This window comes from Aeromonas sobria (assembly GCF_000820145.1).
GTDB lineage: Bacteria > Pseudomonadota > Gammaproteobacteria > Enterobacterales > Aeromonadaceae > Aeromonas > Aeromonas sobria.
The window spans coordinates 57,672-108,730 of record NZ_CDBW01000005.1 but is presented as its reverse complement, the minus strand read 5'-3'; the positions used below and the strand labels follow the sequence as shown (position 1 = coordinate 108,730).

Here is a 51,059-nt window from a genome sequence, read left to right as displayed (position 1 = left end):
GTAGGACACTGCCAGGCACCAAATACAAGAAACCCCGCTCAATGAGCGGGGTTTTTTATTGCCTGACATTCAGTTGTCTGGCTAATTATCAATCGTTTCCCTTCTGTTTTGTATAGACACTCTTCCCTGTCGCCTAAATTTCATTCATTTTTCGTTCGGTTTTCATTCAATCATTTAATTGATTGCACATAAAAAGCACAGAGTGTGATGCCTCTACCTTTCTTGTGATGCCTGCTCTGGTTTAATTCTTCAGTCCACATTGATGGACCAAGGAATCACAATAATTTAAGGAATAGACCCATGTTCAAAAGAACAGTAACGATGATGCTGGCGGCGGGAACCCTGGTATTAGGCGGTTGTGCATCCAATGGTGGTGCTGAGCAGTCTGGGGCAGACAACAGTGACTTCGGTAGCAAGTCCATCTACCTGCGTGGGGAGATGAACGACTGGATGGCGACTGATGCGAGCAAGGTCGTCAAGGTCGCTGACAAGCTTTACATGGCCAAAGGGACGCTCAAGAAAGAGTGGGCTCCCTACAAGTTCAAGTTTGCTGACTCTGGCTGGAGCTGCGGTAGTAACTTTGGCTACAAGAGCCCGAGTGATGGTGTCGCCGTATTGGGTGGTGAGGCGGTGCCGGTCAATCCCTGCTCCAAGTATGAGGATATGAAGTTCTCGCCGGATAGCGATGGTGTCTACGAGTTCTATCTGAATATGGCGGGTGAAACACCGACCGTCTACGTTAAGAAGCCCTAATCTATCTCTGAGTATTCATTCGTTCAGTTACTTAATCAGTTGAGTGCCCTGGTTCGGAGATCTGCTGATCGTGGCTTTGCGACCAATGCTGGGCTCTGCTATCAGTGCTAAAGCAAGGGGGCCGGTGCTCAAGGATGGTTACTTAACAGCCTCAGCAGCGCCTCCCAGCGTGGCTGACCGATGTGTTTAAATCATTGAGCGAAAGCAAAAAGACCGGTCTGTGTACCGGTCTTTTTATTGCTGTTTTTATGGGCAATCAAAACGCTCGGCCAAGTGATTTGTTGCGTGATAGTAAAATCGGGCGTAGCGTTGAGGGTAATAAAACTGTCACGGCCGTGTGGTTTCAATGACATCTGAGATGCACACACGTGGCCCTTCAGTGCCAAGGAGAATGCTTATGGACAATACGGACCGAAAGCTGTTTATCCTGGATACCAACGTTCTGCTTCACGAACCCCTCGCGATCTACTCCTTCAAAGAGCACGACGTGCTCATCCCCATGACGGTGCTGGAAGAGCTCGATAACATCAAGGATCGCAACAAGGATGTCAGCCGCGACGCGCGGGTGGCCATTCGTGCGCTGGAAGATGTGTTCCGTGACGCAACGCCGGAGCAGATCACCCAGGGCGTTCCGCTGGCTGGCGAAGCGAGCGGCAATATTTGCATCTTCAGCGATCACCACCTGCCGCAGGATGCCGAAGTCTTTACCGACAAGGAAGCCGACAATCGCATCATCAACGCGGCCCTCTATCTGCAAAAGCATGAGTTGAAGCGTCAGGTGGTGCTGGTCACCAAAGACATCAACATGCGTCTCAAAGCAAAAGGTGCAGGGCTCGCCCGTGTTGAAGATTATCGCAGTGACCAACTGATCGACGATATCCGCCTGCTGGCCAAAGGCTTTCAGGTGGTGCCCGGCAGCTTCTGGGAGCGGGTCGGCGAGTGCGAGAGCGAGACCCATGGCCGCGATACCATTCATGTGATCGACGACAACCTGCTCGAAGGAATTCACGTCAACCAGTACCTGATCGATGAGGAGAACTTCTTCGCCGCCCGTGTGCTCAGCCACGATGGCAGCAAGATCCGCATCAAGGATCTGGGGCGCGAGCGGCTGATGTCCCGCAAGGCGTGGGGCGTACATCCCAAGAACGTCTATCAGGGGATGGCGCTGGATGCCCTGCTCGATCCGCACATCGATCTGGTGATCCTGACCGGCCCAGCTGGTTGCGGCAAGACCCTGCTGGCGATGGCGGCGGCGCTGGAGCTGGTGATTGAGAAGGGCATTTACGAGAAAGTGATCGTCACCCGGAATACCCCGGAAATTGCCGAAAGCATCGGCTTCCTGCCCGGCACCGAAGAAGAGAAGATGATGCCCTGGCTGGCGGCGGTGACCGATACGCTGGAGGTGCTGCACAAGCAGGACGAGAACATGAGCGGCTCGCTTAGCTACATCATGGAGAAGGCCAACATCCAGTTCAAATCGGTCAACTTCATGCGCGGGCGCAGCATCCAGAACACCTTTGTGCTGCTGGATGAGTGCCAGAACCTGACCGCGTCCCAGATCAAGACCATCATCACCCGCTGTGGCGAGGGAACCAAGATCGTCTGCTCCGGTAACCTGGCCCAGATCGATTCCAACTACCTGAGCCCGGTGACCTCGGGTCTCACCTACATCGTCGAGCGTTTCAAGGATTTCGACGGCAGTGCCAACATCTTCCTCAACGGCGTGGTGCGCAGCAGACTGGCTTCGTTTGCCGAGGAAAATCTCTGATTTAACTGAATATTTCCAGATACAAAGGGAGGCCAATCGGCCTCCCTTTTTTGATGCGTGTGTCCCGTTATGAGATATGCGTACGACCAAGGTAGCGCAACAACCCGGGATGATCACTGCCTAAGGCGATGCGCCCCTCGTCGACGAACAGCACCTGATCAGCGATGAGCTGGGCATCTTCCGGCATGATAGGGGGAGACCATCAGCTTGTTGGCCATCCACTATGGCGCGAGAGCGCGACCAAGGTAGCGCAGCAGCCCGGGATGATCGCTGGTTTGCAGGATGTCGGGTTTGCCTTGCAGGGCTATGCGCCCCTCGTCAACGAACAGCACTTGATCGGCGATAAGCTGGGCATCTTCCGGATTGTGGGAAACCATCAATACTGTGATGCCCTGTTCGCTGGCGAGGCGTGCCACTTCCGCCAGCATCTCCCGGCGCAGGGCCGGATCGAGGGCCGAGAAGGGCTCATCCAGCAGCAGCAATGGTTTGCCCCGCACCAGGGCTCGGGCCAGCCCGACTCGCTGTTGCTGGCCGCCGGAGAGCTGCTCAGGCTGGCGGCTTAGCATATCGCCAAGCCCGACCCGCCCGGCCGCATCGATCACCTGTGCCCGCTGGGCGTCACTCAGGCGCAGACCCGGATGCAGGCCGATGGCGATATTGTCGAACACCGACAGGTGGAGGAACAGGTTGTGATCCTGAAACAGGGTAGTGACCGGTCGCTCGGCGGGGCCCAGCGGCAGCAGATCTTCACCATCGAAACTGAGGCGGCCTGATTCCACCGGCACGAAGCCGGCGATCATCCCGAGCAGGGTAGATTTGCCCGCGCCGCTTGGGCCGATCAGCGCGGTGATCTCTCCCTTGGGCAGGGTCGCGCTGAAGCTGACGCGCCAGTCGGGGTAGCTGGTCGCAAGCATATCAATGTTCAGCATTTTTCCTCCCAAAAGGATCCGTTTGACTAGCGAGAACTGCCGCAGAAACGCTAGCGCAGGGCCGCAAGGCGTTTTGTATCTCAATGATGCTCGCCATTTTTTCCTCCAAGACCCCGTTCAACCAGCCAGAACAGGGAGAAACAGAGTGTGAGCAGCAGCAGGGCGGTGGCGGCCGCGTCGGTCAGCCGATAGCTGCCGAGCTGTTGATAGAGCAGCCAGGGCAGGGTGGTGAGCTCCTGACTGCCAAACATGGCGATGGCTCCGAGATCCCCCAGCGAGAGGATCATCGACAGCGCCATCGCCAGTGCCAGCGGGCGGCGCAGCAGTGGCCACTCCACCAGTCGCAGGCGATGCAGGCCGCGTACCCCCAGACTGTCGGCCAGCCGGTCGTACTGGCGTACCACCAGCTGCATGGGGGCTGAGAGGGTGCGCAGTACATAGGGCAGCGCCATCAGAGCGTTTACCAGCACCACCAGCCAGGGGCCGAGGGCGAAGACATCGGTGAACGGCATAAACAGGATGAAGAGACCGGTGGAGAGCACCACCGCCGGGATCATCAGGATCATCGAGCCGCTGGCCTCCCACAGGGCGGCGGCGCGCCGCTGGCGGGTGCGCACCTTGAGGTGACGGCTGGTGAGCAGCAGGCCGCTGCCGAGCAGGGTCGCCAGGGTGCCCGACGCCAGCGCAATCAGCAGCGACTGGCCGCTCGCCTGCCACAGCTTGCTTGAGGTGAGCGCCGTCAGCAGGCCGGGGTGGAGGCCGGCCACCACAATCGCCAGCAGCGGTGGCAGAAAGATGGCGAGCCCGATACAGAGCGAGAGTGCATCCACCACGGCCGTGCCCGGCTGATGGCGATCCGGTCGCAAGCAGGGGCGGCGCGGTGTTACCCGACTGGCTGGGGTGCTCTGCAGCTTGTGTTGCAGGGCGAGCAGGGCGGCGGTCAGGAGCAGCTGTACCAGTGCCAGTCCGCCCGCGGTGGCGAGATCGAAGTCAAAGCGCAGCGCCTGATAGACGGCCACCTCCAGCGTGGTGGATTTCGGCCCGCCCCCCAGCGCCAGCACGGTAGTGAAGCTGGTGAAGCAGAGCATAAAGATAAGGCTGGCCAGTCCCGGCAATATGCCGCGAATAAGCGGCCACTCCAGCAGCCGGAAGATGTGGGACGAGCGCATGCCGAGCTGGCTGGCAAGGCGCCAGCTCGATTCGGGGATGCTCTCTATGCTCTGCAGCATCAGGCGGGCCGCCAGCGGCATGTTGAAGAAGACGTGGGCCAGCAGGATGCCGAACAGGCCGTAGAGGTAGTTGCCGGGATCGAGCCCCAGTGAGCGTAGCAGTTGTGGCAGCCACCCCTGTTTGCCGTGTACCGCCACGATACCGAAGATGGCGATGATGACTGGCAGCACCAGCGAGAGGCCAAACAGCTTGATCAGCAGGGTACGGCCAATGAAGCGGCGCCGCGCCAGCGCGCGGGCCACCGGAATGGCCAGCCCGAGACTGAGCAGAGTGGAGAGCAGTGCCTGCCCCAGACTGAAGCCCAGCACATGGCGCAGATAAGGATCTGCGAGCAGGGTGCGGGGGGCCAGCGAACCGGCCTGCCACAACAGGGCCACGAGCGGCCCGAGAGATAACAGCAGGATCAACAGGGTGGCTGCACTGCCCGGCAACCACCAGAGGGGACGAGCCTGTGGTTTCAGATAACGGCTCACTGGGTGACGGCTTGCAGCCACTCGCGGATCCACCCTTTGCGATTGGCGGCCACCTCATCGGCGCTAAAGGACAGTGGCTTACTGACGGTGATCATCTGCTCGAAGCCCTTGGGCAGTGGGGTGTCGATCACCGGATACATCCAGTTGCCGGTAGGGATCTCGTTCTGGAAGGCGGGGCTCACCATAAATTGCAGGAACTGATCGGCCAGCTTGCCCTGAGTGGCGCTGTTCAGTTTGGCGGCCACTTCCACCTGACGGTAGTGACCCTCCTCGAAGGCGGCGGCCTGATATTGGGGCTTGTTCTCGCCAATCAGGTGGTAAGCGGGGGAGGTGGTGTAGGAGAGCACCATGTCCGCTTCGCCATCGAGGAACATGCCATAGGCCTCTGACCACCCCTTGGTGACGGTGACCGTCTTCTTGGCCAGTTTGGCCCAGGCGGCGGGCGCCTTGTCGCCATAAACGGACTTCATCCACAGCATCAGCCCCTGTCCCGGGGTGGAGGTGCGGGGATCCTGATAGATCACCTTGAGGTCAGGTCGCTCCACCAGCTCTTTCAGGCTCTTGGGCGGCCGCTTGAGCTTCTCCTTGTCATAAACAAAGGCGAAGTAGCCGTAGTCGTAGGGGACGAAGGTCTTATCCTGCCAGCCACCCGGCACCTTGATGCCGTCGAGGTTAGTGGGATGGGGTGCGAACAGGCCGCTCTGCTTGGCTTCGCTGATGAGGGCATCATCGAGCCCCAGCACCAGATCGGCCTTGCTGTGGTTGCCCTCCAGCCGCAACCGGTTGAGGATGGCAACGCCATCTTCAAGGGGAACCAGATTGAGGACGCAGCCGCACTCTTTCTCGAAGGCTTGCTTGATCTTGGGGCCCGGGCCCCACTCGGCAGTGAAGGAGCTGTAGGTGTAGACGGTGAGGGTGTCGGCGGCGAACGCATTGGCCGACAGCAGGCCGGTGGTGACCAGCAGCAGGGTTTTCATTGATGGCACTCCCTATTACTTGTTAATAATGAGGTGCCAGCGGGTGAGAGCGCAAAAAATGAGCGCCATGCCTCAAATTCCTCCGCCAGCATTATCTGGATCAGGTATACGGGTATAATCTCAGCGGTAAACCGCACCCCGTTTGAGAAACGAACCGCATTGTATTAACGTTCTTTTGGGGAGACCAGCACAATTGTGCAATACCCCTGAGATGACGCCCACCCAACAGAGGATGTTCGCGTGCTTACCAATACCAAGGAAAGGCGTGCCTTTGCGCGCATGGTTATCAATGCTCCGGTCACTGTCTATCAGCAACAGCAGGTGCTGGAGGGGGTCTGCCGGGATCTCAGTGCCAACGGCATGGGGATTGCGGTATCTGAACACCAGCTCGACATCAATTTGCCGATCCGGGTTAGCCTGGCCACGCACAACAACTTGCTGCCCCCTTTCGAAGCGCAGGCCCGCATCATTCGGGTACTGGACGAGGATGATGGCTTGCTGTTGGCGATAGAGTTTTTACCCGTGGCTTGAGTCAGCGCGCTAATCAATCGGTCGTCATTGGTCACAGTGTGAGCCTGAGATAGACAGGCTCACTTGTTGGCCTGAACCGGTTGAACACTGATTTGTTTACTATCGACCAGCGTTTTGCTGGTCGATGCTATTTGGCCGGCTGGCAAGGTGGCGGGGCCTGTGGGCTCGAGCAGCAGATAGGATTGCCCTTGCCAGCTGATGGTGGCATCCCCCGGTTTGGCGGGCAGATCAACGGCCAGCAAGGCGTGGCCGGGGACGAACACCATGGCCTGTTTCAGCTCGGGAAAGAGTTGGGCCAGCATAGCAGCCATCAGGGCCACCTTGCTGTCGCAATCGCCCCGATTCTGTTCCAGCACCTGGCGAGGCGCGAGAAACCCCTTGCCTTGCCGTCCATTGAGATTATCCAACTGCTGGTAGGGGATGCTCTGGATAAAGGTCAGCATATGAGCCACGGTTTTCTGGCGCGCTTCCGTTTCGGTGCTCCCCTGCTGCTTGAGTTGACCCGCCAGCGGAGCCAAGGTGCTGCGACTCTCTAGCGCAATGCGCGGATGATCTTGCTTGACCGCCAGTTGTCCGTCAGGGGTTGTGAAGTACTGGAAGTAGTGCTCGGTCAGCCACGCCAGTTCCTCTTTGCTGCGCTGTGATTCCAGCCAGGCCATCGCTTCACGCGCTTTATCCTGATTGCGACTTTTCAGATGCAGCTCCAGCGTGGGGCGGGTGAGAGTGAACTGTACCTCGGGGTAATTCTGGCGCACCTCCCGCAGCAATACCTGCAGAACCTCCTCCTGCATTCTGGCCGGGCGATAGGCGATAAGGGGCGGCAGCTTGCCCTGTTCCAGCCGGTAGGTGAGCTGCTGGGGCTTGCCTTCGCTATCCAGCCAGCCGACGTTGATCTGGCCGAGGCTGTTGTTGAAGCTGGTTTGGCTGGCGCCCACAGGCAGGGTTAGCAGCAGGGCACAGAGCAGAGGGATTGCCGTCGGTCTCTTCATCATCCTTTCCTGTGGCACGGGCCAGTTCCGGTGGCCCAAAGTGGGAAGCGTAGCGGACAGTAAAACAGGGAGCCAAAGCTCCCTGTTGATTCTACTCGTTTTTTTGCAACTGGCGCGTTAAATCCAGCTCGGTTGCTTCGCCTCAAAAGCGCTGATGGCGGCTTCGTGTTGCAAGGTCAGGCCGATGGCATCCAGCCCGTTGAGCAGGCAGTAGCGGCGGAACTCGTCGATCTCGAAACTGAAGTTGAGCTCACCGGCGCGCACCTGATTGGCTTCCAAATCCACTTCGATCTCGATGCCCTGCTTGGTGGCCACTAGCTGGAACAGGGCGTTGATCTCCTCTTCTTTCAGGCGTACCGGCACCATGCCGTTGTTGATGGCGTTGCCGTAGAAGATGTCGGCAAAGCTCGGGGCAATGATGGTCTTGAAGCCGTAGTCGGCCAGCGCCCAAGGGGCGTGCTCGCGACTCGAGCCGCAGCCGAAGTTCTCACGGGCCAGCAGGATGCTGGCACCGGCGAATTGTGGCTGGTTGAGCACAAACTCGGGGTTGGGCTGCTGACCTGCATCGTCCAGAAAGCGCCAGTCGTGGAACAGGTGCTTGCCAAAACCGATGCGGTTTACCTTCTGCAAAAACTGCTTGGGAATGATGGCGTCGGTGTCGACGTTGGCGCTGTCGAGGGGGGCGACGATCCCTTTGTGTTGCTTGAAGCCTGTCATCTTGTTCTCCTCGTAATTACAGCGCGCGAATGTCGGCGAAGCGGCCGGTGACGGCGGCGGCGGCGGCCATGGCCGGGCTCACCAGATGGGTGCGGCCGGCGCGGCCCTGACGCCCTTCAAAGTTGCGGTTGCTGGTGGAGGCGCAGCGCTCCCCCGGTTGCAGCCGGTCGTTGTTCATCGCCAGACACATGGAGCAGCCAGGCAGGCGCCACTCAAAACCGGCCTCGATGAAGATCTTGTCGAGACCCTCGGCTTCGGCCTGTGCCTTCACCTGTTCGGAGCCCGGCACCACCAGCGCCTGCACGCCTGCGGCCACCTTGCGACCGCGGGCGATGGCGGCGGCAGCGCGCAGATCCTCGATGCGGCTGTTGGTGCACGACCCGATGAACACCTTGTCGATGGCGACGTCGGAGAGCTTCTGGCCCGGTTGCAGATCCATGTAGGCGAGTGCCTTGCGGGCTGACTGCTGCTCCATCAGATCGCTGAAGGATTCCGGCGCCGGAATCGGCTCATTGACGGCAATCACCTGACCCGGGTTGGTGCCCCAGGTGACCTGCGGGGCGATATCGGCAGCGTCCAGCACTACCTCGGCATCAAAGCGGGCTCCTTCGTCGCTCTTGAGGCTCTGCCAGTAGGCGATGGCTTGCTCCAGCGCTTCGCCCTTGGGGGAAAACTCCTTGCCACGGATGTAGTCGATGGTGGTCTGGTCGGGGGCAATCATCCCCGCCTTGGCGCCGAGCTCGATGGCCATGTTGCACACCGTCATCCGCCCTTCCATGGAGAGGCCTGCAATGGCCTCGCCAGCGAACTCCACCACGTAGCCGGTACCACCGGCATGGCCGACCCGGCCGATGATGGCCAGCACCACGTCCTTGGCGCTGATGCCTTCGGCCAGCTTGCCGTTGACCGAAATGCGCATGGTCTTGGCACGGCCCTGTTTCAGGGTCTGGGTCGCCATCACATGCTCCACTTCCGAGGTGCCGATACCGAACGCCAGCGAACCGAAGGCGCCGTGGGTGGCGGTGTGGGAGTCGCCGCAGACGATGGTGGTGCCGGGCAGGGTGATGCCGAGCTCGGGGCCCATCACATGGACGATCCCCTGATATTTGTGGTTGAGATCGTAGAGGCGAACCCCGAACTCTTTGCAGTTGTCGGCCAGCGTCTCCATCTGGATGCGGGCCATCTCGCCGGAGGCGGCTATGTCCTTGCTGGTGGTGGAGACGTTGTGATCCATGGTGGCCCAGGTCAGATCCGGGCGGCGCAGTTGGCGGTTCATGGCCCGCAGGCCGTCGAATGCCTGCGGGCTGGTCACTTCATGCACCAGATGGCGGTCGATGTAGATGAGGGGCGTTTCCCCTTCCACTTCCCGTACCACGTGGGCGTCGAATACTTTCTGATAGAGGGTCTTGGCCATTGCTTCGCTCTTCCTTGTTATGTGGCTCAGAGTTATCTGTTATGCGGCTCAGATCCGGGCGGCGATCTGGCTGCCCATCTCGGACGTGCTCTGCACCGGATTGCGGGCACTGGCCTGATGCAGGTCGGCGGTGAAGTAACCCTCGGCCAGGGTCTGGGCCACGGCTTGCTCGATGGCTTGGGCGGCGGCTTCCTGGCCCAGGCTGTAACGCAGCATCAGGGCGGCGGAGAGGATCTGGGCGATAGGGTTGGCGATCCCTTTGCCGGCGATATCGGGAGCCGAGCCACCGGCCGGTTCGAACAGGCCGAAACCCGATTCGTTGAGGCTGGCGGAGGGGAGCAGCCCCATGGAACCGGTGATCATGGCGCATTCGTCGGAGAGGATGTCACCGAACAGGTTGGAGCAGAGCAGCACGTCAAACAGGGAGGGATCCTTGATGAGCTGCATGGTGGCGTTGTCGATGTACATATGGTTCAGTTCGACATCGGGATAATCCTTGGCGACTTGTGTCACCACCTCACGCCACAGGATGGAGGAGGCGAGCACGTTGGCCTTGTCGATGGACGTGACTTTGCTGCGGCGCACCCGCGCCGACTCAAAGGCAATCTTGGCGATGCGCTCAATCTCGAAGCGATGGTACACCTCGGTGTCGAACGCCTTTTCGTTCGCCCCTTCACCCTCGCGCCCCTTGGGCTGGCCGAAGTAGATACCGCCGGTCAGCTCGCGCACGCAGGCGATGTCAAAACCGCGATCGGAGATGTCGGCGCGCAGCGGGGAGAACTGCTCCAGACCGGTGTAGATGCGGGCCGGACGCAGGTTGCAGAACAGCTTGAAGTGGGCGCGCAGGGGCAGCAGAGCGCCGCGCTCCGGCTGATCGTTCGGTGGCAGATGCTCCCATTTCGGGCCACCCACCGAGCCAAACAGCACTGCGTCGGCCGCTTCGCAGCCTTTGATGGTGCTTTGCGGCAGCGGGGTGCCATGGTTGTCGATGGCGATGCCGCCCACGTCATGGCGATCATACTCGAAGGCGAGGCCGAATTTGGCCTGCACCTTCTCCAGCACCTTGACGGCCTCGGCCATCACTTCCGGGCCAATGCCGTCACCCGGCAATACTGCGATCCGATAACTGCTCATACACTCTCCATCCTGATATTGTCTTTGAGATCCCTCTGCCCAGTTTCCCCGACGCTGCGCGCGGATGCCGGTTCAGACGTTCCCCGTCCTGATGTTGTCATTCCATGCCGTCTGTGTGGCGCCGAGTCCTGCTCAGACGGTTTCTGATTTGATGCTGTTATTGCGTTCCATCTGCTCGGCCACCTGATCGGCGCGCCAGATGCTGTTGATCACATGGAGCAGGGCGTGGGCCGAGGATTCGATGATGTCGGTGGCCAACCCCATGCCGTGGAATTTGCGCCCTTTGTATTCGGCGACAATATCCACCTGACCGAGGGCATCTTCCCCCTCACCTTTGGCTTTGAGGGCATATTTGTCGATGCGGATGTCATAGCCGGTGATGCGGTTGATGCACTGGTAGACCGCATCCACCGGGCCGTTGCCGGTGGCCGCTTCGCACACCAGATCCTGCCCCACCTTCAATTTGACCGAGGCGGTGGCCAGTACCGAACTGCCGCTCTGCACCCCGAGGTACTCCAGCTTGAAGTGCTCCGGCTCTTCGTGGATCTGGCTGAAGAAGGCCAGCGCTTCGAGGTCGTAGTCGAATACCTGCCCCTTCTTGTCGGCCAGAGTCAGGAACTTGCCGTAGAGGTGGTCGAGGTCGTAGCTGCTCTCGGCATAACCCATGGACTCCATCCGGTGCTTGATGACGTGACGGCCGGATCGGGAGGTCATGTTGAGGTTGTTCTGGGTCAGGCCAATGCTTTCGGGGGTGATGATTTCGTAGGTATTTTTTGCCTTAAGCACCCCATCCTGATGGATGCCGGAGCTGTGGGAGAAGGCGTTGGCCCCGACGATCGCCTTGTTCGGTTGCACCGGCATGTTGCACAACTGGCTGACCAGGGTGCTGGTACGATGAATTTCGTTGTGGCGGATGTTGGTATGCAGCCCGAGCAGGTCGGCGCGGGTCTTCAGGATCATCGCCACTTCTTCCAGCGAGCAGTTGCCTGCCCGTTCGCCGATGCCGTTGATGGTGCACTCGATCTGGCGGGCCCCCATCTGCACAGCGCCGATGGAGTTGGCGACCGAGAGCCCCAGATCGTCGTGGCAGTGCACCGAGATGATGGCCTTGTCGATGTTGGGTACCCGGTTGAACAGGGTGTGAATGATACCGGAGAACTCGGTCGGCACCGTGTAGCCCACGGTATCGGGGATATTGATGGTGCGGGCGCCCGCCTTGATGGCGGCCTCCACCATGCGGCAGAGATTATCAATCGGCGTGCGGCCCGCATCTTCGCAGGAGAACTCCACATCGTCGGTGTAGCGCAGGGCGTGCTTGATGGCGCTGGTGCCCATCTCCAGCACATCCTCGAAGCTCTTTTTCAGCTTGCTCTCCACATGGATGGAGGAGGTGGAGATAAAGGTGTGGATACGAAAGGCTTCGGCGACCCGCAAGGCTTCGCCAGCGGCATCGATATCCTTGGGCAGGGCGCGGGCGAGGGCGCAGACCCGGCTGTGCTTGATGTGGCGGGCGATGGTCTGCACCGATTGAAAATCGCCGGGAGAGGAGACCGGGAAGCCCACTTCCATGACATCGACACCGAGCCGCTCCAGTGCCAGTGCGATCTGCAGCTTCTCCTTGACTGTCAAACTGGCCGCCAGGGCCTGCTCACCATCGCGCAAGGTGGTGTCGAATATGATGACCCTATCTGACATGTGACTTCCCTCTTCCTAAGTTCGGTAACGTGCATCCTGCTGCGGCATAAAAAAACCCGTGCAGGGTGCACGGGTTTTTGTAAATTCCGGCTATGCCTTAGCCCGGCTACAAGGATCCCGCGCGAGTTAACGCGATTAGGGAAAGTAGTAGTAGCGGGGTGGCGATATGCATGACGTTGTTATTCCTTCCAGTCGATAACGCTTTTACCAATATCGAGATTTTTATGCTGTGTCAACCTGGATTGTCAGGAGCAATCTGCTGAGATATTTAATCGGATTGTAAAGGACTGCAAATTTCCTTGTCCCATATTCGGCCTATGACCGATTATCTGGTCATTCCTGCTGTGCTCGATTATTTGCACAACCAGATCGACTTATCAGCATTGACTGCATTATCTGAGGTGTTTCATGGAAAAACGTAGACCTGGTCGTCCGGTCGGACGTTCTGACATTCGTGACAAGTTGCTTGCTGCTGCCCGTGAGCGTTTTCTCAATACTCCCTATAGCAAGGTGACTACCCGCGAAATCGCGGAGCTGGCTGGCTCGAATCTGGCCATGATCCACTACTACTTCGGCAGTAAAGAGGGTCTTTACAAGGCTGTGCTGGGCGATGTGGCCGAGCCGCTTGATCACGCCTGGCAAGATGAGCAGAGCAATCACAGCATCAATGAGATGCTCAATACCTACTATCAGGTGATGGCGCCCAACAGCGAGCTGACTTCAGCTATCTCCAGCGCATTGTCTAGTGAGAAGAGTCCAGGTCGGGATTTTGTGCTGAATCGCCTGCTGGAACGCCAGCTGCCGCAGTTCGACGCCCTGCTGGAAACCATGAAGTCCAACGGCGAGCTGGGTGATAACCTGGATCCAGAGATGCTGAAGATCTCCTTCCTCAGCATGATGTGGCAGCCGTTCGTGATGAAAGATCTCTACGAGCAGGTGTTCGGCCTCAAGGTTGATGAGAATTTCATGACCCGTCTGGCGGATCACAACTGCCGTATGATGGAAACCGGTCTGCGCGGCAGCCACTGATTTTGCCGCAACATCGAGATTAAAAAGGGCCATTCGGCCCTTTTTTCATAAATCTGTTATCCCTTGTTCAACGTAACGTCATCCCGCTTTCTTACTCTGCAAGCAGAATTCAGGGAAGGAGGGGATATGAACAAGATCCAGCAATGGGACCTGCAGGTGTGTCGGGTCTGCCTGCTTCACGGCTACAACCGGCAGCAGGCGAGGGTGAGTCGCCTCATTTCCCGCACCGGTGATGGTCCGCTTTACGCCGTGCTTGCCGCCCTGTTCTGGTGGCAAGGCGAAGCGGAGCAGGAACTGGTGAGACTGGCACTGCTTGCCTTCGCCATCGAGCTGCCCCTCTATCTGCTGCTGAAAAACAGCCTGAAACGGCAACGGCCGGTCGGCTTGCCGGTCTTTATCACCCCCTCCGATCGTTACAGTCTCCCCTCCGGCCACACCGCCGCCGCCTTTCTGATGGCCACCATACTGGCCAGCGGCTTTCCGTTTTGGGCGCCCCTGCTGTTTGGTTGGGCGGCGCTGGTGGGGGCATCCCGGTTGCTGCTCGGGGTTCACTACCTGAGCGATCTGGTGGCCGGTGCTTTGCTGGGTGGCGGTTGCGCCGTGCTGGCGCTCGGCTGGAGCCATTCATGAGGATACTGTTTGGTGTGCAAGGTACCGGCAACGGCCATATCAGCCGCAGTCGCACCTTGGCACGGGCGTTACGCACGGCCGGAGTTGAGGTGGACTATCTCTTCAGCGGCCGCCCTGCCGACCGCTATTTCGACATGGAGGAGTTTGGCGCCTACCGCACGTTTGCCGGGCTCACCTTTATCAGTCACGAGGGGCGGGTCTCGCCGTGGCGTACCCTGCAGGCCGCCTCGCCGCTCACCTTCTGGCGGGATCTGCGGGCCCTCGATTGCAGCGAATACGATCTGGTGGTGAGCGATTTTGAGCCGTTGACCGCCCACGCCGCCCGCCGTTATGGCAAGCCGAGCCTTACCATCAGCCATCAGGCCAGTTTCAACTGGCCGATCCCGCGCTGGGGGGAGGATGGGGTCAGCCGTCAGCTGATGCGCCACTTTGCCCCGGTGGATCAACCGCTCGGGCTGCACTGGTTTCACTTCGGCCACCCCTTGTTGCCGCCGGTGATCGACCCCATTTCCGTTGCACCGGATAACGGCGAGATCCTGGTCTATCTGCCGTTCGAGCAGACCGAGGCGATCGCCGCCCTGCTGTCGCGCTTTGGTCAGCAGCGCTTCGTCTGCTTTCACCCCGCCATCCGCACCCCCAGCCAGTGGCGCAACCTGCGCTTCGAGCCGCCGTCGCGGCAGGGGTTTATCGCCGTGCTGGCCGGTTGTCGCGGCGTCATCTCCAACGCGGGCTTCGAGCTGGCCTCCGAGGCACTCACCCTCGGCAAGAAGATGCTGGTCAAACCCCTTGGCGGCCAGTTCGAGCAGCTGACCAACGGCAAGACCCTCGAGATGATGGGGCTGGCGACCCTGATGGACTGCCTCGATGCCAATCTGGTGCGCAGCTGGCTCGACAGCCCTTCGCCGGGGGCAGTCTGTTACCCCGATGTGGCGGGGGAACTGGCCCGCTGGCTGGCGGCGGGAGCCGATGAGAGCGTGGCGTCGCTGTCACGTCGGCTCTGGGCTCGCACCCTGTTTCCGGAGGAGGTGAGTGATCGTTTGAGCGAGCTGGATGGCGGGGACTGTTTATCCAGTTGCTGGTTATCGCAAGTGAGCGTTGTTGACTAGACTGAAAGGCGAGCCCACCAAGGAGAGGACGGAGCAAATGCGCTTTACCAATGAGAATGGCGAAACTATGACGCTGGCAGATAATCTGACCCTGCACGAACTGCTGGATATGGGTGTCAGCATCTCGGTCAGTGAAGAGACCGATCCGGATCAGCAGATCTGGCTGGCTGAGCCGGATCAGGACAACTGAGTCGATCATCCGGCATCAAGCCCACCGCTGACTGGTGGGCTTTTTTGTGGCCGCTGTTCCCCTCGGCGGGATGATTTGCTGGCCATTACCCGAGTTGCTTCCCTTTTATCTCATGGCTGCGATGCCAACTCCTTGAATGTTAATAGTGGGTTGAAATGTATGACTGTTCTGGTCAGGAAAAGCCGTGGACAAGCGTTATGAAGCGGGTTAAGTTGGTTTTTCACCCGATTTTCGGGTGAATGATTGAAAAATCCTTTTTTTCACCGGTCAACGGGGCGGAATTAGCCCGATCTGCATTCAGATAACAACAAGAAACGGGTCGGGTTGTGCCGGGAAGCACTGCGCCGTTGACGGGATTCGCAAAACGGAGCAAAGCCTGGAGGGCTTTATCATGGAGATGTTATCAGGCGCCCAGATGGTGGTTAGAGCGCTGGAAGATCAGGGGGTGGAGCACGTCTTTGGCTACCCTGGTGGCTCGGTGCTCGACATTTATGACGCACTCTTCGAAAACGGCAAGATGGAGCATGTGCTGGTGCGCCACGAGCAAGCCGCGGTTCACATGGCTGACGGCTACGCCCGCTCCACCGGCAAGGTGGGGACTGTGCTGGTGACCTCAGGCCCCGGGGCGACTAACTGCATTACCGGTATTGCCACCGCCTATATGGATTCCATTCCGCTGGTGATCCTCTCCGGCCAGGTGCCGACCACCATGATCGGTGAGGATGCATTCCAGGAAACCGACATGATCGGTATCTCCCGCCCGGTGGTGAAGCACAGCTTCCTGTGCAAGAAGGCGAGCGATATTCCCGAGGCCATCAAGAAGGCCTATTACATTGCCGCCAGCGGCCGCCCGGGGCCTGTGGTGGTGGATTTGCCCAAAGATGTGCAGAACCCGAAAGAGAAATTCCCTTACCAGTATCCCGAGTCGGTGAGCATGCGCTCCTACAACCCGACCAAGTCCGGCCACAAGGGCCAGATCAAGCGGGCTGCCAAGCTGCTGGTGGATGCCCAGCGCCCGGTGATGTACGTGGGCGGCGGTGCCATCAATGCCAATGCGGATCATCTGGTGACCAAGCTGGCGGAGCTGCTGAACCTGCCAGTGACCACCACTCTGATGGGGTTGGGTGCTTTCTCCGGTATACATCCGCAATTTATTGGCATGCTGGGGATGCACGGCACCTTCGAAGCCAACAAGACCATGCACAATGCGGATCTGATTTTTGCCGTGGGTGCCCGCTTCGATGACCGCGTCACCAACAACGTGGCCAAGTTCTGCCCCAATGCCACCATAGTGCATATCGATATCGATCCGACATCCATCTCCAAGACGGTGCAGGCTCATGTGCCCATCGTTGGCTCGGTAGAAACCGTGCTGGAACAGATGCTGGAGGTGATCCGCGAGTGTGGCTTTGCTAACGATCATCAGGCGATGACGGATTGGTGGAGCCAGATCAACCAGTGGCGTTCCCGTCACTGCCTCGCCTACGAAAAGTCGGCTACCCAGATCAAGCCGCAGCAGGTGATCGAGACCCTCTACAAGGTGACTCAGGGTCAAGCGTTCGTTGCCTCCGACGTGGGCCAGCACCAGATGTTTGCTGCGCTCTACTACCCCTTTGCCAAACCGCGTCAGTGGATCAACTCAGGGGGCCTCGGCACCATGGGCTTCGGCATTCCGGCCGCCATGGGGGCCCAGTTTGCCAACCCGGATGCGGTGGTCTGCTGCGTCACCGGTGATGGCTCGGTGCAGATGAACATTCAGGAGCTCTCTACCTGCTTGCAGTATGGGGTACCCATCAAGATCATCTCCATCAACAACCGTGCGCTGGGCATGGTCAAGCAGTGGCAGAAGATGTTTTACGGCGGCCGTCACAGCCACTCCTACATGGAGTCCCTGCCGGACTTCGTCAAACTGGCGGAAGCCTACGGTCACGTCGGCATCGCGGTGAGCGATCCCGCCGAGCTGGAGAGCGCCATGGAGAAGGCCTTCGCCATGAAGGATCGGCTGGTGTTCATGGATATCTCGGTCGACCCGGATGAGCATGTCTATCCGATGCAGATCAAGTTTGGTGCCATGGACGAGATGTGGCTGAGCAAGACGGAGAGGACCTGACGATGGAACATATTATTTCGGTCGTACTGGTGGAATCCGCCGTTGAAGAGATGTCGCTGAACAAGGCGGGGGAAATATCATGAGACATATTATTTCCGTTCTGCTGGAGAACGAATCCGGCGCCCTGAGCCGCGTGGTGGGTCTCTTCTCCCAGCGCGGCTACAACATCGAGACCCTGACGGTGGCGCCCACCGAGGATCCCACCCTGTCGCGCATGACCATAGTCACCATGGGTGACGAGCGGGTGCTGGAGCAGATCCAGAAGCAACTTCACAAGCTGGTGGATGTACTCAAGGTGTGTGACTTGAGCGAAGGGGAGCATATCGAGCGGGAGATCGCGCTGGTCAAGGCGCGTGCCGCCGGTGGTGCCCGTGACGAGCTGAAACGGCTGGCGGATATCTTCCGCGGCCAGATCGTCGACGTCACCCCCGAGCAGTACACGGTGCAGCTGGTAGGCACCAGCGAGAAGCTGGATGCCTTTATCAAGACCGCCGCCCAGACCAACGAGATCATCGAAGTGGTGCGCTCCGGGGTCTGCGGCATCTCCCGTGCTGACAAGGCGCTGCGCCCTTAAGGCAGAGTTGTCACTGCGGCTCGGTCAGACGGGTTGAAAATACGATGGAAGGGGGCTCTGCGGAGCCCTCTTTATTTGGTTTGTCTATACGAGGATGGAGTCTATGTTCGGTATTCATGATCTGGCGCTGTTTGTGGTCTCGGGCCTGCTGCTCAATATCATGCCGGGGCCGGACACCCTGCTCATCATGCTGCGCAGCGGGTCGCAGGGATGGCGTGCCGGTTCGGCGGCCGCGCTGGGGATAGGAACCGGCACCATGATCCATGTGTTGGCTGCTGCTCTCGGTCTGTCGGCCCTGCTCAGTGCCTCGGCCGAGCTGTTTACGGTTATCAAGCTGGCTGGCGCCCTCTACCTTATCTATCTTGGCGTCTCGCTGTTTCGCCAGTCGGCGGCGAACAGCACTGCAGGTGCAGCGGTTACGCTACCCGCGCTCTCCTATGGCCGGATCTACCGGCAAGGGGTGCTGACCAATGTGCTCAACCCCAAGGTGGCGCTCTTTTTCCTCGCCTTCGTGCCCCAGTTCATTGCGCCGGATGCTCCCGACAAGGCGATCGCCTTTATCCTGCTCGGCTGCATCTTCAACCTGAACGGGATGATCTGGTGCCACTTGCTGGTCTTCAGCACAGCATACGCTCGCAACAAGGTGAAGCTGCCAGCCCCGATTGGCCGCAGGCTCAACCGGGGCATTGGCACCCTGTTTGTCGGGCTCGGGATCAAGCTCGCCAGTGACTAGCTCGCGGCTTTCTGACCTGAGGCAGATTATCGTGCGCCGCGCTGTGGTATGGTCGGCAGTCAGGTGCGGGGCCAGCCCCGCTCTCTCTTTTTCAGGCCAGCCCCACTGGCCGCAGCAGCGAGATCCCTTGCCCAGATGAACATCGCCCGGCTCAAGAACTTTACCGAGATCGTGAAGAACAACTTCAACATCTCGGCGACGGCGGAGAAGCTCTATACCTCCCAGCCAACCCTCAGCAAGCAGATGAAGATGCTGGAAGATGAGCTGGGGCTCGCCCTCTTTACCCGCAAGGGGAAGAATCTGGTCGGCTTGACCAGCGCAGGCGAGCAGGTGATGGAGCTGGCCAAGGGGGTAGTGGCGCAGGTGGAGCAGATCAACCAGCTGTCGCTCGGGGAGCAACTGGCTACCAGCGGGGTGCTGCGTATCGCCACCACCCATACCCAGGCGCGCTACAAGCTGCCTGCGGTGATTACCGAGTTCAGCCGTCGTTATCCCGATGTGGCGATCCAGCTCCATCAGGGGGCGCCTGCCCAACTGGCCCAGATGGTGCAAAGCGGCGATGTAGATATGGCGATCGCCACCGAGTCCATGTATCTGTTCGACGAGCTGGCCGCCGTCCCCTGTTATCGCTGGGGGCGCAGCGTGGTGGTGCCCCACGGTCATCTGCTGATCGACTGCCAGCCGCTCTCGATGGCCGATCTGGCCCGCTATCCCCTCATCACCTATGTGTTCGGTTTTACCGGCCGATCCAAGATGGACAAGGCCTTCAGCCGCCACGGCCTCTCGCCGAAAACCGTGCTGACTGCCACCGATACCGATGTGATCAAGCACTACGTCCGGCTCGGGATGGGGGTCGGGGTGATCGCCAGCGTGGCCTTCGACGAGGGGGACAGGGAGGATCTGGTGAGCCTCAATATCGACCACCTGATCGCCTCGAGCGCCACCCACATCTGCCTGCGCAAGCATGCCCATCTGCGTGACTACATGTACGACTTCATCCACCTCTACGCCCCCCATATCAGCCGGGAGACGGTGCAGCTGCACCTTATCAACCAGCCGCCGGCCGCCAATATGGCGGAGCTGCCGTGGCTCTAACCGCAAGTTGTTTGCCGCGCACAGAGCAAAAATGCAGATATAAAAAAAGAGAGGCCTTGGCCTCTCTTCTGGTTTTATCGGTATGCGGGATTAAGCGCTGCGGGTCGCCAGATTGATAAAGATCTGGGCTCCCACTAACAGGCAGTCGTCATCCGGGTAGTAGGGGACTTTACCTGATGCAGGTAGTTGCAAATCCCTTGGCCTGTCAGGCGCTTTTAGTCGTTGCCAGATTGATAAAAATCTGGGCTCCGACCAGCAGGCAGTCGTCGTCCAGATAGTAGGGATTTGCGTGCAGGTAGTTGCAGATCCCCTTGGCCTGACAGCCGCTGCCGAGGAAGAACATGGCGCCCTTGCGGCCACGGCAGGCGTTGACCATGTAGCTGAAATCCTCGCTGCCGGTCATCGGCTGACCCTGGGCGTTGATCCCCTCGCCGGGCAATACGTCGGCGGCTGCTTGCAGCAGGCGGCCGCAGGCATCGGCGTGGTTCTCTACCGCCGGATAACCGGCATAGACCATCTTGGTCTTGAAGCCGCGCAGTTCGCTCTGGGCCACGATCTCCTTGAAGCTGTTCTTCAGGATCTGGTCGGTCTCGGCATCCATGGCACGGATGGTGCCGCGCGCCTGCACATGGTCGGCGATGGCGTTGGGGATGGTGCCGCCGTTGATCATGCCGCAGCCGAACACCGCCGGGCTGAACGGACTAGTGCGTTTGGCGACGATGTAGTCCATATCTTCGATGATCCGCACCGCTTCGCGGATGGCATCCAGCCCCTTGTGGGGGGTCGAGCCGTGGGCGGAGATGCCGTGCACATCCAGCGTCCAGGCGGAGCCCCAGGAGGACATGACACCGTTGTTGAACTTGATGGTGCCGGTCTCCATGGCGCCGTCGTTATGCAGGGCATAGACCTCGTCCACCCCTTTCATGCAACCCAGTTCGACCATTTTCTCGGCGCCCGGCACCCGCATATCCTCTTCCGCCATCTGGAAGATAAAGCGGACGTTGTACTGCAGGCGCGCTTTGTTGGCGGCCAGAAACTTGGCGGCAGTCAGGGCGATCGCCATATGGGAGTCGTGACCGCAGTTGTGGGCCATCCCCTCGTGGCTCGACTTGAACGCAACTTCGCTCATGTCGTGCATCTCGAGGCCATCCATATCGGCACGGAAGGCGATGGTCGGCAGTACTGGGTCAACCACCAGATCCCCGTGAAAACCGGTAAAACCCGGGTAGTCGGTGAGGCGGTAGCCGAAGCCCTTCATCAGCTCGCGGCAGTAGGCCGAGGTCTTGAACTCGATGCCGGAGGCCTCCGGAATTGTGTGCAGGTGGTGGCGCACTTCGTGGCTGAAGTCGCGCAGGGCCAGCAGGGCCGGTTCAATGTGGATGTTGCTCATCAGATGATCCCTTGCATGGTGAAGCCGATCTGGGCAACCAGCGAGGCGCCGAAGAAGCAGCAGGTGGAGACGATCATGAAGATCAGGATCACTTTCCAGGACATCTTCTTCAGCTCTTCCAGCTGGCCGCCCACCGAGAGACCGGCAAAGGCCAGCAGCGGTACGCAGCAGGAGAGGAAGGAGATCTTGGCAACGGCATCGATAAAGAGGCCGCGCACCGGAGTCTCCGGCAGACAGATGAGAATGCCGATGATGGTGGCATAGGCAAACGCTGGCAGGGAGGAGGGCAGATAGCGCTTGGCAATCAACGAGGCGAACACCACCAGTGACATGGCGATGAAGCTGTCACCCATCAGCCAGAGCGGGGTGCCGGTGGTCAGGGTCTGGGTAAACATGGCCAGCAGGATCGCCAGAAAGACGAACCGCATATCCATTACGATGCTTTTCATGCTTTCTCTCCTTTGGAAGTCAGGGCATAGATTTTTTCAGCGAGCGGCAGACCCAGATAGGTGAGGGAGAGGGCGCCGAGGGCAGACGAGAGCAGGTTCGAGGCAGCCGCGATACTCAGCACCTGCTGGGCCAGCGCTTCATCGAGACCGTTGATCAGGGCACCGGAGGCGGCACTTAGCATGGAGCCTGAGCCCACGCCGGAACCGGCGGCCAGCGCCAGCGGATGCAGGCCGGTGAGCGGGGCGATACTGCCCAGCACGCTGAACCAGAGGGTGCCGATGACGGAACCGCACAGGTAGATGGCCAGCACGCCGATGTACTCCTGGGAGCCGGTGCCGAACTTGCCCTGAATGACCGCGACCGACGGCTCACGACTGATAGAGGAGCAGGCCCCGATGGCGCGACGGCCAAAGCCGAACTTCACCGCCAGCGGAATGGCGATCAGGATCGGTAGCAGGTTGCCAATCTCCTGCAGGAACAGCGGCACGCCGACGCTCAGGATCATCTTCAGGTTGGGGATGATCATCCCCGCGTACTGGGTGCCCAGGATCAGCAGGCTGAAGCCCACCATCTTGCCGCAGAAGCCCTCCTCTTTTTCGGTGAAGAGGCTCTTCCAGCCGGGGATGCGATCCTTGACCGGCTTGGCGGAGACAATCATGCCGATGATGACGGCAAAGAGCATCGGCAGGATCGGAATGATGGCGATGCCTATCTTGATCTCCTGCTTGCCGATCAGGTACTGGGCCACAAAGATCAGCATGGCGGTTGCCAATATGCTGACCATGACCGTCTTGAGGGTGCTGGTTTGCTGCATGGTGTGTTCTCTTGTTATTCGTGAGTGTTCCACTTAAGTGCCATCGCCAACTTGACGGGCTGGCGGATGATGGGGGAATCATAGGGAGGGTTGCGGGGGAGGAATGTGACCTCCATCAAGCTGGCCATATGGCATTTTTTCATGGGGTATGCCCTTTAACCCTGTGGATACCAAGGGTTAAATGCCGTTAACAGAACGTCAGCATTTGCAGCCGTTGAGGCGCAAGGAAGGCAGAAAAGAGGAATGGGGGGAGATGGATGGCACCGCCCCTCGGGGCGGAACTTCTCATCAGAGCGGAGCTTTTAGCCTGGCACTGCGCAGCAGCAGGGGGAGCTGGTAGAGCACCAGGGCGCCGAGTACCAGTCCGGCTCCGGCCAGTTTGGCGCCGCCGAGGGGTTCGTTATATACAAGGGTGCTCAGCATCAGGGTCCAGACCGGTTCCAGCAGCATCATCAGGGCGGCGTGGGCGGTCGTCATTTTGCTCAATGCGTGGGTAAGCAGCCAGTAGCGCAATGTGGTGGCAATGAGCACGCTCGCTGCAAACCAGCCCCAGATGCCGTGGCTGACCCCGCCCTCGGGCCACTGTTCGGTCAGCAGGGAGAGCAGGGTGCCGAGCAGGCCGGTCATCGCCAGCTGGATGCAGGTAAGCCAGGTGGGGGGAATGGATTGGGCAAAGTGGCGGTGGACGGCGAGCTGGATACCCAACGACGTCGCGGCCGCCAGAAACCAGAACAGCGATAGCGAGACTCCCCAATGGGTGCTGCTGGAGAGTAACAGCAGACCCGCGATGGCGATGGGCAGGGTGAGCCAGTAGTGGCGACCGGGTTTGCTCTTGAAAGCGGCCCAGGCGGCCAGCGGCGCCATCAGGGTGGCGACACTCATGATAAAGGCGCCGCTGCCGAGCGCATCGCTCTGGCTGATGGCGGTGACCCACAGCAACAAGCTGGTGCCAAGCAGAGTGCCGCAACCAGCGGCACGCAGCAGCTGGGCGCGTGTTGGCGGCGGTTCGCGCAGCCAGGCTAGCGGCAGCAGCAATAATGCAGCCAGCAGGAAGCGGCTGCCGATAAAGGCGGCGGGGGGCAGTTCGTGGATCGCCTCTTTGGAGAATATCCAGCCAGCGGCGGCCAGCAGGGTGACCAGTACCATCAGCAGCAGGGGTGTGCGGTTCATTGGGGGCATAGTAGTGAAATGGAGGGAAGAGCATAAAGGAAAGGCGCCAGGTATTGCTACCGGGCGCCTTTCATATCAATGGCTGACAGCCAACAATCAGTTCATGCCGTAACGCTTGAGCTTCTTGCGCAGAGTGCCACGGTTGATACCCATCATCACGGCAGCGCGAGTCTGGTTACCACGGGTGTACTGCATGATCACGTCCAGCATCGGCGCTTCAACTTCGGAGAGAACCATATCGTACAGTTCAATCACTTCCTGACCGTTCAACTGGGCCAGGTAGTTACGCAGGGCCTGTTGCACAGAGTCACGCAGGGGGCGCTGGGTTGGCTCGGCAGCGTGATTGTGAGTAGTTGTTACCAATGCATCAGAAGTCAGGGTTTGTTCGAACATATTCGGTCGGCTCTTTAGTTATCTTGTTAACCTAATCCATCGAAATACGCTTCGAGTGCCTCGAGTTGTGCGTCTGCACAATCCAGGGCATTGAAGTGCTTGCGGAATTCTCGGCCCGTCTCTTCTTCATCCAGATACCAGCCCACGTGTTTACGGGCAATGCGCGCTCCCAGATATGCACCATAAAACTGGTGCAGGTTGGTTACATGCTCGTTCATCAGGGTGCGAACCTCTTCCCTTTCGGGAGGCGGCAGCTTGGTGCCCGTCTCAAGAAAATGACGGATTTCCCGGAAAATCCAGGGTCGTCCTTGCGCTGCGCGGCCGATCATCACGGCGTCGACACCGGTATAGTCGAGGACATACCGGGCTTTCTCCGGGCTGTCTATGTCGCCATTGGCGACAACAGGAATCGATACGGCCTGCTTAATCGCCCTGATTGTGTCGTACTCCGCTTCGCCCCGATAAAGGCAGGCACGGGTACGACCATGCACGGCGAGGGCCGCGATACCACAATCTTCGGCGATTCGGGCGATCTCCACGCCATTGCGGTTATCCGGATCCCATCCTGTGCGGATCTTCAAGGTGACAGGGACCTCTACTGCATCCACCACGGCCCGGCAAATTGCTTTGACCTGATCGGGTACACGCAGCAGGGCTGAGCCTGCCAGCTTCTTATTCACTTTTTTTGCCGGACACCCCATGTTGATGTCGACGATCTGTGCGCCCTGCTCCACGTTGTAGCGGGCAGCAAACGCCATCATCTCGGGGTCGGCCCCGGCAATCTGGACCGATCGCAAACCGCCTTCTGCAGAGTGATCCATCCTCATCCTGGTTTTCTGGGTATCCCAGACATCCGGGTTGGCCAGCAGCATCTCGGAAACGGCCATGCCAGCCCCCAATCGCAAACAAAGTTCACGAAACGGTCGGTCTGTTACACCGGCCATGGGAGCCACAATCAAGGGTGTTTCAAGCGTGTGGGGACCTATCTGCATTCCACGGTTACCATCGGCTTAGGGCGGCGTATATTACGCATTTTTTAGGCAGGAGAAAAGGTTAGTATTTGAGCGTCAGCCATTTTTTTCTGAAAAAAACGTCGCGCCAAGGCTTGCAAATTCTGGAGTTATTGAAAAACGGCCAGATTGCACATGTGGGATGGCTGTACTAGCTATGTCGGTTGTCTGCATAATTGACAGTCCACTTGTGGGCCTGCTTTGCGTTATGATAGCCGGCTAAAGTCGAGCAAATGCTCCAAACATTTATGTAACATGTGCGCGTATGCAACAAAAGCGGATTGGGGAACTATGACGTCAAGGTTCATTAAATCACTCTGGCCGTGTCTGATGGGGGCCGTGCTGGGATCGGTGCAGGCACAGACCGTCAGCTTCGGCGAAGCCTGGACCCGGGTCATCCAGCAGGATGAAGGGTTGGCCGCCGAGCAGGCAGGGGTGGACCGGGCCAAGCAACTGCGCGAGGCCGCCAAGGATATGTATCTGCCCAAGGTGGATCTGGGGGCCAGCTATACCCACCTCGATCAGCCGGTGGAACTGGACATGATGGACCTCAACCCCATTGCCAGCCATCCGGAGTTGGGTCAGGTGCTGGCGCCACTCATGCAGAAGTTCCACCTCAGTCCGGATGATTTCGTCACCCCGCTGACCAAGCAGAATGTGGTGACCAGCTCGGTCAAGATGCTCTGGCCGCTCTTTACCGGTGGTCGTATCGATGCGGCGCAGGATATCCGCCAGGCGCAGGTGAGCGAGGCGCAGCAGTTGCTGGTGCTCAAGCAGCAAGCCACCTTTGAAAGCCTATCCCAGACCTATTTCGGGGTGGTGCTGGCCGCCCAAGTGGTGATGACCAAGCAGGAGATCGAGGACGGGTTGGCCCACCATCTGGATCATGCCAAGAAGCTCGAGGCTCAGGGCCAGATCGCCAAGGTGGAGCGGCTCTCTGCCCAATCGGCTTATGACCGGGCCCGTATTGATACCCAGAAGTCCCGCCGTGGTCTCGAGATTGCCGAGCTGTCCCTCGGCCATATGCTCAAATTGCCGAGCGCAGAGCCGGGCAGTGGCCTGTTCGTCAATAAAGAGTTGCCCGGACTCGATGGGCTGGTAAGTCAGACGTTGGAGGTGCACCCCGGTCTCAAGCTGCTCAGCGCCAAGCAAGAGCAAGCCAAGGGGATGATCCGGATGGAGAAGGGCAAATATGCCCCCGAAGTGTTTATGTTCGGCAACTACAACCTCTATGAAGATGATTCGCTGGCTTCCAAAACTGCCCCGGACTGGCTGGTGGGGGTGGGCGTCAGCATGCCGTTGATCAGCCGCGATGGCCGCTCCGAGACGGTACAGGCGGCCAAGAGCGCCGAATTGCAGGTCAATCTGCTGCAAGCCAAGACTCGCCAGGATCTGGAGCTGCTGGTAGAGAAGACATGGCGCGAAGCGGCGCAGGGGCTGGAGGAGTATCAGTCACTCTCGTCTACCCAGGCGCTGGCAGAGGAGAACGTGCTGCTGCGGGATAAAGCCTTCGGGCAGGGGCTCTCTACCTCCCTTGATGTGGTGGATGCCCGTAACCAGCTGGCGGGGGTCAAGACCCAGCGCGCGGCGGCGGCTTATCAATATGTGGTGTCGCTGGCCCGTCTGTTGGCCCTCTCCGGCCAGATGAACAGTTTCAATCAATATCAGCATGGTCAGGTGATCGAGGTGAACTCGTGATCGCCGCCCTGTCTGTTTCTTTTTTCATGTCTGTTTCGACCGTCAAGGGTCGCCAGTTTGTCGAGGTGAAGTGATGAGCCATCCCCCCATCAAAAAGAAGATGAGCCAGGGTAAACCGCTGTTGTTGCCATTGGCGCTGGTGATCCTGGTGGTGTGGCTGGGCTGGCGTTTCTGGCTGGCCTATCAGCCAGAGCCGGTGCATTTGCAAGGGCAGATCGAAGCGCAGCAATATTCGGTCTCCTCCAAGGTGCCGGGGCGTATTGACGAGGTGCTGGTGAAAAAGGGCGATCAGCTGGCCAAGGATCAGCTGGTCTTTACTCTGGCCAGTCCGGAAATCGAGGCCAAGCTGAGCCAGGCCAAAGCCGGTGAAGCGGCCGCTGGCGCCATGGCACAAGAGGCTGAAAAAGGGGCCCGTTCTCAGCAGATTGCGGCTGCCAAGGATCAGTGGCAGAAGGCCAAGGCCGCCGCCCAGCTGCGTGGCAAGACCTACGAACGGATCGCCAGCCTGCATCGCGATGGCGTGATGCCGCTGCAAAAGCGTGATGAGGCCTGGACTGCGTGGCAAGCCGCCAAGTACAGCGAAGGGATGGCGTGGCAGCAATATCAGATGGCGCTGGAAGGGGCGCGGGAAGAGACCAAGGTCGCCGCCCGTGAGAAAGCCAATATGGCGGCAGGCTCGGTGGCGGAGGTGGAGGCTTATCTGGCCGATACCCGCATCAATAGTCCCCATGGCGGCGAAGTGAGCCAGGTGCTGCTGCGCAGCGGTGAGTTGGCGCCACAAGGTTTTCCGGTGGTGACCCTGCTTGACATGAACGATGCCTGGGCTCAGTTCCATATTCGTGAAGATCTGTTGCCGCGTTTCACCGTGGATACCGAGTTTGATGCCCGCCTCCCGGGCCTTGGCGACCAGATGGTGCGCTTCAAGGTGACCCATGTGGCCGTGATGGGGGATTTCGCCACCTGGCGTGCCACTGATACCCGTCAGGGCTTTGACATGAAGAGCTTTCAGGTGGAGGCCCGCCCGCTGCAACCGGTTGACGGGTTGCGGGTTGGCATGAGTGTGCTGGTCGAACTCTGATGGGACGTGAATTTCGGCTGCTGTGGCAGGATCCGTTCAGCCGCGCCCTGATGAGCTGGGTGCCGCTGCTGCTGATGGGGATCCTCTGCTGGATCTTCTCGGCAGGGCTGGCCCGCGACCTCAAGGTGGGACTGGTGGATCTGGACCGAAGCGTGCTGTCGCGCCAGCTCGCCTTCTCGCTGGATGGCTCGGCCGGGCTTAAGGTAGCACGGCAGTTTGACTCCATCGATGCAGGGGCACATGCCCTGCGAGGCGGCGACATCTATGCGCTGGTGGTGATCCCCAGCCATCTGGAGCGGGATGCCCGTCAGGGTACCCAACCGCAGGTGACGGTATTCAACAACGGCCAGTTTATCCTGATCGCCAAGCTGGTCAGCTCGGCGCTGGCACAGGTGGTGGGAACCCTCAACGGTCAGGTGGGGGTGCTGGAGGCGATGGCCGATGGCAAAGCATTGCCCGGTGCGCTCGGGCAGTCGGTGCCCATCAGCAGTCAGATAACGGCGCTTTACAACCTCAACTCCAGCTATGCCCAGTTTCTGCTGAGTGCCATTCTGCCCGCGGTGTGGCAGATCCTGGTGGTGCTGTTTGGCCTCAATGCGCTGGCCCGCACCGACCGGCTGGGACTGGACTGGACCACTCGCGGTGTCTGGTTTGGCCTGTGGCGCACCCTGTTGCCCCATGTGTTGATTGGTTGGGGCTGGGGGTTGGCCTGGACGCTGCTGCTGTTCAAGGGGTTCGCTTATCCTATGCACGGCAGCTGGCTGGTACTGACGGTAGGGTTGGGGCTGGCCTCGGCAGCCTGCGTCACCATGGGGGCCTTTTTCTACGGCATCATTCGGGATCCGGCGCGCGCCCTGTCGTTAGCGGGGGCTTACACTGCGCCCGGTTTCGCTTTCATGGGGGTCACCTTTCCGGTGAGCGCCATGGGGGATTTTGCCCAGTTCTGGCGCAGCCTGTTGCCGGTCTCCCATTATGTTGAATTGCAGATTGGCCAGAGCAACTACGGCTTGCCCCTCGCATCCGCCTTGCCGCAACTGGGGGCGTTATTGCTGTTCCTGCTCCCCCTGCTGCTGGTGGTGCGCCGTTATAAACAGCAGGCAGAACTGGCCCGTCAATCAGCCGTAGTTCCAGTGGCAGAGAAGGAGCCGCAGTGATGCTTGGATTTGTTGATCTGTTGCGTTTAGAGCTGCGCACCCTGCTGGCGGATCGCGCCATCATGCTCACCCTGTTTGGCGGGGTGATCTTCTACTCGTTTCTCTATCCCCAGCCCTATCTGCATCAGTTGCCGCGGGAAGAGGCGGTGGTGGTGGTCAACGAGGATGGCAGCCAGCTGTCCCGTCAGCTGGAGTTTATGGCCGATGCCACGCCACAGGTGAAGCTGGTGGCGCGAGCCCATTCGCTGGCCGAAGCGCGCCAGCTGATGATGGCCGGGGAGGCGAGCGGGATCCTGCACATTCCTAACCACTTCTATCGGGATCTGATGCAGGGCAAGAGCGTCACCCTGAGCTATGCCGGCGATGCCTCCTACTTTCTGGTCTACGGCACCATTGCCGAAGGGCTGGCGCAGGCCGGTGGCACCTTGGCGGCACAGGTGAAGGTGGCGCGCTTGCTGAGTCATGGCGAGGCACTGCCGCAAGCAACCATGGGGTGGAATGCGGTGGCCCTCAATGTGGTGCCGGTGTTCAACCCCACTATGGGCTACGTGAACTACGTGGTACCTGCGGTATTCGTGCTGATCCTCCATCAGGTGTTACTGATGGGAGCGGGAATCCTCGGAGCGACCCAGAACCAGCGCAGTGGCCGTGGCGAGCAGGGTTACTGGCAAAGCGCGCCGGTATTGCCGCTGCTGCTGGCCAGAACCCTGGTGCTGGCGGGGTTGTTCCTGCTGCCGGTGAGCTACTTCCTCGGTTTCTGCTTCGATCACTACAACATCGCCCGCCATGCCGATCCGCTGGAGCTGTGGCTATTCGCCCTGCCGTTCCTGCTTGCGACCTGCTGGCTCGGGGTGGTGCTGGGTGCCCTGTTTACCCGCAGGGATCTGCCGACCCAGGTGGTGCTGCTCTCCTCCCTGCCGCTAGTCTTTCTGGCGGGCTTTATCTGGCCGCTGGAGCTGATCCCGGCGCCCCTCAACTGGTTGGCTCAGTGGGTGCCCACTATCCCGGCCATCGAGGGTTTTCTGCGCCTCAACCAGATGGGCGCGGGCTTTGAACAGGTAGCCCACTACTGGTGGCAGCTGTGGGGACTGGCGCTGCTCTACGGCGTGCTTGCCTGCCTGCTGTTGCGCTGGCGGCAGCAGTCGCTGCCGGTGGAGCGCCCGTCAGTCACTCAGAGTGAAACGACCGCTGGTTAAGCGGGAGGGGGCAAGCGCACGTGAGATGGCGTGTGCGGTAAAGCGAAAAACGGTCAGCCCTTGGGCTGACCGTTTTGTTATGTGCAGGATCTGTGAGAATGAACGAGATGGTGCAGCCTTAGCCGCGCTGGAGCGCGGGATCGCCGATGGCGTAGATTTGCCCCACAGCAGTGTCATCCACCAGCAGGCGCAGCCCTTTGACGGCCACATCGGCGCGGCGCACCAGTCCGTGTACCTCCTTGCCCTGACTCAGCTCGGCGCGACCGGTGGCTTCGCCATCTTGCAGGCCTGCCGGGCGCAGAATGGTCCACGCGAGGGGGCTGGTCTGCAGCCAGCTCTCCGCCAGGCTCTTGAGGCGCACCTCGTGACCGAAGGCGGCGCGGGCTCGCTCCGGCAGATATTGCCAGCTGTCGCCGCAGCCGAGGGAAGTGACCAGCAGCAGTCGCTTGAGGCCAGCCTGCTCCATGGCATCGATCACATGTCGGTTGCCCTGATAGTCCACTGGCGCTGCCTGACGGAAGCTGCCGAGGGTGGAGACAACGCAGGCATCTTGCCCTGCCGCAATGCAGGCCTGCTGCACCGCAGCCGGATCCAGCGCCTCCCCTTTGATCACCTCGACTCCCAGCGTACCCAGTTCCGTGGCCATCTCGGGGCTGCGCACCAGCGCGACTACCCGGTGCCCCTCATTCAGGGCGTGGTGGGTAAAAGCGCGGCCCAGCCCGCGGCTGGCTCCGAAAATCAGTGTGGTTGGCATAGATGGGCTCCCTTGGCAAAAGGGACTAGCCTAGTGGCTTGTTCGTCTGCTGTAAATGAGAGTTGTTTCTATCTGTGAGCTGACAGGGAGGAGAGAGTGCGAGCCGCCAGCGACTCGCACCCACTGAGAGGTGATCAGCCGTTGTAGTTGCCGATGCTGGGGCGACGGCTGGGGCCGCTCAGGTGGATATCCACCGGATTGAACGCCTTGATTGCCTCATAGCTGAAATCACCGATCGCCTGATGCAGGCTTTGGGGTGTGTGGTTGGTGATGATGATGACGCTCTTTGACAGGTTGCGACGGCGGCGCAGCAGGTGGCCGAGGAAGCTGGACTGGCTCTCCGCCATCTTGGCGCGGTTGGCCGATACCTCGTCGATGATCAGCAGATCCACCTCTTCCAGCGCACGGCGATACTGGTTGCGCTCATCCTGATCGGGGATCACGTTGAAGAACAGCCGATCGACGATGGAGGCCCACTGCTGGAAGATCACCGATTTCTGGTGAAGAGCGATCAGCTCGTGCGCCACGGCACCCGCCAGGGTAGATTTGCCGGTGCCATAGTCGCCGTAGATCAGCATGCAGCCGCCGCCGCTCTTCTCCCAGTGCTCGAAACCGCTGATAAAGTAACGGGCGGTTTCGACGGGGTATTGCAGCGCGGGATCAGTGGCATCCATCTTTTCGAACACCCAGTCCGGGTTAAGGTCAGCCTGGGCAATCAGCTTCTGGATCCGCTCCTGACGGGCTGCCTTCTGCAGCTCGCGCACCTCGGCGTTGGCCTTGGCGTCGTACTCCTTGCGCAGGGTCTCGTAATCATACTGGCCGCCGCCGGTCTCGGCCTGCAGGCGACGAATGCGCTCCAGCAGGCCGCCAACGTGCTGGCTCAGCTCGGGATCGTGAATGCGATGATCCTGTTTGGCCTTGGCGATTCTCTTGCGCTTGGCTTCGATCTCTTCCAGCTCCTGGCGCAGGGGATCTTGCGGGTCAGTCATGGAATGCTCCTTCTGCTCGGTCAGGGATGGGTAGACAGGGGGTTGATTTTGCCTGCAGGCAGGGGCCGCTATCAATCATTATCCGGCTCCTGTTGCGGCGCTTGTTCCTGCGTTTGCTGTTGGGCCAGCCGCTTGGCCTCTTCGATCATCTGCTGGGCCCGTTTGCTCGGGCCAGCCTCGGCAGGGGCCGGCGTCACCTGCTGGTAACCCTGCTCCTCCATCGGCTTGCGGCGGGTATAGCGGCGGGTCTTGAGGGCGCGAATGAATTTGAGCATCCATTGATGCTGGGAGTCGAACACCTCGGGACGCCCCAGCCAGTAGGCGATAAACTCCCCCAAATCCTCTTCGTTGTAGCTGGCATCGATCACCCCGCACAGGCGGGCGAGGGCGGGCAGCTCCTCATCTGGTCGCCACTGCAGGTGCATCTGGAAGGGGCGCTCCGGCAGCGGACTGCGCTGTTTCTGGACTAGTAGTGGCAGCAGAAACGGGCACTGATGGTAGTGCTCACTCTCTGCCTGTGCTTCGACCTGCAACAGCCCGGCCTCCATCAGTTCGTCGAATAGCTCGGTCAGCTGGCGGGCATTGACCTGAAACGAGAAACCGCTGGGATCGCCCGGGTCGACCACTGCCAATGCGCGGCCAAGCTCGGGGTAGTTGAGCCGGGCCAGCTGATTTTCCAGCACCAGTCTGCGCAGTTGCATGGTATAGAGACTGCGCGCCGGATGGGACAATCTGGGGTGGGCAAGGGCGCTGTATTCGGCTGGGGTCATGGTGTTCTTTGTGATCCTACGTGGGGGCATTATCCCTTAAGGCGCCCACTTGCACAATTCAGATGGCGGTCGCAGCCGACGACTCCCCGAGCGAAGATATTGGCACGGTTGGATGGGGTTCTCTTGAATCCACCTCGCGATCGAGGTCTATTTTTGACGCAGGGTTTCCGCGCTGAGCGCACTTTTGAGCTAGTCTTTATACCTGAATAACCAATTGACTAATAAGGTTTTTATCAAGATGCCAAAAGCCGGGCTACGGATCCTGGTGGTGGAGGACGAGGCCGTTTTTCGCCACTCGTTAGTGAGTTACCTCGCACGGGACGGGGCCACAGTGTTTCAGGCCGAAGATGGCATTGAAGGGCTATCGGCGGCGGCGCTCTACCATCCCGACGTGGTGCTGTGCGATCTCAATATGCCCAATATGGATGGCCATGAGGTGATCGCCTGTCTCGCTGCTCGCTATCCCCATATTCCGGTCATTGTCATTTCTGCCCAGAGCACCATGGAGGCGGTCGCCAGCGCCCTGCGCGCCGGTGCGCGGGATTATCTACTCAAGCCCCTCGAAAATTTCGCGCTGGTCGAGCGCAGTATCGAGCAATCCCTTAACGGCAGCGCCAACCGGGCGCAGCAATTGGAGCTGATGGATCACATCGACTACTTCAGTGCCCATGACAAGGCGGCCAGCCGCTTGCTGGCGGGGTTGAAACCGCCAGGTTTGCAGGAGTGGGGCCCCTGGCAGGTCACTTTCAAGGGGCTGGGGCAGCTGTTTATTCCCGATACTTTCAAGGTGGAAGACAAGCTGTTGGTGCTGGTGATGGAGCTGCCCATCATGGGAACGGATGCCGCATTTTGCGGGGCGCTGGTGCGATCCCTGATGAACGTGCCCTACCGCCAGTTTCAGCAACACGAGAGTCGTCTGCTAAGCCAGCCACACCGGTTACTCGACTACCTCAACCATCAGCTGATGGAGTCCGGCCTGCGTCACTCCTTTGCCATGGCGGCGCTGCTGTTTGATCAGCACGATGGGTTGGTGTTCGCCAATGCCGGGCTCACCTCTCCCCATTGGTTGATGCGCTCCGGCGGCTTGCCCCTTGGCTTGATGCGCAGTTGCCACTACGCCCTGCACAAGCGCAGCTGGCATGAACCCTTTGCTCTGCAGTTTCGTAGCGACAGCGGCGGATCGCTGGATGTGCAGGTACGCCATCACTGATGCCACCTGACCACAGGCCAAAACAAACAGGGCGCCCGATGGGCGCCCTGTTTGTTTCTTACAATCCTGACCGTTTAGACGGCAGCGGACTGCAGTTTCTTGTCTTGAGCTTGCGGCTCTTTGGCCGGGCCTTCGGCACCGTGCATCCAGTAGACCAGGCGGTTAGCCATGGTCAGCAGGATCAGGGCGCTCAGTACCGCAGCCAGGGCGATGCCACCGAAGATGGCAATCGGACCCGCTTCACCGACGAAGGAGCCGATAAAGCCGGCTGCATAGTTGGCCAGAGCAACGAAGCCGAACCAGGCACCCATCATCAGGGAGGCCAGACGCAGCGGAGCCAGCTTGGTCACCATAGACAGACCGATCGGGGAGAGGCAGAGCTCGCCCAGGGTGTGGAACAGATAAGCACCCACCAGCCAGAACATGGAGGTCTTGACTGCTTGATCGCCACCTTGCTGCAGCACAGCGCCGATCATGAACAGGAAGCCGACAGCCAGGAACAGCAGACCCATGGCAAACTTGACCGGAGAGTTCGGCTCTTTCTTGCCGAGCTTGATCCAGATGGCTGCCACGATCGGGGCCAGGGTGATGATAAAGAACGGGTTCAGGGACTGGAACCAGGCGGTCGGCACTTCGAAGTTACCGATCATCCGGTCGGTATACTCCTGGGTGTAGAGGTTCATCAGACCACCGGCCTGCTCGAAACCAGCCCAGAAGATGATGGTAAACAGGCCCAGTACCAGAATAACCTTGATGCGATCCACTTCCTGCTTGGTCAGTGGCGCTTTTTGCTCATGGGTACGCAGGGCTGCAGCACGCTGGGCGGCGGTGACGCGACCGATGTTGCCGAGGAAACGCTGGGCCATGGTGGCCTGGATCACCAGAGAGAGCAGCATGCCGATACCGGCGCCGACGAAGGCCGCTTGCCAGCCGTAGGCAGTGGCGGCAGCACCACAGATCACGCCTGCCAGCAGGGAACCCAGGTTGATGCCCATGTAGAAGATGGTGAAGGCACCATCACGGCGGTGATCGCCCTCTTCATAGAGGTCACCCACCATGGTGGAGATGTTCGGTTTGAACAGGCCGTTACCCACGATCAGCAGCGCGAGGCCTGCGTAGAACATGGAGTTGACCATATCCGGGAACATGGCATGGGGCAGTGCCAGAGTGAATTGACCCGCCGCCATCAGCACGGCACCGATCAGGATGGCGCGACGTTGGCCTAGGAAGGTGTCTGCCAGCCAGCCGCCGATCAGCGGAGTGATATAAACCAGACCGGTATAGATACCGTAGAGTTTGAGGGCATCTGCCTGACTCCAGCCCAGACCGCCGTTGGCAGTCAGGTCGGTCAGATAGAGCACCAGCACGGCACGCATGCCGTAATAGGAGAATCTCTCCCACAGTTCGGTACTAAAGAGCAAAAAAAGCCCTTTAGGGTGACCTAAAAAGGTCCCTTTTGACGGGTTATTCATTGGAACTTCCACCTGTGTCTTATATTTTTTTGAGTTTTTTATGCAAGGGCGAGAAACACGCCTCAATCCTTATAGAACATGTGTGAATAAATTACAACATTATGATTTGCTGAGAATTTATTTGTCAGAGATTGATAAGATGTTGCATAAATGAAAAAGGAGCATCGAATGATGCCCCTTGAATACCTCTATAAAAAACAGATTTTTCAGCTATTACAACTGTTTGACGAACTGCTTCAGCCAATCGGTAAATTCACCATTCAGTTCAGCATGGCGTACCGCATACTGCACATTGGCTTTCATATAGCCGAGCTTGCTGCCGCAATCGTGGCTCTTGCCTTTCATGAAGTAGGCGTTGACCTGCTCTTGCTCCATCAACATGGCGATGGCGTCAGTTAACTGGATCTCGTCGCCAGCACCGGCCGGGGTTTTCTCCAGCAGTGGCCAGATATTGGAAGAGAGCACATAGCGACCCACCACCGCCAGATTGGAAGGGGCTTCGTCCCGGGGCGGTTTCTCGACAATGGCTTGCATCGGCAGGGACATCCCCTCGCTCAGGGCTTCACCTCTGATGTCGGCAATGCCGTACTTGTCCACTTCGCTCGCGGGCACCGCTTCCACCATGATCTGGCTGATCTGGTTCTCTTCGAACATGTGCACCATCTCGGCCAGATTGTCCTGCTTGAGGTTGCTGGCAACCTCGTCGATCAGCACATCCGGCAGCAGCACGGCGAAGGGGTTGTCACCGATCAGCGGACGGGCGCACAGCACCGCGTGGCCCAGGCCTTTGGCCTCGCCCTGGCGGACGTGCATGATGGTGACGTCTTTCGGGCAGATCTGTTGCACCTCTTCCAGCAGCTGGCGCTTGACCCGCTTCTCGAGGGTCGCTTCCAGCTCGAAGCTCTTGTCGAAGTGGTTTTCGATGGAGTTCTTGCTTGAGTGGGTGACTAGAATGATCTCCTTGATCCCGGCCGCGATCGCTTCGCGCACCACATACTGGATCAGCGGTTTGTCGACTACCGGCAGCATCTCTTTCGGGATGGCTTTGGTGGCTGGCAACATGCGGGTACCCAGACCGGCTACCGGGAGCACGGCCTTGCGAACAACAAGAGGAGTCTTTTTCATGGAAAACTATCCAGAGAGATAAAAGTGCGGCCATGATACTCCAAGAAAAATGGGGCAGCCACCGGCTGCCCCATTTGCAGCTGATCCATTCGAGATTATTTGACGACAATCATCTCCCTGTTTGCATCTAGCGTGGCCGGACCTATGCCATTGACATCTGCCAGCTGATCGACCGAGGTGAATTTTCCCTGTTTATCACGGTAATCGATAATGGCTTGCGCTTTTTTGTCACCAATGCCTTTGAGGCTGGTGAGTTCGGCAAGGGTAGCCGTATTGATATTCAGTTTGCCGTCCTCCTTGGCGGCAGCGGTTGTGGTGGTCTGCTTGGGCGCAATTTTCTCCGCTGCCAGCACGGGTTGGCTGAACAGGGGCAAGCAGGCCAGCAGCATGACTGCAGAGAGCTTCTTCATCAGCATTTCCATTCCTCCATGATGTTGGATTTTGCCGAGTGGGCACATTGAGAAATAGCGTATCGAACGGGTCTTTTTTACTGCAATTTCTGACAGGTCAGATCGCCATGCCGATGGTGGAAGATTTGCTATAAGCGCTCCGGTATGAATGCCCTCATACGTTCAACCTTATGATCTTGAATGTATTTAATATGCATCTTTAATGTGGCGAGCACGCTTCCCCGAGATGCTCTGCTCAAGTCGTTGCTGGTGCGCCGGATGAGATTATTCTGCGCAACATTGCGCTGATGGCATGTTTCGCTGGTGTTTAAGGGATCATTAATAAAAAAGGCTGCTCACCAACGGTGAGCAGCCTTCGAGATCGGTTTTTTCAGGTAACGGGCTGATTACTCAGCCTGGGCAGCCTGAATACCGGTCAGGGCGATGGTGTAGACGATGTCGTCAACCAGGGCGCCACGGGAGAGGTCGTTGACCGGCTTGCGCATGCCTTGCAACATCGGGCCGATGGAGACCAGGTCAGCAGAGCGCTGTACCGCCTTGTAGGTGGTGTTACCGGTGTTCAGGTCAGGGAACACAAACACGGTCGCTTTACCAGCAACCGGTGAGTTCGGCGCCTTGGACTTGGCCACGTTCTCCATGATGGCCGCGTCGTACTGCAGCGGGCCGTCGATGATGAGGTCCGGGCGCTTGGCTTTGGCCAGCTCGGTCGCGGCACGGACTTTCTCTACATCAGCACCGGCGCCAGAGGTACCGGTAGAGTAGGAGATCATGGCTACGCGCGGCTCGATGCCGAAGGCGGCAGCGGAGTCAGCAGACTGGATGGCGATCTCGGCCAACTGCTCGGCAGTCGGATCCGGGTTGATCGCGCAGTCACCGTACACCAGCACCTGGTCAGGCAGCAGCATGAAGAAGATGGAGGAGATCAGTGAGGCGCCCGGAGCGGTCTTGATGATCTGCATCGGCGGACGGATGGTGTTGGCAGTGGTGTGCACCGCGCCAGAAACCAGGCCGTCAACTTCGTTGCGCTCCAGCATCATGGTACCCAGTACCACGTTGTCTTCCAGCTGTTCGCGGGCAACCACTTCGGTCATGCCCTTGCTCTTGCGCAGCTCGACCAGACGCGGCACATAGCGCTCGCGCACCATGGCCGGATCGATGATCTCGACACTGCTGCTCAGCACCACGCCTTGCTGTTCGGCAACGCGACGGATCTCTTCCGGGTTGCCCAGCAGCACCGGACGGGCGATGCCACGTTCAGCACAGATGGCGGCAGCCTTGATGGTACGTGGCTCTTCACCTTCCGGCAGCACAACGCGCTTGTTGGCCTGACGGGCCAGCTCGGTCAGTTGATAACGGAATGCCGGCGGGCTCAGACGACGGGAGCGGGTAGAGCTGACAGTCAGCGACTCGATCCAGTGCTTGTCGATGTGGCCAGCCACATAATCCTGCACCAGTTCGATACGCTCGCGGTCATCTTCCGGAATATCGACGTTGAAGTTCTGCAGGCTGACCGCAGTTTGCCAGGTGTTGGTGCCGGTGATCATGATCGGCAGACCGGTGGCCATGGCCTGTTGACACAGAGCCATCACTTGCGGTTCCGGATGGTAGTTACCGGTCAGCAGCAGGGCGCCCAGCTTGACGCCGTTCATGGCGGAGAGGCAGGCAGAGACGATGACATCAGAGCGGTCGCCAGAGGTCACCAGCAGACTACCCGGACGGAAGTGCTCAACCATGTTGTGGATGGAGCGGGCACAGAAGGTCACGGTCTGCAGACGACGGCTGTCCAGTTCACCTTTGTGCAGGATCTTGGCCGCCAGATGCTTGGCGAGATCCTTGGCACGGGGGGCGATCAGCTGGGTGTTCCAGGGGATGCAACCCAGAATGCGCAGCGGGCTCTTGCCAAATACCTGCAGCACTTCCAGGTTGTGGGCAGCTTCAGACATGTGGTGATGGGCTTCGAACATCTCGGTCAGATCAGGGCGGGTCACGCCATGCTCGTCAACCGGGGCGCCGACTTTGTTGATGACGCAACCGACGATACGGGGGTTGTTGACACCACCGAAGTTGGAGCAGGCCAGCTCGATACGCTCTTTCAGCTTCTGGCTGGAGTCATGGCCCGGATGGGTCACGAATACCATGTCAGCGTCCAACGCTTTAGCTACGTCGTAGTTCAGCTTGTTGGCAAAGGGCTGCTTGTCGGTCGGCACCATACCTTCGACAACCAGCACTTCGGCACCACTGGATTTTACGTGCTCTTCGAAGCGAGCAACGATCTCTTCCAGCAGGATATCGGTATTGCTGGAGCTGATCATGTTCTCGGCATAGGAGAGAGTGAACGGCTCGGGCGGGTTGATGTTGGCAGCTGCACGGATAACGGCGGTAGAGCGCTCGGTACCGGTTTCACCCGGACGCGGCTGGGCGACCGGTTTGAAGAAGCTGACATTGACACCGTGACGTTCCATAGCGCGAACCACGCCAAGACTCACGGAAGTTACGCCGACACCAGTGCCGACCGGGATAAGCATAATAGTGCGTGCCACTTTATACCCCTTGTTCATTTTTTGGGATCAGGAAAAGGCCGCCCTGGGGCGGCCTCGAGTTACTGCATCAATTAAGCGCCAATCAGTTCCAGCGCATCGTGGGCAATGACCCACTCTTCATTGGTCGGGATAACCAGGGCCTTGGTGGAACCAGCCTTGGTGATCTCGCCACCCTTGCCGAAGCGGGCAGCCAGGTTGGCGTCGTGATCAACGTCAAAGCCCAGCAGACCCAGCTTGTTCAGGGTGATTGCACGGATCGGTGCGGAGTTTTCACCGATACCACCGGTGAAGACTACGGCATCCAGACGACCGTCCATGGCGGCGGCGTAAGCACCGATGTACTTGGCCAGGCGGTAGCAGTAAACATCCATGGCACGCTTGGCTTCTTCTTTGCTGTCGTAGTTGTCTTCAACGAAACGGCAGTCGGAGGTCACTTCGGTCAGACCCAGCAGGCCGGACTCTTTGGTCAGCATGGTGTTGATATCAGCAACGCTCATGCCCAGTTTGTCGTGCAGGAAGAAGATGATGGCCGGGTCCAGATCGCCGGAGCGGGTACCCATCACCAGGCCTTCCAGCGGGGTCAGACCCATGGAGGTATCAACAGACTGACCATTTTTGATGGCGCAGACGGAACCGCCGTTGCCCAGGTGGCAGTTGATGATGTTCAGCTCGGAAACCGGCTTGTTCAGCTGCTTGGCAGCTTCCAGGCTGATGTAGTAGTGGCTGGTGCCGTGGGCGCCGTAGCGACGGATGCCGTTCTCTTTGTAGAGCTTGTACGGCAGAGCGTACAGGAAGGCCTCTTGCGGCATGGTCTGGTGGAACGCAGTGTCGAATACGGCCACGTTCTTGTCAGCCAGCGCCGGGAATACACGGCGAGCTTCACGGATACCGATCAGGTGAGCCGGGTTGTGCAGCGGTGCGTACGGCACGGCGGCTTCGATACCAGCGATGACGTCTTCGCAGATGACAACGGAAGAGGTGAAGCGCTCACCGCCGTGTACTACACGGTGACCGATAGCGATCAGGTTTTTGGCCAGTTCCGGATTGAGCGGCAGGATCTTGTTGACGATGAAGTCCAGCGCTTCCTGGTGAGCGGCACCAGCGCCCAGATCGGCACTGCCTTTCTCGCCATTCAGTTTCCACTTGATGCGGGCGTCGTCGAGGCCGAAGCACTCAGCCAGGCCGGACAGCAGGTCATCACCGGTGGTTGCGTCAATGACAGCAAACTTCAGGGAAGAGCTGCCACAGTTAAGAACAAGAACCAGCTTACTCATGAATAAATCCTATCGCAGATTGGGGGGTGTAGGCGGATGCGTTGGACGTTGTGCGTCCAAAAAATTTCAACTAATCCTTATGAGGGTTGGCAATCTGTTGCTTGCCCCTTGTATAGTGATACAAGACCCGAAATCCAGACGTCCCTGACAGGTCAATAGCGAGATGCTTTTGACGCAAAAATGGGCGTACAAAGGATAACCCGATTGTTGAAAAATAACAAAGTCATCCTCAACCTTTGTTATTTTGCATCAAATTTTGTCGCGGTTTTGCCGTTGTTACGTTCAAAAAGCGCTCGGAGGTAGCATGAGCATGAACATTTTTGGAACCAAGTTACAGCAAGGACGTCATTATATGACGCTTTGGCCGCGCCGTCCCGAGCTCAATTCGATGTTTCCTGAAAATCGGGTAATCAAGGCAACCGAATTTTCCCTCAAGGTTATTCCTGCCTTGGCAGTGCTCAGCGTGATGCTGCAGTTCCAGTTTGGCGAGCTGCACTACTGGCCTTCCGTCATCACCTCCGTGCTGTTTCTGCTCAGCTTGCCGCTGCAAGGCTACTACTGGCTCGGGCATCGAGCAGATACTCGTTTGTCGCCTTCTCTTGCCAGCTGGTATCGGGAGATCAACGGCAAGATGAACGAGCAGGGGGGGCGCCGTCCGCTGGTCTCCCAGCCGCGCTATGAGGAGCTGGCTGATACCCTCAAGGCCGCCTTCCAGCAACTCGATAAATCCTTTCTCTACGAATAACCCGATTCAGATGCAAAAAGGCGCCAGTGGCGCCTTTTTTGTTGTGGTTGGTGTGCGGATCAGGCCGCCAGCACCTTGCGGATCTCTTGAATGGATAGCTTGTACTGGCGCGGGCACTGACGCCATACCTGCAGCATCCGCTGGTATTTGTCGCGCATGGCGATGTCGCTGGAGAGTTCGTCGCACGGGCACTTGAGCTCCGGGAAGCGCTTGTCTACCTCCAGCAGGAAGCAGACATAGTCGGCCAGCTCACGCTCCTGGCTGCGGCTGTAGCCATTGAACTCCAGACGGCTGGCGTTGATTTCGCCCTGATCGGCCCCATCCAGATTACCCCATGAGATAGCCAGCGCGTGGTGTAGCTCCAGGGTATCGATCACCTCCTGGCAGGTCGCCAGATCCAGATGGCTGAAGCTCTTCTCCAGCTCGAGGATCTGCAGGCAGTAGCCGCGCTCGATGATGGTGCTGGCACGTTGATAGAAAGCCGCTTTTTCAGGATTGAGTTTCGCCAGGATTTCGTACTGGTTGCTCAGGATCAAACGCTCGGTGTTGCTCATGTTCATGGGGTATCTCGCTGGAAGATGATTCTGGGGTCACGTTAACCCATATATAAAATGAATTTTTTGATCTGGGCGGGGATTGGTGAGAAAAATCAGCGGGCAAGAGGCTATTCGCCAGACAACAAAGGCCTGTGTGGCAGGCCTTTCAATCACGCAGGGGAGGGTTAGCCCTTGAGGAAATTCAACACCACCTGATGGTGATCGCTGGTTTTGAACTTGTCGAAGTGATGGGCGATCTTGCCCTCTTCGTCGATCAGGAAGCTCTGGCGGTGAATACCGTCATACTCCTTGCCCATGAACTTCTTCGGGCCCCAGACGCCAAAAGCATCGGCCACAGCATGATCCTCATCAGCCAGCAGGGTGAAGTTGAGCTGATCGCGCTCTTCGAACTTCTTCAGCCGCTTTGCCGGATCCGGACTGATGCCGAGTACCACCACATTAAGGGCGGCCAGCTCGGCGTTCACATCGCGCAGGCTGCAGGCCTGGGTGGTGCAGCCCGGGGTCATCGCCTTGGGATAGAAATAGACCAGCACTTTTTTGCCGCGCAGGCCAGCGAGGCTGACTTGATTGCCATTCTGGTCGGGCAGGGAGAAATCGGGGGCGGGGCTGCCAGCTTGTAGTGGTTGCATGGGGTCTCCTCGGGTAAAACGCCCTCAGGCGTGTTTGCGATTGACGATAAACTCGAACGATTCGGCACCCAGAGCACCACAGAATGCGGCGAAGGCGGTTTGTGAACCTTCGACTTCCCCTGCTCGGGCCAGATTGAGCTGAAAACTGATCTTGAGCAGGTTGAACGGCTGCTGCTCCAGAGTCATGGATTGCATCGCCTGGATGTTCCAGCCATGTTCGCTGAAGAACTGGGTGCACTGGCTTACGATGCCGGGCTGGTCGCGGATCAACAGTTCGGCACTGGCGCCGATATCATATTGCAGGGAGTGGTGGCGCTCGGTGCGCTTCATCATGGTGATGAGATCCCACTCCTGGCTGCGCAGGGGCAGGCTGATCTCGAGTTGCATCATGCTGTTCCAGTCGCCCGAGAGCAGCATGATAAAGGTAAATTCATTGCCGAAGATGCCAAGGCGGCTGTCGACGATGTTGCAACCACAACCACTGACGTGGCGAGTCACTTCATTGACGATGCCAGGCCTGTCCGTGCCGATGGCCGTTACGACCAGGTAATGAGTCATAAATCTTCTCTCGTCCATTATTTTGTTGCGAAAGTGACCGTGGCAAGCCAGCCCTCTGGCCGTGATGACCACTCCCTGATGGGCGCTGCCGACTTTCGTTCATTACTTTTTGTGGCGGATGGTATCACGGCTTATCCCCTCTCTCCCTTGTTTTTAAAAGGGGGCAGCTTTACCATTACGCCCCTGAAAATCGGGAGAAATATCCATGTTACGCGGTAGTATTGTTGCGCTCGTTACCCCCATGCTGGCTTCAGGTGAAGTCGACTGGGCCAGTCTGGCCAAGCTGGTCGACTATCATGTCAGCGCCGGGACCTGCGCCATTGTTGCTGTGGGTACCACGGGGGAATCGGTGACCCTGAGCGAGCAGGAGCATATCGCCGTCGTTGAAAAGACCGTTGAGTATGCCGCCGGACGCATTCCCGTTATCGCCGGTTGCGGCTCCAACAATACCGCCCATGCCATTGAGTTGACCAGACGGCTGGCCAAAACCGGTGTGGTAGCGGGCCTCTCGGTTACCCCTTACTACAACAAACCTACCCAAGAGGGCCTCTATCGCCACTATTGTGCGATCGCCGAGGCTAGTGGTCTGCCCCAAATTCTTTATAATGTGCCCGGTCGCACCTGCTGCGATCTCAAACCGGAGACCGTAGCCCGTCTGGCCAAGGTTCCCGGCATTATCGGTTTGAAAGAGGCGACCGGTGATTTGAGCCGCACCCCGTTATTGCGTGAGCTGTGCGGGCCGGCGTTTGCCCTTTACAGTGGCGACGATGCCACTGGTTGTGATTTTATGCTGCAAGGTGGCGATGGTGTTATTTCGGTTACCACCAATATTGCAGCGGCCCAGATGGCCGACATGTGTCGTGCTGCGCTGACCGGTAATGCCGGACAGGCCCATGACATCAACAATCTCTTGATGCCGTTGCATCAGACTCTGTTCTGCGAACCGAGTCCTACCCCGGTGAAATGGGCCTGTGCCCAGCTGGGGTTGATTGCAACAGCAACCTTGCGTTTGCCGCTGGTTGACCTCACTGCCGAGGGCGAACAAGCGATGGCGCGAGCACTGACCACTGCGGAGTTGATGGCGAGTGTTTAAATCAAATGGAAAGGGAAATAGAGCCCGTCTGGTGCTGAGCGTTGCGACCGTAGCCGTATTGGCTGGTTGCAGCACCCCCCAGGATCGCAAAATGGCCAACCGGGGCTTCGAATATGAAGATGCTCGCCTCGAGGGCCGTGCGTTCTTGATCCCCGCAGGATTGAGCGCCCCCACTTTCAACAGCCAGTACGATATCCCGCCGTTGCCCGAGAGCAGCCGTGAAGGTGCCCTCGGCGCCAAGATTGACGTGCGTCCGCCCGCCCAACTGCTGACCGTGGTACCGGGCAGTCAGGTGGTGCAAACCGCCAGCGAGCCAACCGTAGCCTTCTATGCCCTGAGCACCAGCCAGAGCGTGGAGCGCGATACCTGGTCGTTTCTGATGAACTTCCTGGCCAAATACAAGGTGACCACCGAGAAGCTGGATCAGCAAGATGGTGTATTGCAAACCGGTTGGTTTGACAACACGGTTGCCCTCGATGGCTGGGGTGAAGATGACGAAGATTTCAAAATCCGTCAGCGTTACCAGTTCACTTTGCGCAACGATGTGCAGCGTCACGCCGTCAACATGTCGGTACGGGTGCTGGATCATGAAGAGACCATTGATGGCGAGACCAGCAACAAGCTGACCCCTGCCGATGCCCAGCGCTATGCCGCCCGGGTGCTGAACCAGTTCTCCCTCTATTACGACCAGCAGTTGAAAGCTCGCGAACAGCACAAGTCCAACGATGGCATGGCGCTGCAACTGGGGCTGGACAACAACGAGCTGAGCGCCTGGATTGCTGAAGGCTCCTTTGATCAGGTGTGGCGTCGCCTTAATCAGGTACTGCCCGCTTACGGCTTTAGTATCAAGGACACCCAGCAGTCACTGGGCTGGATCGACGTTGAGTACGAAGAGCCGGGCGCCAAGTTCTGGAAAGAGAAGGGCAGTGAACCGTTCAAACTGGAGGAGGAGAAGTTCCGCTTCCAGCTGGGCGAGATGGCGGGAGGCAAGACCTCCATCACCTTGTTCGATAAGGACAAGAAGCCGGTCTCGTCCGGGGTCATCTCCCAGATGTATATCAGCCTGTCCGAGGCGTTCGCCAAAGGGCTGGCCGATCAGGCAGCAGCAAAAGCAGAATAAATACAGGGGCCTTGTGCCCCTGTTTTTATATCGGGATCCCTCTGCAAACGAGGGCGAATGGTGCATGTTTTCAATGATGTGAGCCCCCTTGCCGTCAAGTGGTAACCCGTTGATGGCAAGCGTGGCTTGCGATGTTTACCCCCCACAAACAGGAAGAGTTATCAGCCATGAGTCTTGCAGATCAAGTATTGGCGGTGAATGACGATTTGCCGATCCGTACCGATAAACCTGTCCATTCCGGCAAAGTGCGCAGCGTCTACTGGTTGACCCCGGCAGACAGTGCCCGGCTCATCAAAGAGAAAGGCTATGATGTGCCGGCCGATGCGCCCCTCGCCCTCATGGTGATCAGCGATCGCATCTCGGCCTTCGATTGCATCTGGCAAGGTGTGAATGGCCTGAACGGCGTACCGGGCAAAGGGGCGGCGCTCAACGCCATCTCCAGCCACTGGTTCAAGCTGTTCAAGGAGAAGGGACTGGCCGATAGCCACATTCTGGATATTCCGCACCCCTTCGTCTGGATCGTGCAAAAAGCCCGTCCGGTGATGATCGAAGCGATCGCCCGCCAGTACATCACCGGCTCCATGTGGCGTGCCTACAAGGATGGCGAGCGCGAGTTCTGCGGCATCACCCTGCCAGAAGGGCTCAAAAAAGATCAGAAGCTGCCGGAGATCCTCATCACCCCCTCCACCAAGGGCGTACTGACAGGGCTGGATGGCGTGCCGGAAGCCGATGACGTCAACGTCTCCCGTGCCGATATCGAGCGCCACTACCAAGGCTTCAACTTCAGCAAACCGGCCGACATCGACCGCTACGAAGTGTTGCTCAAAGAGGGCTTCAACGTCATCAGCGACGCGCTGACCGCGCTGGATCAGATCTTCGTCGATACCAAGTTCGAGTTTGGCTATGTCCACGATGCGGCGGGCAACGAGAAGCTGATCTACATGGACGAAGTGGGCACCCCCGACAGCTCCCGTATCTGGGACGGCGCTGCCCTGCGCGATGGTCAGATTGTCGAGAAGTCCAAAGAGGGTTTCCGTCAGTGGCTGCTCAACCACTTCCCGGATCCGGACATCCTGCTCAACAAGAACCGCATGCCGGAACGTTTCGCCCTGGCCCGCGACAACAAGCTGCCGACCGAAGTGATGATGGATATCTCCAACACCTACGTCGGGATCGCCGAGAAGATCATCGGCCACCAGCTGGTGCGCTCTGCCAATCCCAAGCAGGAGATCATCGAAGTGCTGCGCGATCAGTACGGTCTGATCGACTAAGGGTTGCCCTCTTTTTTTGTCATCGAAAAACAAACGTTTGCTGATGGTGAAGGAGAGAGGCAGAGAAACAGACGGGCCCCGCTACGGGGCCCGTTTTTATTGCTGGTCTGGCGACAAGAGGATGGCTATCAGCCGTTGACCCTGAACACCTGACCGGTCTGAATGCCCAGCACCGACTTCTTGTAAGCCTGCGCCACCTTAGCGGCGGGCACCGGCACGAAGCCCGGGAAGAAGTCAGCGTATTTGTCCATTGACTCCTCCAGCACGGTGGGGCTCACCACGTTGATGCGCAGGCCGCGGGGCAGCTCGCAGGCGGCAGCTTTCACAAAGTGATCGATGGCGCCGTTGACGGTGCTGGCACTCACTCCCCAGTTGATCGGCTCCTCGCTCAGGATGCCGCTGATCAGGGTGATGGAGCCCTTGTCATTCAGATAGGGGATGGCGGTGCGGGTCAGGTTGATCTGGCCCATCAGCTTGCTCTCCAGTCCCACCTGCCACTGCTCGTCGGTCATCTCGGTCAGACCGTTGAAGGCAACGCTGCCGCTGGCCACCACCAGCGCATCAAACTGGCCCAGCTTGGCAAACAGCGCCTTGATGGAGGCGGGATCGCGCATGTCGACCGTGACATCACCACGGCTGTGGCCGACCCGGATCACCTGATGATCTTTGGCAAGCAGTTCACTGACCGCGGAGCCGACGGTGCCAGAGGCACCCACAATCACAATTTTCATCTGCATCACTCCTGGTTGGGATGTGTTGATTCTAGCGCAACAAAAAATGCGAAAAAGCGCGTAAAATAAACCCATTGTTTCCATATTGGAGCTAATGATGGATATCGCCCATCTGGCCAGTTTTTATGAAGTGGTATTGCGAGGCAGTTTCTCTGCCGCCGCCGATACGCTGGGGGTCAGCAAGGGGATGCTGAGCCGCCACGTCAGCGCGCTGGAGTCCTCCCTCAATGCGCAACTGTTGCAGCGCACCACCCGCCGCCTCAGCCTGACCGAGGCGGGCAAGACCCTCTATCAGCAGGCGGGGGAGATCTTCGCGCTGGCACGGCAAGCGGAGCAGGATATTCAGGCGCTGACCGAAGAGGATGGCGGCCGCCTGCGTTTTACCTGCCCGGTCAGCACCGGCGATCGCATGGTGAGCGAGCTGCTGACCAGCTTTGCCGCGCTCTGCCCCGGAGTAGAGGTGGAACTCAACTTCACCAACCAGATGGTCGACATGAGTCAGGGGGAGAACGACATCGCCCTGCGCGCCATGAACGAGGTGCCGGACAATCTGGTGGCCCTGCTGCTGGGTCGGCTCAAGGATGTGGTGGTCGCCAGCCCCGAACTGTTGGCGCGCGAGGGGCGTCCGGTCACTCCCTATGAGCTGAGCGGGCGCAGCTGCCTGTTGCAGGGGCACAATCCGGCCTGGGAGCAGTGGCACTTCATCCGTGAGGGGGAAGAGGCCCACATTCTGGTGCAGGGCAAGGTGCGGGCCAACCACTACAGTACAGTGCTGCAATTGGCTCGCGCCGGTATGGGTTATGCCAAGTGCCCGCTGATGCTGGTGGAATCGCAGCTGATGGCGGGGGCGCTGGTGACCGTGCTCGACGATTGGCAGAGCGGCCTGCATCAGCTCCATGTGCTGCATGCCCAGCAGCGGCGGGTGCCGCGCAAGATCCGGCTGTTCAAGCAGGTGCTGGCCCAGTGGTTTGCCGAGCGGCCTCACTATCTGCTCTGAGCGGCGTTATTTTTCTGTCATCTTCGGTTGCTACCCTGCGCATATCATCGGCAGCAGGAAGATCAGCGGGAATGAAGAGCAATAGAGGGTTGACCGGGTTTGTGCTGCTCTGTGCAGTGTTGGGGGCGGGCAGTGCGCAAGCGGCCGTCGAGGTGAAGGTGCCGGAGAATTTCCGCATCCTCGCGGTGAGCAACGGCACTCTGCAGGATGAGCAGCACGCCACCCTTGCGGATGGCGAGCAGCAACTGCTGGTGCGCTTCGAGGGGGTCATTCCCAGTCGCAGCAGCAGCGAGAATGACCGGCAGGTGAGCTCCGAGCCGCTGGTGGTGCGCTATCAGGGCAGTAATCAGCGTTTGCAGCTGACGGCCCGCGTGCCGGGAGACGAGCGGGGGATGCAGGCCTATGCCAAGGCCCCAGTGGTAGGGTTGCAGGAGAATAGCCGGGCGCTTGCCATCCAGCAGGATGCGCTGGTGACCAGCGGCATCCTGCTCGGGGTGGATTGGAACGGCAAACTGGCGGAATACAACCGCAGCGGCGGCAAGGCGGCGCTGACGGCAGGCGCCGTTGCTGCGCAGTCAGCGGCCACGGTCGTTGGTGGGGCGCAACCCGTTGTGGCCGCCAGCGAGCTGGAAGGGCAGTTGCAGCAGTTGTTCCTCAAGGCTGATCCGGCTCTGCGCAAGCGCTTTATCGGTTGGGCCGTGCCGCAGCTTTAAGTTTTCCGCCCGTTGCAGTAACGTGGACACTCCTTTTTCAGGCGCTCCGTTCATCGTACTCAACGAGGTTTTCATGTTTGAATTGCATTCACGCCTACAGGCAGATACCCGGTGGCTCGGGGATCTGCCCCTCTGCCGTGTCTTGCTGGCCAAAGACAGCCAGTATCCCTGGCTCATTCTGGTGCCGCGAGTGGCCGATTTGCGGGAAATTCACCATCTGGCGCCGGAGCAGCAGCAACAGCTGATGCAGGAGTCCTGCGCCGTCGCCACCCTGATGGAACAGGCCCTCAGCCCGGACAAGATCAACATAGGGGCGTTGGGCAATCTGGTGCCGCAACTCCATCTTCACCATGTTGCCCGTTTTGCAACGGACCGCGCCTGGCCAGGCCCCATCTGGGGGGCTCATCCGGCCGTGCCTTATGAGCCACAAGAGTTGGCTGAACAAGGCGATAGATGGCGTACCCGGCTCGCCAAGCTAAGCGGTTTCACCCCCTGTGACTGCTGATAGCGGAGTCAACTGAGAGGCGTGTCGCTATTTCAGTCTCCGGGCCGCGCCATCTGTTAGAGTTATGGTATAGATAAGCCCATTTTCGATGTTCAGGAAGGTCCCATGATAGTAACAAGATCCGATGATGAAGCCGTATTGACCACTGAGGATGTGCTGCTCAGCCTGTGCAACTCGGTGACTCAGGTTCTCAGTGCTGCAACGCAGAGTCAGGTTCGTTTTTCTGGCATGGTACAGCGGATCAGCAAGACTTGCCTCAAGCCAGATATCGGCTGTTTTGTGTTGTTTGATGGCGGTTTTTCTGGTCTGGTGGTGATCAACTTTTCCGCCGCCGCTGCCATGGAGCTGTACGAGAGCTACATGCTCAGCATGGGGCTTTCCAAGGAGGATCTTGCCATCTCTCATACCTCGGATGAGGTGAGCAACGTGATGGGCGAGCTGATGAACCAGATCGTCGGCAGCTTTACCGTCAAGGTGGGCCGTGATCTGCAGACTCATATCACCCAGAACCAGCCGAAGATGCTGGCCCTCAACAAGCAGGTGATGCTGAGTGTCGATACCAACCTCGATAACCCGGAAGCGCGCCGCGTCACCTTCTTCACCGCCCGCAACAACATCTTCTATCTGGAGCTGGCGATGGACAAAACCGAGTTCATCCGCATTCACAGTGAGGGGATGGAGCATGAGGAGCTGGATCCTGACGCCCTGATCGCCCAGACCAAGCTGGATGCAGCCAAGCCGGTTCAGGCTGCGGCTCCGGTCGCCAACGATCACGATGATCTGCTCGACTCCTTGGGGATTTGAGACGCAAGCAGACAGCAGCAAGGCCACTCTCGAGTGGCCTTGCTCTTTTTTGGCGGGTAACGTGCACTGCACACTAGAAGTTGTAGAGCAGGCCGGTGCTGAAGCGGGTGGCTTGTGAATCGTAGAAGCTGATATCGGAGCTGGATTTGGCATACGCCGCACTGGCGGTGGCCGAGAGGGCGCTGACGCCAAACAGGTTATGCCAGAAAAAGATGACGTTTGCGGCAAACTCGTCGGCATCGGCGTACTGGTTGAAGAGGGGATTGGCCTCGTCATAGTTACTTTGGCCGAGGTAGAGGTTATTGACCAATGACCACTGGGGCCCCCGCTTGGCATAGGTCAGCTGTATGCCGCTCTGCTTG

Annotated in this window: 51 protein-coding genes and 1 riboswitch (1 of these 52 only partly in view); of the genes, 24 read left to right on the top strand and 27 right to left on the bottom strand. The window is 59.0% G+C overall.

From position 1 onward, the window contains the following. The first annotated feature begins 300 nt into the window (after positions 1 to 300). Together BN1135_RS02545 and BN1135_RS02540 are read left to right on the top strand one after the other, a co-directional pair. A complete protein-coding gene (locus BN1135_RS02545) occupies positions 301 to 753 on the top strand; it encodes an early set domain-containing protein (RefSeq protein WP_042018618.1) in 453 nt (150 codons plus the stop codon). Between the two features lie 397 nt (positions 754 to 1,150). After that, positions 1,151 to 2,521: a PhoH family protein gene (locus tag BN1135_RS02540; RefSeq protein ID WP_042018617.1), complete on the top strand. Its 1,371-nt coding sequence runs from the start codon at positions 1,151 to 1,153 to the stop codon at positions 2,519 to 2,521. 221 nt (positions 2,522 to 2,742) lie between these two features. On the opposite strand, the gene thiQ is transcribed toward BN1135_RS02540, so the two are convergent. The 3 genes from thiQ to thiB all read right to left on the bottom strand — a co-directional run bounded on the left by thiQ (position 2,743) and on the right by thiB (position 6,130). Then, positions 2,743 to 3,450 carry a thiamine ABC transporter ATP-binding protein gene (gene thiQ / locus BN1135_RS02535; protein ID WP_042018616.1) on the bottom strand — a complete coding sequence of 236 codons (708 nt, stop codon included), beginning with the start codon at positions 3,448 to 3,450 and terminating at the stop codon, positions 2,743 to 2,745. An 80-nt stretch (positions 3,451 to 3,530) separates the two neighbouring features. Beyond that, positions 3,531 to 5,153 carry a thiamine/thiamine pyrophosphate ABC transporter permease gene (gene thiP, locus BN1135_RS02530; RefSeq protein ID WP_042018614.1) on the bottom strand — a complete coding sequence of 541 codons (1,623 nt, stop codon included), beginning with the start codon at positions 5,151 to 5,153 and terminating at the stop codon, positions 3,531 to 3,533. Next, a complete protein-coding gene (gene thiB / locus BN1135_RS02525; RefSeq protein ID WP_042018612.1) occupies positions 5,150 to 6,130 on the bottom strand; it encodes a thiamine ABC transporter substrate binding subunit in 981 nt (326 codons plus the stop codon). The genes thiP and thiB overlap by 4 nt, the downstream gene beginning before the upstream one ends. Positions 6,131 to 6,190: 60 nt before the next feature. Beyond that, positions 6,191 to 6,281, bottom strand: a riboswitch (TPP riboswitch). 89 nt (positions 6,282 to 6,370) lie between these two features. On the opposite strand from thiB, the gene BN1135_RS02520 reads away from it, so the two are divergent. Then, positions 6,371 to 6,661, top strand: a complete 291-nt coding sequence (locus BN1135_RS02520; RefSeq protein WP_042018611.1) for a PilZ domain-containing protein — start codon at positions 6,371 to 6,373, stop codon at positions 6,659 to 6,661. Between the two features lie 59 nt (positions 6,662 to 6,720). Here BN1135_RS02520 and BN1135_RS02515 read toward each other — a convergent pair whose 3' ends face one another. From BN1135_RS02515 to leuA, 5 genes are all read right to left on the bottom strand, one after another. Further along, entirely contained in the window at positions 6,721 to 7,650 is a 930-nt protein-coding gene (locus tag BN1135_RS02515) for a hypothetical protein (protein WP_042018610.1), read from the bottom strand. 117 nt (positions 7,651 to 7,767) lie between these two features. After that, the gene (gene leuD, locus BN1135_RS02510) at positions 7,768 to 8,367 is read right to left on the bottom strand and encodes a 3-isopropylmalate dehydratase small subunit (protein WP_042018609.1); all 600 of its coding nucleotides are present in this window, start codon (positions 8,365 to 8,367) and stop codon (positions 7,768 to 7,770) included. Between the two features lie 16 nt (positions 8,368 to 8,383). Then, on the bottom strand, positions 8,384 to 9,781 hold the full coding sequence (gene leuC, locus BN1135_RS02505; protein ID WP_042018608.1) for a 3-isopropylmalate dehydratase large subunit: 1,398 nt from the start codon (positions 9,779 to 9,781) through the stop codon (positions 8,384 to 8,386). A gap of 48 nt (positions 9,782 to 9,829) precedes the next feature. Continuing rightward, the gene (leuB, locus tag BN1135_RS02500) at positions 9,830 to 10,915 is read right to left on the bottom strand and encodes a 3-isopropylmalate dehydrogenase (protein WP_042018607.1); all 1,086 of its coding nucleotides are present in this window, start codon (positions 10,913 to 10,915) and stop codon (positions 9,830 to 9,832) included. A 132-nt stretch (positions 10,916 to 11,047) separates the two neighbouring features. Then, positions 11,048 to 12,610, bottom strand: coding sequence for a 2-isopropylmalate synthase (leuA, locus tag BN1135_RS02495; protein WP_042018606.1), 1,563 nt, complete (start codon positions 12,608 to 12,610; stop codon positions 11,048 to 11,050). 408 nt (positions 12,611 to 13,018) lie between these two features. Here leuA and BN1135_RS02490 point away from each other — a divergent pair, with 408 nt between their 5' ends. From BN1135_RS02490 to BN1135_RS02460, 8 genes are all read left to right on the top strand, one after another. Beyond that, positions 13,019 to 13,639 carry a TetR/AcrR family transcriptional regulator gene (locus BN1135_RS02490; protein WP_042018605.1) on the top strand — a complete coding sequence of 207 codons (621 nt, stop codon included), beginning with the start codon at positions 13,019 to 13,021 and terminating at the stop codon, positions 13,637 to 13,639. Between the two features lie 126 nt (positions 13,640 to 13,765). Then, positions 13,766 to 14,269 (top strand): phosphatase PAP2 family protein, encoded by a 504-nt coding sequence (locus BN1135_RS02485; protein WP_042018604.1) that lies wholly within the window; start codon positions 13,766 to 13,768, stop codon positions 14,267 to 14,269. After that, entirely contained in the window at positions 14,266 to 15,375 is a 1,110-nt protein-coding gene (locus BN1135_RS02480; protein ID WP_042018603.1) for an MJ1255/VC2487 family glycosyltransferase, read from the top strand. The genes BN1135_RS02485 and BN1135_RS02480 overlap by 4 nt, the downstream gene beginning before the upstream one ends. Before the next feature lie 37 nt (positions 15,376 to 15,412). Beyond that, complete coding sequence (locus tag BN1135_RS21940; protein ID WP_098972262.1) at positions 15,413 to 15,565, top strand: hypothetical protein; 153 nt, start codon at positions 15,413 to 15,415, stop codon at positions 15,563 to 15,565. Between the two features lie 391 nt (positions 15,566 to 15,956). After that, on the top strand, positions 15,957 to 17,675 hold the full coding sequence (locus BN1135_RS02475; protein WP_042018602.1) for an acetolactate synthase 3 large subunit: 1,719 nt from the start codon (positions 15,957 to 15,959) through the stop codon (positions 17,673 to 17,675). A gap of 79 nt (positions 17,676 to 17,754) precedes the next feature. Continuing rightward, the gene (gene ilvN, locus BN1135_RS02470; protein WP_005311605.1) at positions 17,755 to 18,249 is read left to right on the top strand and encodes an acetolactate synthase small subunit; all 495 of its coding nucleotides are present in this window, start codon (positions 17,755 to 17,757) and stop codon (positions 18,247 to 18,249) included. Positions 18,250 to 18,352: 103 nt separating this feature from the next. Continuing rightward, a complete protein-coding gene (locus BN1135_RS02465; RefSeq protein ID WP_042018600.1) occupies positions 18,353 to 18,982 on the top strand; it encodes a LysE family translocator in 630 nt (209 codons plus the stop codon). Between the two features lie 135 nt (positions 18,983 to 19,117). Then, on the top strand, positions 19,118 to 20,077 hold the full coding sequence (locus tag BN1135_RS02460; protein WP_042018598.1) for a LysR substrate-binding domain-containing protein: 960 nt from the start codon (positions 19,118 to 19,120) through the stop codon (positions 20,075 to 20,077). Between the two features lie 205 nt (positions 20,078 to 20,282). Here the strand turns inward: BN1135_RS02460 and BN1135_RS02455 are convergent, their stop codons facing one another. The 6 genes from BN1135_RS02455 to dusB form a co-directional block, all read right to left on the bottom strand. Then, entirely contained in the window at positions 20,283 to 21,467 is a 1,185-nt protein-coding gene (locus BN1135_RS02455) for a M20 metallopeptidase family protein (RefSeq protein ID WP_042018596.1), read from the bottom strand. Next, complete coding sequence (locus BN1135_RS02450; RefSeq protein WP_042018594.1) at positions 21,467 to 21,916, bottom strand: hypothetical protein; 450 nt, start codon at positions 21,914 to 21,916, stop codon at positions 21,467 to 21,469. The genes BN1135_RS02455 and BN1135_RS02450 overlap by 1 nt, the downstream gene beginning before the upstream one ends. Beyond that, a complete protein-coding gene (locus tag BN1135_RS02445; protein ID WP_042018592.1) occupies positions 21,913 to 22,731 on the bottom strand; it encodes a DUF3100 domain-containing protein in 819 nt (272 codons plus the stop codon). The genes BN1135_RS02450 and BN1135_RS02445 overlap by 4 nt, the downstream gene beginning before the upstream one ends. A 288-nt stretch (positions 22,732 to 23,019) precedes the next feature. Beyond that, positions 23,020 to 23,901: a DMT family transporter gene (locus tag BN1135_RS02440; RefSeq protein ID WP_042018590.1), complete on the bottom strand. Its 882-nt coding sequence runs from the start codon at positions 23,899 to 23,901 to the stop codon at positions 23,020 to 23,022. A gap of 96 nt (positions 23,902 to 23,997) precedes the next feature. Continuing rightward, a complete protein-coding gene (fis, locus tag BN1135_RS02435; protein WP_005906654.1) occupies positions 23,998 to 24,294 on the bottom strand; it encodes a DNA-binding transcriptional regulator Fis in 297 nt (98 codons plus the stop codon). Positions 24,295 to 24,320: 26 nt separating this feature from the next. Further along, positions 24,321 to 25,286: a tRNA dihydrouridine synthase DusB gene (gene dusB / locus BN1135_RS02430; RefSeq protein WP_042018587.1), complete on the bottom strand. Its 966-nt coding sequence runs from the start codon at positions 25,284 to 25,286 to the stop codon at positions 24,321 to 24,323. A gap of 309 nt (positions 25,287 to 25,595) precedes the next feature. Here dusB and BN1135_RS02425 point away from each other — a divergent pair, with 309 nt between their 5' ends. The 4 genes from BN1135_RS02425 to BN1135_RS02410 all read left to right on the top strand — a co-directional run bounded on the left by BN1135_RS02425 (position 25,596) and on the right by BN1135_RS02410 (position 30,430). Then, positions 25,596 to 27,002: a TolC family protein gene (locus tag BN1135_RS02425; RefSeq protein ID WP_042018586.1), complete on the top strand. Its 1,407-nt coding sequence runs from the start codon at positions 25,596 to 25,598 to the stop codon at positions 27,000 to 27,002. A gap of 73 nt (positions 27,003 to 27,075) precedes the next feature. Then, a complete protein-coding gene (locus BN1135_RS02420) occupies positions 27,076 to 28,080 on the top strand; it encodes an HlyD family secretion protein (RefSeq protein WP_082186707.1) in 1,005 nt (334 codons plus the stop codon). After that, positions 28,080 to 29,234: an ABC transporter permease gene (locus BN1135_RS02415; protein WP_042018583.1), complete on the top strand. Its 1,155-nt coding sequence runs from the start codon at positions 28,080 to 28,082 to the stop codon at positions 29,232 to 29,234. Before BN1135_RS02420 ends, BN1135_RS02415 begins: the two co-directional genes overlap by 1 nt. Beyond that, complete coding sequence (locus tag BN1135_RS02410) at positions 29,234 to 30,430, top strand: ABC transporter permease (RefSeq protein ID WP_042018582.1); 1,197 nt, start codon at positions 29,234 to 29,236, stop codon at positions 30,428 to 30,430. Before BN1135_RS02415 ends, BN1135_RS02410 begins: the two co-directional genes overlap by 1 nt. Before the next feature lie 118 nt (positions 30,431 to 30,548). Here BN1135_RS02410 and BN1135_RS02405 read toward each other — a convergent pair whose 3' ends face one another. The 3 genes from BN1135_RS02405 to BN1135_RS02395 all read right to left on the bottom strand — a co-directional run bounded on the left by BN1135_RS02405 (position 30,549) and on the right by BN1135_RS02395 (position 32,943). Continuing rightward, positions 30,549 to 31,184 (bottom strand): NAD(P)-dependent oxidoreductase, encoded by a 636-nt coding sequence (locus BN1135_RS02405; protein ID WP_042018581.1) that lies wholly within the window; start codon positions 31,182 to 31,184, stop codon positions 30,549 to 30,551. Positions 31,185 to 31,318: 134 nt separating this feature from the next. Further along, complete coding sequence (locus BN1135_RS02400) at positions 31,319 to 32,173, bottom strand: DnaA ATPase domain-containing protein (RefSeq protein ID WP_042018578.1); 855 nt, start codon at positions 32,171 to 32,173, stop codon at positions 31,319 to 31,321. 71 nt (positions 32,174 to 32,244) lie between these two features. Then, positions 32,245 to 32,943, bottom strand: a complete 699-nt coding sequence (locus tag BN1135_RS02395; RefSeq protein WP_042018575.1) for a DnaT-like ssDNA-binding domain-containing protein — start codon at positions 32,941 to 32,943, stop codon at positions 32,245 to 32,247. Between the two features lie 238 nt (positions 32,944 to 33,181). Between BN1135_RS02395 and BN1135_RS02390 the strand changes: the two genes are divergently transcribed. Beyond that, on the top strand, positions 33,182 to 34,153 hold the full coding sequence (locus BN1135_RS02390; RefSeq protein WP_042018573.1) for a response regulator: 972 nt from the start codon (positions 33,182 to 33,184) through the stop codon (positions 34,151 to 34,153). A gap of 74 nt (positions 34,154 to 34,227) precedes the next feature. Here BN1135_RS02390 and BN1135_RS02385 read toward each other — a convergent pair whose 3' ends face one another. The 5 genes from BN1135_RS02385 to BN1135_RS02365 form a co-directional block, all read right to left on the bottom strand. After that, positions 34,228 to 35,625, bottom strand: a complete 1,398-nt coding sequence (locus BN1135_RS02385) for a peptide MFS transporter (protein WP_042018572.1) — start codon at positions 35,623 to 35,625, stop codon at positions 34,228 to 34,230. Between the two features lie 213 nt (positions 35,626 to 35,838). After that, positions 35,839 to 36,750 carry a UTP--glucose-1-phosphate uridylyltransferase GalU gene (galU, locus tag BN1135_RS02380; RefSeq protein ID WP_042018570.1) on the bottom strand — a complete coding sequence of 304 codons (912 nt, stop codon included), beginning with the start codon at positions 36,748 to 36,750 and terminating at the stop codon, positions 35,839 to 35,841. A 95-nt stretch (positions 36,751 to 36,845) separates the two neighbouring features. After that, a complete protein-coding gene (locus tag BN1135_RS02375) occupies positions 36,846 to 37,166 on the bottom strand; it encodes a ComEA family DNA-binding protein (RefSeq protein WP_042018568.1) in 321 nt (106 codons plus the stop codon). Between the two features lie 380 nt (positions 37,167 to 37,546). Continuing rightward, positions 37,547 to 39,718, bottom strand: a complete 2,172-nt coding sequence (gene pta, locus BN1135_RS02370; RefSeq protein ID WP_042018566.1) for a phosphate acetyltransferase — start codon at positions 39,716 to 39,718, stop codon at positions 37,547 to 37,549. Between the two features lie 53 nt (positions 39,719 to 39,771). Next, positions 39,772 to 40,974, bottom strand: coding sequence for an acetate kinase (locus tag BN1135_RS02365; RefSeq protein WP_042018565.1), 1,203 nt, complete (start codon positions 40,972 to 40,974; stop codon positions 39,772 to 39,774). A 304-nt stretch (positions 40,975 to 41,278) separates the two neighbouring features. On the opposite strand from BN1135_RS02365, the gene yfbV reads away from it, so the two are divergent. Further along, positions 41,279 to 41,719, top strand: coding sequence for a terminus macrodomain insulation protein YfbV (gene yfbV, locus BN1135_RS02360; protein ID WP_042018563.1), 441 nt, complete (start codon positions 41,279 to 41,281; stop codon positions 41,717 to 41,719). A 59-nt stretch (positions 41,720 to 41,778) separates the two neighbouring features. Here yfbV and BN1135_RS02355 read toward each other — a convergent pair whose 3' ends face one another. The 3 genes from BN1135_RS02355 to BN1135_RS02345 all read right to left on the bottom strand — a co-directional run bounded on the left by BN1135_RS02355 (position 41,779) and on the right by BN1135_RS02345 (position 43,463). After that, the gene (locus tag BN1135_RS02355) at positions 41,779 to 42,279 is read right to left on the bottom strand and encodes a YfbU family protein (protein WP_042018561.1); all 501 of its coding nucleotides are present in this window, start codon (positions 42,277 to 42,279) and stop codon (positions 41,779 to 41,781) included. Positions 42,280 to 42,440: 161 nt separating this feature from the next. Next, positions 42,441 to 42,905, bottom strand: coding sequence for a thioredoxin-dependent thiol peroxidase (bcp, locus tag BN1135_RS02350; RefSeq protein ID WP_042018559.1), 465 nt, complete (start codon positions 42,903 to 42,905; stop codon positions 42,441 to 42,443). 24 nt (positions 42,906 to 42,929) lie between these two features. Then, the gene (locus tag BN1135_RS02345) at positions 42,930 to 43,463 is read right to left on the bottom strand and encodes a glycine cleavage system transcriptional repressor (RefSeq protein ID WP_042018558.1); all 534 of its coding nucleotides are present in this window, start codon (positions 43,461 to 43,463) and stop codon (positions 42,930 to 42,932) included. Between the two features lie 205 nt (positions 43,464 to 43,668). On the opposite strand from BN1135_RS02345, the gene dapA reads away from it, so the two are divergent. The 3 genes from dapA to BN1135_RS02330 all read left to right on the top strand — a co-directional run bounded on the left by dapA (position 43,669) and on the right by BN1135_RS02330 (position 46,947). Then, complete coding sequence (dapA, locus tag BN1135_RS02340; protein WP_042018556.1) at positions 43,669 to 44,556, top strand: 4-hydroxy-tetrahydrodipicolinate synthase; 888 nt, start codon at positions 43,669 to 43,671, stop codon at positions 44,554 to 44,556. Next, entirely contained in the window at positions 44,549 to 45,676 is a 1,128-nt protein-coding gene (gene bamC, locus BN1135_RS02335; protein WP_042018555.1) for an outer membrane protein assembly factor BamC, read from the top strand. The genes dapA and bamC overlap by 8 nt, the downstream gene beginning before the upstream one ends. Positions 45,677 to 45,843: 167 nt before the next feature. Then, positions 45,844 to 46,947 (top strand): phosphoribosylaminoimidazolesuccinocarboxamide synthase, encoded by a 1,104-nt coding sequence (locus BN1135_RS02330; protein ID WP_042018553.1) that lies wholly within the window; start codon positions 45,844 to 45,846, stop codon positions 46,945 to 46,947. 128 nt (positions 46,948 to 47,075) lie between these two features. Here the strand turns inward: BN1135_RS02330 and BN1135_RS02325 are convergent, their stop codons facing one another. Next, on the bottom strand, positions 47,076 to 47,678 hold the full coding sequence (locus BN1135_RS02325) for a short chain dehydrogenase (RefSeq protein WP_042018552.1): 603 nt from the start codon (positions 47,676 to 47,678) through the stop codon (positions 47,076 to 47,078). A 97-nt stretch (positions 47,679 to 47,775) separates the two neighbouring features. Between BN1135_RS02325 and BN1135_RS02320 the strand changes: the two genes are divergently transcribed. The 4 genes from BN1135_RS02320 to BN1135_RS02305 all read left to right on the top strand — a co-directional run bounded on the left by BN1135_RS02320 (position 47,776) and on the right by BN1135_RS02305 (position 50,697). Continuing rightward, a complete protein-coding gene (locus tag BN1135_RS02320; protein ID WP_042018551.1) occupies positions 47,776 to 48,675 on the top strand; it encodes a LysR family transcriptional regulator in 900 nt (299 codons plus the stop codon). Between the two features lie 71 nt (positions 48,676 to 48,746). Then, positions 48,747 to 49,388 (top strand): DUF2057 domain-containing protein, encoded by a 642-nt coding sequence (locus tag BN1135_RS02315; protein WP_042018550.1) that lies wholly within the window; start codon positions 48,747 to 48,749, stop codon positions 49,386 to 49,388. A gap of 73 nt (positions 49,389 to 49,461) precedes the next feature. Further along, positions 49,462 to 49,893 (top strand): HIT domain-containing protein, encoded by a 432-nt coding sequence (locus tag BN1135_RS02310; RefSeq protein ID WP_042018549.1) that lies wholly within the window; start codon positions 49,462 to 49,464, stop codon positions 49,891 to 49,893. Positions 49,894 to 49,998: 105 nt separating this feature from the next. Next, complete coding sequence (locus BN1135_RS02305) at positions 49,999 to 50,697, top strand: DUF3334 family protein (protein WP_042018548.1); 699 nt, start codon at positions 49,999 to 50,001, stop codon at positions 50,695 to 50,697. A 73-nt stretch (positions 50,698 to 50,770) separates the two neighbouring features. Here the strand turns inward: BN1135_RS02305 and BN1135_RS02300 are convergent, their stop codons facing one another. Next, positions 50,771 to 51,059: the 3' portion of a DUF2860 family protein gene (locus BN1135_RS02300; RefSeq protein ID WP_042018547.1), read on the bottom strand. It continues 698 nt past the right edge of the window; only the last 289 of its 987 coding nucleotides appear in the window; the start codon falls outside the window, past its right edge; it ends in the stop codon at positions 50,771 to 50,773.

What these genes read in the sequence shown, in the direction of transcription:
- BN1135_RS02545 (WP_042018618.1), top strand. Translation starts at nt 301, where the DNA reads ATGTTCAAAAGAACAGTAACGATGATGCTGGCGGCGGGAACCCTGGTA.
- BN1135_RS02540 (WP_042018617.1), top strand. Translation starts at nt 1,151, where the DNA reads ATGGACAATACGGACCGAAAGCTGTTTATCCTGGATACCAACGTTCTG.
- thiQ (WP_042018616.1), bottom strand. Translation starts at nt 3,450, where the DNA reads ATGCTGAACATTGATATGCTTGCGACCAGCTACCCCGACTGGCGCGTC.
- thiB (WP_042018612.1), bottom strand. Translation starts at nt 6,130, where the DNA reads ATGAAAACCCTGCTGCTGGTCACCACCGGCCTGCTGTCGGCCAATGCG.
- BN1135_RS02515 (WP_042018610.1), bottom strand. Translation starts at nt 7,650, where the DNA reads ATGAAGAGACCGACGGCAATCCCTCTGCTCTGTGCCCTGCTGCTAACC.
- leuD (WP_042018609.1), bottom strand. Translation starts at nt 8,367, where the DNA reads ATGACAGGCTTCAAGCAACACAAAGGGATCGTCGCCCCCCTCGACAGC.
- leuC (WP_042018608.1), bottom strand. Translation starts at nt 9,781, where the DNA reads ATGGCCAAGACCCTCTATCAGAAAGTATTCGACGCCCACGTGGTACGG.
- leuB (WP_042018607.1), bottom strand. Translation starts at nt 10,915, where the DNA reads ATGAGCAGTTATCGGATCGCAGTATTGCCGGGTGACGGCATTGGCCCG.
- leuA (WP_042018606.1), bottom strand. Translation starts at nt 12,610, where the DNA reads ATGTCAGATAGGGTCATCATATTCGACACCACCTTGCGCGATGGTGAG.
- BN1135_RS02490 (WP_042018605.1), top strand. Translation starts at nt 13,019, where the DNA reads ATGGAAAAACGTAGACCTGGTCGTCCGGTCGGACGTTCTGACATTCGT.
- BN1135_RS02485 (WP_042018604.1), top strand. Translation starts at nt 13,766, where the DNA reads ATGAACAAGATCCAGCAATGGGACCTGCAGGTGTGTCGGGTCTGCCTG.
- BN1135_RS02480 (WP_042018603.1), top strand. Translation starts at nt 14,266, where the DNA reads ATGAGGATACTGTTTGGTGTGCAAGGTACCGGCAACGGCCATATCAGC.
- BN1135_RS21940 (WP_098972262.1), top strand. Translation starts at nt 15,413, where the DNA reads ATGCGCTTTACCAATGAGAATGGCGAAACTATGACGCTGGCAGATAAT.
- BN1135_RS02475 (WP_042018602.1), top strand. Translation starts at nt 15,957, where the DNA reads ATGGAGATGTTATCAGGCGCCCAGATGGTGGTTAGAGCGCTGGAAGAT.
- ilvN (WP_005311605.1), top strand. Translation starts at nt 17,755, where the DNA reads ATGAGACATATTATTTCCGTTCTGCTGGAGAACGAATCCGGCGCCCTG.
- BN1135_RS02465 (WP_042018600.1), top strand. Translation starts at nt 18,353, where the DNA reads ATGTTCGGTATTCATGATCTGGCGCTGTTTGTGGTCTCGGGCCTGCTG.
- BN1135_RS02460 (WP_042018598.1), top strand. Translation starts at nt 19,118, where the DNA reads ATGAACATCGCCCGGCTCAAGAACTTTACCGAGATCGTGAAGAACAAC.
- BN1135_RS02455 (WP_042018596.1), bottom strand. Translation starts at nt 21,467, where the DNA reads ATGAGCAACATCCACATTGAACCGGCCCTGCTGGCCCTGCGCGACTTC.
- BN1135_RS02450 (WP_042018594.1), bottom strand. Translation starts at nt 21,916, where the DNA reads ATGAAAAGCATCGTAATGGATATGCGGTTCGTCTTTCTGGCGATCCTG.
- BN1135_RS02445 (WP_042018592.1), bottom strand. Translation starts at nt 22,731, where the DNA reads ATGCAGCAAACCAGCACCCTCAAGACGGTCATGGTCAGCATATTGGCA.
- BN1135_RS02440 (WP_042018590.1), bottom strand. Translation starts at nt 23,901, where the DNA reads ATGAACCGCACACCCCTGCTGCTGATGGTACTGGTCACCCTGCTGGCC.
- fis (WP_005906654.1), bottom strand. Translation starts at nt 24,294, where the DNA reads ATGTTCGAACAAACCCTGACTTCTGATGCATTGGTAACAACTACTCAC.
- dusB (WP_042018587.1), bottom strand. Translation starts at nt 25,286, where the DNA reads ATGCAGATAGGTCCCCACACGCTTGAAACACCCTTGATTGTGGCTCCC.
- BN1135_RS02425 (WP_042018586.1), top strand. Translation starts at nt 25,596, where the DNA reads ATGACGTCAAGGTTCATTAAATCACTCTGGCCGTGTCTGATGGGGGCC.
- BN1135_RS02420 (WP_082186707.1), top strand. Translation starts at nt 27,076, where the DNA reads ATGAGCCATCCCCCCATCAAAAAGAAGATGAGCCAGGGTAAACCGCTG.
- BN1135_RS02415 (WP_042018583.1), top strand. Translation starts at nt 28,080, where the DNA reads ATGGGACGTGAATTTCGGCTGCTGTGGCAGGATCCGTTCAGCCGCGCC.
- BN1135_RS02410 (WP_042018582.1), top strand. Translation starts at nt 29,234, where the DNA reads ATGCTTGGATTTGTTGATCTGTTGCGTTTAGAGCTGCGCACCCTGCTG.
- BN1135_RS02405 (WP_042018581.1), bottom strand. Translation starts at nt 31,184, where the DNA reads ATGCCAACCACACTGATTTTCGGAGCCAGCCGCGGGCTGGGCCGCGCT.
- BN1135_RS02400 (WP_042018578.1), bottom strand. Translation starts at nt 32,173, where the DNA reads ATGACTGACCCGCAAGATCCCCTGCGCCAGGAGCTGGAAGAGATCGAA.
- BN1135_RS02395 (WP_042018575.1), bottom strand. Translation starts at nt 32,943, where the DNA reads ATGACCCCAGCCGAATACAGCGCCCTTGCCCACCCCAGATTGTCCCAT.
- BN1135_RS02390 (WP_042018573.1), top strand. Translation starts at nt 33,182, where the DNA reads ATGCCAAAAGCCGGGCTACGGATCCTGGTGGTGGAGGACGAGGCCGTT.
- BN1135_RS02385 (WP_042018572.1), bottom strand. Translation starts at nt 35,625, where the DNA reads ATGAATAACCCGTCAAAAGGGACCTTTTTAGGTCACCCTAAAGGGCTT.
- galU (WP_042018570.1), bottom strand. Translation starts at nt 36,750, where the DNA reads ATGAAAAAGACTCCTCTTGTTGTTCGCAAGGCCGTGCTCCCGGTAGCC.
- BN1135_RS02375 (WP_042018568.1), bottom strand. Translation starts at nt 37,166, where the DNA reads ATGCTGATGAAGAAGCTCTCTGCAGTCATGCTGCTGGCCTGCTTGCCC.
- pta (WP_042018566.1), bottom strand. Translation starts at nt 39,718, where the DNA reads ATGAACAAGGGGTATAAAGTGGCACGCACTATTATGCTTATCCCGGTC.
- BN1135_RS02365 (WP_042018565.1), bottom strand. Translation starts at nt 40,974, where the DNA reads ATGAGTAAGCTGGTTCTTGTTCTTAACTGTGGCAGCTCTTCCCTGAAG.
- yfbV (WP_042018563.1), top strand. Translation starts at nt 41,279, where the DNA reads ATGAGCATGAACATTTTTGGAACCAAGTTACAGCAAGGACGTCATTAT.
- BN1135_RS02355 (WP_042018561.1), bottom strand. Translation starts at nt 42,279, where the DNA reads ATGAACATGAGCAACACCGAGCGTTTGATCCTGAGCAACCAGTACGAA.
- bcp (WP_042018559.1), bottom strand. Translation starts at nt 42,905, where the DNA reads ATGCAACCACTACAAGCTGGCAGCCCCGCCCCCGATTTCTCCCTGCCC.
- BN1135_RS02345 (WP_042018558.1), bottom strand. Translation starts at nt 43,463, where the DNA reads ATGACTCATTACCTGGTCGTAACGGCCATCGGCACGGACAGGCCTGGC.
- dapA (WP_042018556.1), top strand. Translation starts at nt 43,669, where the DNA reads ATGTTACGCGGTAGTATTGTTGCGCTCGTTACCCCCATGCTGGCTTCA.
- BN1135_RS02330 (WP_042018553.1), top strand. Translation starts at nt 45,844, where the DNA reads ATGAGTCTTGCAGATCAAGTATTGGCGGTGAATGACGATTTGCCGATC.
- BN1135_RS02325 (WP_042018552.1), bottom strand. Translation starts at nt 47,678, where the DNA reads ATGAAAATTGTGATTGTGGGTGCCTCTGGCACCGTCGGCTCCGCGGTC.
- BN1135_RS02320 (WP_042018551.1), top strand. Translation starts at nt 47,776, where the DNA reads ATGGATATCGCCCATCTGGCCAGTTTTTATGAAGTGGTATTGCGAGGC.
- BN1135_RS02315 (WP_042018550.1), top strand. Translation starts at nt 48,747, where the DNA reads ATGAAGAGCAATAGAGGGTTGACCGGGTTTGTGCTGCTCTGTGCAGTG.
- BN1135_RS02310 (WP_042018549.1), top strand. Translation starts at nt 49,462, where the DNA reads ATGTTTGAATTGCATTCACGCCTACAGGCAGATACCCGGTGGCTCGGG.
- BN1135_RS02305 (WP_042018548.1), top strand. Translation starts at nt 49,999, where the DNA reads ATGATAGTAACAAGATCCGATGATGAAGCCGTATTGACCACTGAGGAT.